At 63.6% G+C, this 57,671-nt stretch carries 49 protein-coding genes and 2 pseudogenes (1 of these 51 running past the window's edge); 30 read left to right on the forward strand and 21 right to left on the reverse strand.

What is annotated here, in order from left to right; translation table 11 throughout:
- Nucleotides 1-490, forward strand: a pseudogene (locus tag OB916_RS03010) (SPFH domain-containing protein); the annotation flags it as partial.
- A 128-nt stretch (nt 491-618) separates the two neighbouring features.
- Here OB916_RS03010 and OB916_RS03015 read toward each other — a convergent pair.
- Entirely contained in the window at nt 619-1,242 is a 624-nt protein-coding gene (locus OB916_RS03015) for a ribonuclease H (protein WP_315907804.1), read from the reverse strand.
- Nucleotides 1,243-1,369: 127 nt separating this feature from the next.
- Here OB916_RS03015 and OB916_RS03020 point away from each other — a divergent pair, with 127 nt between their 5' ends.
- The 4 genes from OB916_RS03020 (at nt 1,370) to OB916_RS03035 (ending at nt 4,428) form a co-directional block, all read left to right on the forward strand.
- Entirely contained in the window at nt 1,370-1,864 is a 495-nt protein-coding gene (locus tag OB916_RS03020) for a CBS domain-containing protein (protein WP_315907805.1), read from the forward strand.
- A gap of 2 nt (nt 1,865-1,866) precedes the next feature.
- Entirely contained in the window at nt 1,867-2,787 is a 921-nt protein-coding gene (locus OB916_RS03025) for a DMT family transporter (RefSeq protein ID WP_315907806.1), read from the forward strand.
- A gap of 58 nt (nt 2,788-2,845) precedes the next feature.
- On the forward strand, nt 2,846-3,799 hold the full coding sequence (locus tag OB916_RS03030) for a M48 family metallopeptidase (RefSeq protein ID WP_315907807.1): 954 nt from the start codon (nt 2,846-2,848) through the stop codon (nt 3,797-3,799).
- A 119-nt stretch (nt 3,800-3,918) separates the two neighbouring features.
- A complete protein-coding gene (locus tag OB916_RS03035; RefSeq protein ID WP_315907808.1) occupies nt 3,919-4,428 on the forward strand; it encodes a universal stress protein in 510 nt (169 codons plus the stop codon).
- Between the two features lie 373 nt (nt 4,429-4,801).
- On the opposite strand, the gene OB916_RS03040 is transcribed toward OB916_RS03035, so the two are convergent.
- Together OB916_RS03040 and proS are read right to left on the reverse strand one after the other, a co-directional pair.
- Nucleotides 4,802-5,350, reverse strand: coding sequence for a thermonuclease family protein (locus tag OB916_RS03040; protein ID WP_315907809.1), 549 nt, complete (start codon nt 5,348-5,350; stop codon nt 4,802-4,804).
- 457 nt (nt 5,351-5,807) lie between these two features.
- Nucleotides 5,808-7,259: a proline--tRNA ligase gene (gene proS / locus OB916_RS03045; RefSeq protein WP_315907810.1), complete on the reverse strand. Its 1,452-nt coding sequence runs from the start codon at nt 7,257-7,259 to the stop codon at nt 5,808-5,810.
- 184 nt (nt 7,260-7,443) lie between these two features.
- Here proS and OB916_RS03050 point away from each other — a divergent pair, with 184 nt between their 5' ends.
- The 3 genes from OB916_RS03050 to idsA3 all read left to right on the forward strand — a co-directional run bounded on the left by OB916_RS03050 (nt 7,444) and on the right by idsA3 (nt 10,758).
- On the forward strand, nt 7,444-8,103 hold the full coding sequence (locus OB916_RS03050) for a hypothetical protein (protein ID WP_315907811.1): 660 nt from the start codon (nt 7,444-7,446) through the stop codon (nt 8,101-8,103).
- A gap of 263 nt (nt 8,104-8,366) precedes the next feature.
- Complete coding sequence (locus OB916_RS03055) at nt 8,367-9,707, forward strand: ribonuclease J (protein ID WP_315907812.1); 1,341 nt, start codon at nt 8,367-8,369, stop codon at nt 9,705-9,707.
- Between the two features lie 7 nt (nt 9,708-9,714).
- Nucleotides 9,715-10,758: a geranylfarnesyl diphosphate synthase gene (idsA3, locus tag OB916_RS03060; RefSeq protein ID WP_315907813.1), complete on the forward strand. Its 1,044-nt coding sequence runs from the start codon at nt 9,715-9,717 to the stop codon at nt 10,756-10,758.
- A 56-nt stretch (nt 10,759-10,814) separates the two neighbouring features.
- Here the strand turns inward: idsA3 and OB916_RS03065 are convergent, their stop codons facing one another.
- The gene (locus tag OB916_RS03065; RefSeq protein ID WP_315907814.1) at nt 10,815-11,000 is read right to left on the reverse strand and encodes a hypothetical protein; all 186 of its coding nucleotides are present in this window, start codon (nt 10,998-11,000) and stop codon (nt 10,815-10,817) included.
- A gap of 174 nt (nt 11,001-11,174) precedes the next feature.
- On the reverse strand, nt 11,175-12,350 hold the full coding sequence (locus OB916_RS03070) for a Xaa-Pro peptidase family protein (protein WP_315907815.1): 1,176 nt from the start codon (nt 12,348-12,350) through the stop codon (nt 11,175-11,177).
- Between the two features lie 101 nt (nt 12,351-12,451).
- Between OB916_RS03070 and OB916_RS03075 the strand changes: the two genes are divergently transcribed.
- A complete protein-coding gene (locus OB916_RS03075; protein ID WP_315907816.1) occupies nt 12,452-12,688 on the forward strand; it encodes a hypothetical protein in 237 nt (78 codons plus the stop codon).
- A 21-nt stretch (nt 12,689-12,709) separates the two neighbouring features.
- Here OB916_RS03075 and OB916_RS03080 read toward each other — a convergent pair whose 3' ends face one another.
- Nucleotides 12,710-13,315 carry a TetR/AcrR family transcriptional regulator gene (locus tag OB916_RS03080; protein ID WP_315907817.1) on the reverse strand — a complete coding sequence of 202 codons (606 nt, stop codon included), beginning with the start codon at nt 13,313-13,315 and terminating at the stop codon, nt 12,710-12,712.
- Nucleotides 13,316-13,327: 12 nt separating this feature from the next.
- Nucleotides 13,328-14,218: an SDR family oxidoreductase gene (locus tag OB916_RS03085; RefSeq protein WP_315907818.1), complete on the reverse strand. Its 891-nt coding sequence runs from the start codon at nt 14,216-14,218 to the stop codon at nt 13,328-13,330.
- Nucleotides 14,219-14,307: 89 nt separating this feature from the next.
- On the opposite strand from OB916_RS03085, the gene OB916_RS03090 reads away from it, so the two are divergent.
- From OB916_RS03090 to OB916_RS03105, 4 genes and pseudogenes are all read left to right on the forward strand, one after another.
- The gene (locus OB916_RS03090) at nt 14,308-15,369 is read left to right on the forward strand and encodes an ATP-binding cassette domain-containing protein (protein WP_315907819.1); all 1,062 of its coding nucleotides are present in this window, start codon (nt 14,308-14,310) and stop codon (nt 15,367-15,369) included.
- Nucleotides 15,359-16,234: an ABC transporter permease gene (locus OB916_RS03095; RefSeq protein ID WP_315907820.1), complete on the forward strand. Its 876-nt coding sequence runs from the start codon at nt 15,359-15,361 to the stop codon at nt 16,232-16,234. The genes OB916_RS03090 and OB916_RS03095 overlap by 11 nt, the downstream gene beginning before the upstream one ends.
- Before the next feature lie 298 nt (nt 16,235-16,532).
- Nucleotides 16,533-17,909, forward strand: a pseudogene (locus OB916_RS03100) (hemolysin family protein).
- Nucleotides 17,910-18,060: 151 nt separating this feature from the next.
- On the forward strand, nt 18,061-18,930 hold the full coding sequence (locus OB916_RS03105; protein WP_315907822.1) for a universal stress protein: 870 nt from the start codon (nt 18,061-18,063) through the stop codon (nt 18,928-18,930).
- A gap of 75 nt (nt 18,931-19,005) precedes the next feature.
- Here OB916_RS03105 and OB916_RS03110 read toward each other — a convergent pair whose 3' ends face one another.
- Nucleotides 19,006-20,283 carry a tRNA pseudouridine(54/55) synthase Pus10 gene (locus tag OB916_RS03110; RefSeq protein ID WP_315907823.1) on the reverse strand — a complete coding sequence of 426 codons (1,278 nt, stop codon included), beginning with the start codon at nt 20,281-20,283 and terminating at the stop codon, nt 19,006-19,008.
- 241 nt (nt 20,284-20,524) lie between these two features.
- Between OB916_RS03110 and OB916_RS03115 the strand changes: the two genes are divergently transcribed.
- From OB916_RS03115 to OB916_RS03125, 3 genes are read left to right on the forward strand one after another with little or no spacing between them, the layout of a single operon-like run.
- A complete protein-coding gene (locus tag OB916_RS03115; protein ID WP_315907824.1) occupies nt 20,525-21,538 on the forward strand; it encodes an ABC transporter substrate-binding protein in 1,014 nt (337 codons plus the stop codon).
- Between the two features lie 2 nt (nt 21,539-21,540).
- Nucleotides 21,541-22,344 (forward strand): ABC transporter permease, encoded by an 804-nt coding sequence (locus OB916_RS03120; RefSeq protein ID WP_315907825.1) that lies wholly within the window; start codon nt 21,541-21,543, stop codon nt 22,342-22,344.
- Entirely contained in the window at nt 22,335-23,093 is a 759-nt protein-coding gene (locus OB916_RS03125) for an ABC transporter ATP-binding protein (protein ID WP_315907826.1), read from the forward strand. The genes OB916_RS03120 and OB916_RS03125 overlap by 10 nt, the downstream gene beginning before the upstream one ends.
- A 655-nt stretch (nt 23,094-23,748) precedes the next feature.
- Here OB916_RS03125 and OB916_RS03130 read toward each other — a convergent pair.
- Together OB916_RS03130 and OB916_RS03135 are read right to left on the reverse strand one after the other, a co-directional pair.
- Nucleotides 23,749-24,720, reverse strand: coding sequence for an aldo/keto reductase (locus tag OB916_RS03130; RefSeq protein WP_315907827.1), 972 nt, complete (start codon nt 24,718-24,720; stop codon nt 23,749-23,751).
- Between the two features lie 217 nt (nt 24,721-24,937).
- Nucleotides 24,938-26,890: a methyl-accepting chemotaxis protein gene (locus OB916_RS03135; RefSeq protein ID WP_315907828.1), complete on the reverse strand. Its 1,953-nt coding sequence runs from the start codon at nt 26,888-26,890 to the stop codon at nt 24,938-24,940.
- Nucleotides 26,891-27,188: 298 nt separating this feature from the next.
- Here OB916_RS03135 and OB916_RS03140 point away from each other — a divergent pair, with 298 nt between their 5' ends.
- Nucleotides 27,189-27,920 carry a DUF7260 family protein gene (locus OB916_RS03140; RefSeq protein ID WP_315907829.1) on the forward strand — a complete coding sequence of 244 codons (732 nt, stop codon included), beginning with the start codon at nt 27,189-27,191 and terminating at the stop codon, nt 27,918-27,920.
- 43 nt (nt 27,921-27,963) lie between these two features.
- Here the strand turns inward: OB916_RS03140 and OB916_RS03145 are convergent, their stop codons facing one another.
- Nucleotides 27,964-31,653 (reverse strand): glycosyl hydrolase, encoded by a 3,690-nt coding sequence (locus tag OB916_RS03145; protein ID WP_315907830.1) that lies wholly within the window; start codon nt 31,651-31,653, stop codon nt 27,964-27,966.
- Between the two features lie 276 nt (nt 31,654-31,929).
- Between OB916_RS03145 and OB916_RS03150 the strand changes: the two genes are divergently transcribed.
- On the forward strand, nt 31,930-32,808 hold the full coding sequence (locus OB916_RS03150) for a HEAT repeat domain-containing protein (RefSeq protein ID WP_315907831.1): 879 nt from the start codon (nt 31,930-31,932) through the stop codon (nt 32,806-32,808).
- Between the two features lie 7 nt (nt 32,809-32,815).
- On the opposite strand, the gene OB916_RS03155 is transcribed toward OB916_RS03150, so the two are convergent.
- The 6 genes from OB916_RS03155 to OB916_RS03180 all read right to left on the reverse strand — a co-directional run bounded on the left by OB916_RS03155 (nt 32,816) and on the right by OB916_RS03180 (nt 39,095).
- A complete protein-coding gene (locus OB916_RS03155) occupies nt 32,816-33,046 on the reverse strand; it encodes a hypothetical protein (RefSeq protein ID WP_315907832.1) in 231 nt (76 codons plus the stop codon).
- 58 nt (nt 33,047-33,104) lie between these two features.
- Entirely contained in the window at nt 33,105-34,205 is a 1,101-nt protein-coding gene (locus tag OB916_RS03160) for an oligopeptide/dipeptide ABC transporter ATP-binding protein (protein ID WP_315907833.1), read from the reverse strand.
- On the reverse strand, nt 34,202-35,281 hold the full coding sequence (locus OB916_RS03165; protein WP_315907834.1) for an ABC transporter ATP-binding protein: 1,080 nt from the start codon (nt 35,279-35,281) through the stop codon (nt 34,202-34,204). Before OB916_RS03165 ends, OB916_RS03160 begins: the two co-directional genes overlap by 4 nt.
- On the reverse strand, nt 35,282-36,298 hold the full coding sequence (locus OB916_RS03170) for an ABC transporter permease (RefSeq protein ID WP_315907835.1): 1,017 nt from the start codon (nt 36,296-36,298) through the stop codon (nt 35,282-35,284).
- The gene (locus OB916_RS03175; protein WP_315907836.1) at nt 36,288-37,289 is read right to left on the reverse strand and encodes an ABC transporter permease; all 1,002 of its coding nucleotides are present in this window, start codon (nt 37,287-37,289) and stop codon (nt 36,288-36,290) included. Before OB916_RS03175 ends, OB916_RS03170 begins: the two co-directional genes overlap by 11 nt.
- A gap of 66 nt (nt 37,290-37,355) precedes the next feature.
- Nucleotides 37,356-39,095 carry an ABC transporter substrate-binding protein gene (locus tag OB916_RS03180; protein WP_315907837.1) on the reverse strand — a complete coding sequence of 580 codons (1,740 nt, stop codon included), beginning with the start codon at nt 39,093-39,095 and terminating at the stop codon, nt 37,356-37,358.
- 267 nt (nt 39,096-39,362) lie between these two features.
- On the opposite strand from OB916_RS03180, the gene OB916_RS03185 reads away from it, so the two are divergent.
- Genes OB916_RS03185 through OB916_RS03195 form a run of 3 tightly spaced genes read left to right on the forward strand, consistent with a single transcriptional unit; the run spans nt 39,363 to nt 44,594 of the window.
- Nucleotides 39,363-40,664, forward strand: a complete 1,302-nt coding sequence (locus tag OB916_RS03185; protein WP_315907838.1) for a DUF7405 family protein — start codon at nt 39,363-39,365, stop codon at nt 40,662-40,664.
- 3 nt (nt 40,665-40,667) lie between these two features.
- Nucleotides 40,668-42,320: a CRTAC1 family protein gene (locus OB916_RS03190; RefSeq protein ID WP_315907839.1), complete on the forward strand. Its 1,653-nt coding sequence runs from the start codon at nt 40,668-40,670 to the stop codon at nt 42,318-42,320.
- Between the two features lie 48 nt (nt 42,321-42,368).
- Nucleotides 42,369-44,594, forward strand: a complete 2,226-nt coding sequence (locus OB916_RS03195; protein WP_315907840.1) for a glycoside hydrolase family 3 N-terminal domain-containing protein — start codon at nt 42,369-42,371, stop codon at nt 44,592-44,594.
- A 2-nt stretch (nt 44,595-44,596) separates the two neighbouring features.
- Here the strand turns inward: OB916_RS03195 and OB916_RS03200 are convergent, their stop codons facing one another.
- On the reverse strand, nt 44,597-45,706 hold the full coding sequence (locus OB916_RS03200) for a TrmB family transcriptional regulator (protein WP_315907841.1): 1,110 nt from the start codon (nt 45,704-45,706) through the stop codon (nt 44,597-44,599).
- Nucleotides 45,707-47,353: 1,647 nt separating this feature from the next.
- Nucleotides 47,354-48,058: a class I SAM-dependent methyltransferase gene (locus tag OB916_RS03205; RefSeq protein ID WP_315907842.1), complete on the reverse strand. Its 705-nt coding sequence runs from the start codon at nt 48,056-48,058 to the stop codon at nt 47,354-47,356.
- 195 nt (nt 48,059-48,253) lie between these two features.
- On the opposite strand from OB916_RS03205, the gene OB916_RS03210 reads away from it, so the two are divergent.
- The 4 genes from OB916_RS03210 to OB916_RS03225 all read left to right on the forward strand — a co-directional run bounded on the left by OB916_RS03210 (nt 48,254) and on the right by OB916_RS03225 (nt 51,148).
- Nucleotides 48,254-48,532 (forward strand): MarR family transcriptional regulator, encoded by a 279-nt coding sequence (locus tag OB916_RS03210; RefSeq protein ID WP_315907843.1) that lies wholly within the window; start codon nt 48,254-48,256, stop codon nt 48,530-48,532.
- A 63-nt stretch (nt 48,533-48,595) separates the two neighbouring features.
- Nucleotides 48,596-49,300: a YkgJ family cysteine cluster protein gene (locus OB916_RS03215; protein WP_315907844.1), complete on the forward strand. Its 705-nt coding sequence runs from the start codon at nt 48,596-48,598 to the stop codon at nt 49,298-49,300.
- A gap of 69 nt (nt 49,301-49,369) precedes the next feature.
- A complete protein-coding gene (locus tag OB916_RS03220) occupies nt 49,370-49,765 on the forward strand; it encodes a TRAM domain-containing protein (protein WP_315907845.1) in 396 nt (131 codons plus the stop codon).
- A 288-nt stretch (nt 49,766-50,053) separates the two neighbouring features.
- Nucleotides 50,054-51,148: an aminopeptidase gene (locus OB916_RS03225; protein ID WP_315907846.1), complete on the forward strand. Its 1,095-nt coding sequence runs from the start codon at nt 50,054-50,056 to the stop codon at nt 51,146-51,148.
- A 36-nt stretch (nt 51,149-51,184) separates the two neighbouring features.
- Here OB916_RS03225 and glmS read toward each other — a convergent pair whose 3' ends face one another.
- Both glmS and glmU read right to left on the reverse strand, forming a co-directional pair.
- On the reverse strand, nt 51,185-53,023 hold the full coding sequence (glmS, locus tag OB916_RS03230) for a glutamine--fructose-6-phosphate transaminase (isomerizing) (protein ID WP_315907847.1): 1,839 nt from the start codon (nt 53,021-53,023) through the stop codon (nt 51,185-51,187).
- Nucleotides 53,023-54,213, reverse strand: a complete 1,191-nt coding sequence (glmU, locus tag OB916_RS03235; protein ID WP_315907848.1) for a bifunctional sugar-1-phosphate nucleotidylyltransferase/acetyltransferase — start codon at nt 54,211-54,213, stop codon at nt 53,023-53,025. The genes glmS and glmU overlap by 1 nt, the downstream gene beginning before the upstream one ends.
- A 104-nt stretch (nt 54,214-54,317) precedes the next feature.
- Here glmU and OB916_RS03240 point away from each other — a divergent pair, with 104 nt between their 5' ends.
- From OB916_RS03240 to OB916_RS03260, 5 genes are all read left to right on the forward strand, one after another.
- Entirely contained in the window at nt 54,318-54,536 is a 219-nt protein-coding gene (locus OB916_RS03240) for a hypothetical protein (protein ID WP_315907849.1), read from the forward strand.
- A 114-nt stretch (nt 54,537-54,650) separates the two neighbouring features.
- Entirely contained in the window at nt 54,651-54,926 is a 276-nt protein-coding gene (locus tag OB916_RS03245; protein ID WP_315907850.1) for a hypothetical protein, read from the forward strand.
- 77 nt (nt 54,927-55,003) lie between these two features.
- Nucleotides 55,004-56,284 carry a DUF7405 family protein gene (locus tag OB916_RS03250; RefSeq protein ID WP_315907851.1) on the forward strand — a complete coding sequence of 427 codons (1,281 nt, stop codon included), beginning with the start codon at nt 55,004-55,006 and terminating at the stop codon, nt 56,282-56,284.
- 145 nt (nt 56,285-56,429) lie between these two features.
- Nucleotides 56,430-57,452 (forward strand): DUF7350 domain-containing protein, encoded by a 1,023-nt coding sequence (locus OB916_RS03255; RefSeq protein WP_315907852.1) that lies wholly within the window; start codon nt 56,430-56,432, stop codon nt 57,450-57,452.
- Between the two features lie 82 nt (nt 57,453-57,534).
- Nucleotides 57,535-57,671, forward strand: partial view of an alpha/beta fold hydrolase gene (locus tag OB916_RS03260; RefSeq protein WP_315907853.1) — the 5' portion only. 673 nt of this gene lie beyond the right edge of the window; 137 of the gene's 810 nt are visible here — the first part of the coding sequence; its start codon is at nt 57,535-57,537; its stop codon lies off the right edge, out of view.

Genomic DNA, 57,671 nt, shown 5'->3' on the forward strand with positions numbered 1-57,671 from the left:
GCAGAGTCAGATCCTCGAAGCACAGGGGGACGCCATCTCGACGGTTCTCCGCGCCAAATCCGCCGAAGCGATGGGCGAACGCGCCGTCATCGAGCGCGGTATGGAAACCCTGGAAGAGATCGGCAAGGGCGAATCGACGAAGTTCGTCCTGCCCCAGGAACTGACCTCGCTGGTCGGTCGCTACGGTAAACATCTCACCGGCAGCGACACCAAGACCAACGGCCACGAACTCGAAGGACTCGACTTCGACGAGGAGACCCGGGAGATGCTCGGACTGGACGACATCGAGAAGATCCTCGGACAGATCGACGAGGAGGCAGAGGTCGACGTCGAGGAAATGGAAGAACAGGCTCAGGCAGTCAAACACGGTGCCGACGACGCCGAGATCAAAGACCCCGACGAGGTCATCGACGAGATGGACGCCGAGATGCCGGGCTCGGAAGAGTTCAACGAGACGACTGACGGCTCGGACGATTCGAGCGCGAACTGATCGGTTGCGGTTTCGTCGTCACGATTTTTCACGCCGATCGTATCGACACGTAGTCCGAACGAGTCCGTTTGACGGTTCGGTCTGTCGTCCGCGTCGATCCGCCGGGCGATTCGGCCGGTCCGTATCGGTCAGTCGCTCGCACCGCGATCCGACCGGGATGGCGGCGGAATCGGTCGGTCGCCCGAAGAGAGCGGTTCGGGCCGGACGCACCGATCGGGCCCATCGTTGACGTGGCCGTATTCTTCGGGTGCGTTCGCGAGCGGGTGTGCGGGATTGTCGCCACTCGCGATCCGTGCCGCCCGGATCTCGTCGAACCCGTTGATCCGGGCCAGGATGCCCCGCCAGTGGTGGTCCGTCGCTGGCGGCACGACGAGCCGGTGCGGAGACCCGACCGCCGATCGGCAGGCGTCCAGCACAGCGGCGTTGACGTTGCTGGCCAGCTGGTCGTGATCGACCAGGACGCCCACGCGAGCGTCGGGCGGCGTCCGCTCGGCGAGTACGTCCAGCCCGAGATGTAACGCCCGGTATTCGGCGACGTTGTTGTCGGGAACGGGATGGTCGAGCGAGAGCCGATCGACGCACTCACCGTCGCGAGTTTCGATGACGACACCGAGTCCGCCACCGTCCTCGCGGAAAGACCCGTCGGTAGCGACGTAGAAGTCACGGTGATGGGTGCGGGGCGGATGGGCGATGTGAGGTGTCGGCGACTCGTCGAACAGGTCTCGAAGTGACGGCCGGCCGTATGCGGCCATACCAGTGGTTCGTGGTCCAGTTACGTAAAACTGTGGCTCGAACCGGGGGGCGATCCAGTGACAGAAGTCGGGGAAGGCCACGTCGGCGACCGGAACGCATACGGGTCGGCCTGTCGTTGTCCCACGTATGGTTACCGCTCGCGAGATCATGACCAGCCCGGTCGAAACCGTTGCCCCCGACGACGACGTCAGTGACGTACTGACTCGACTCGCGAAAGCCGACTTCAGCGGTTTCCCGGTCGTCGAGGAGGGGCAAGTCGTGGGAATCGTCACGGAGACGGACCTGGTCGATCTCTTCCAGCCGTCGGACCGGCGGCTGTGGATCCCGGTCGGGTTCCCGCCGTTCATCGAGACGATGACCTACAGCGTCGATCTCTCTTGGAGCGATCTCGACGTCGGGGTCGATATGGTGAAAAACGCCGGCAAGCCGATCCGTGACGTGATGGTCACCGACGTCGTGACGGTCTCACCCGAGGACACCGTCGAGACAGTGATCGACCACCTGGCCGACCCCGACCGGGACATCAACCGACTGCCGGTGGTCGAGGACGGCGAACTCGTCGGGATCATCTCACGCGAGGACGTGCTCCGGACGCTCAGCGAACACGACGTGTCCGTCTAGCCGTGCGATATCGAAACCTCCTGTTGTTCGTCACGCTATCGATTGTCTGGGGTAGCGCCTTCGTCGCGATAAAGGCCGGACTGGCCGACATTCCGCCAGTGCTGTTTGCGGCGATCCGCTACGACATCGCGGGCGTCCTGGTGCTCGGATACGCGGCTGCCGTCGTCAAGCGGTGGCGACCGCGGACGCGTCGCGAGTGGGCCGCCGTCGCGGTCGGGTCGGTCTTTCTCATCGCGGGCTATCACGCGCTGCTGTTCGTCGGCGAACAGGGGACGACCAGCGCCGCCGCCGCAGTCGTTGTGAGCCTCTCGCCCGTGCTCACGACTGGTTTCGCCCGCCTGTTGCTCCCCGAGGAGCGACTGACGACGGTCGGCATCGCTGGCCTCCTGCTCGGTCTGGTCGGCGTGGTCGTGCTCGTGCGACCCGATCCGACGAACCTCTTCAGCCGAGATGTCGTCTCCGTCGCGCTCATCTTCGGTGCTGCGCTCTCGTTCGCGTTCGGAAGCGTCCTCGTTCGGTGGCTCGAAGCCGGCCTGCCGATCGAGACGCTGGAAGCGTGGTCGATGATCGGGGGTGCGATTCTCATGCACCTGCTGGCACTCTTGGTGCCCGGCGAGTCGCTGGCCGCGATATCCTGGACCCCGCGAGCGATCGTCGCGCTCGGATACCTCTCGCTGGTCGCCAGCGCAGTCGGGTTCCTGCTGTATTTCGACCTGCTGGAGAGACTCGGCCCCGTCGAGATCAACCTCGTCTCCTATCTCGCCCCGGTCGTCGCAGCGGTGGTCGGGTTCGCCTTCCTCGGGGAGATCATCGACGCCGCGACTGGCGTCGGCTTCCTGTTCATCTTCGTCGGATTCGTGCTACTGAAGCGGCGGGCGCTGGCCCGAGAACTCGACCGCTGGCGGAAAGCGGTCCCGACGTAGCGACGCCTCCGAGACACGCGGCGCGGAATATAAGCGCTTGCCCGACCGAGCAACGAGCATGAGCCAGTCGGTCCCGCGGGCGGTCATGATAGCGATCGGCGTGTCGCTGCTGATCGTCTACGTCGCGGCGGCGGCCCTCGTCTACGAGCTGTTGACCCTCCTGATCCGTTCTCCGCCGAACCTCGCGACGGCACTGGTCATGGTCGGCACGATAACGGTGCTGGCAGCATATCTGAGCTACCGGTTCGGAACGCAGCAGCTGCTCGCTGGACTCGACGCGGTCGAGATCGATCGCCGCCACGCGCCGGAGTTTTTCGGCCGGCTCGAACGCCTTCGGTCGTCGATGGAGATCGAGCGTCCGCGCGTCGCCGTCGCCCGGCTGGGCGTGCCGAACGCGTTCGCGCTCGGCGGGGTCAGCTCCGGCGTGATCGTGTTCGACCTGTCGCTGTTTCGCATGCTCACGCCCGACGAGCGAGAGGCGATCCTCGCACACGAACTCTCCCACCTCGAAAACTACGACGCCTTCGTGCAGACAGTCGCCTACAGTGCACTCCGAACGCTGGTCGGACTGATGATGATCCCGCTGTTACCGCTGTTGCTTGCGATTACCGGCATCGCGCACGGCTGGGCGTGGATCCGCGGCCGTCCGGACTCCTGGAGCCGGAACCCGCTCATGCTCGTCTACCACTGGGCGAGCCTCGGCGTAACGCTGCTGGCGGTCGGACTGACGATTCTGATTCGCGCCCACTCCCGGCGGCGGGAACTCGCTGCCGACGACCGTGCCGTCGAGGTGACCGGTAAACCGCTGGCACTCGCACGCGCTCTTCGGAAGATCCAACGTGCCGGCGAGCGCGAACGAGGGCTGCTGGCGACGCTGTACGTCCAGGGCGACGAAGACGGCCTCCTGACGCGACTGCTCTCGACTCACCCTCCGATGGACGACCGGATCGACCGGCTGCTCGATCGTGCCGGGGCCGATACGCTCGGGGGGCGGCGGATTCCGATCGAGTAATCGTTGTGAGACGCCGTCTGGATGTCTTATCTGTCGGGGATATTACCTGATGGAAATAATCAGTTAATGATATGTTCATAGAGGTTGTATTTTCAACCCCGGTAACTCGGGGTGGTACAATGTACAGCGACATCCTCTATCCAACAGATGGAAGCCGCGGATCGATAGCCGCGCTGGAGCACGTTCGTGACCTGGCCGAGCGGTACGACGCGACAGTACACGTACTGTCCGTGCTCGATACGACCCATCCTGCGCTGGGGCTCGGTGACGACCCCGACAAGGAAGCGGTTCCAGGTATGGTCGGTCATCCGGAAGGCGGTGACGAGGGAATGATCGGCCGGCGGGAGACGGCTGGAGAACTTCACGAACGCGAGCAGGGGCGCGCGGAAACCATCGTCGAGGAAGTCGCCAGTCGGCTCGAATCAGTCGACACTCGGACTGCCGTGCAAGAAGGCACCCCCCACGAGGTCATCCTCGAATACGCCGACGATGTCGACATGATCGTGATGGGGACTCACGGCTACACCGGATTCGAACGATATATGCTGGGGAGCGTCGCGGAGAAGGTCGTTCGGATGGCGGACGTGCCCGTCGTGACCGTCCGGGCCCCAGCGGAAAGCTCGTCGTGAGGGACACGCGCAACTGTGTCTGTGAAACCGTGTCCCTCCCGGTTTTTTTGGCTCGTCGAGATTGTTCGTGCTGGCGTCCTACTCGCGTGAGGCCGTCACGACCTCGAAGTAGTGACTCACTGCACAGGGTCGCACGAACGCCCTTCACTGTCCACGATCGGCGATTCTACTACCCCGAATGAGAATTTGATATATCGAAATATGATTTACGGGACGAACGAGGCGGATGGACTTGGCCCATACATGAAGCCAATACGCAGCGAAACCAGCTATTGAGCAGCTACGTTCGTGGAGGCTGCAACCGCTGTGGAAACTGACGAGAGGACCCATCAGTTTCTGCAGGTTGCATTATCGGAAGCCTCGGGGCTTCGGCTTATGACGCCCGGCACGCCCAGAGTCCGCGATTGGCGTCCTTCGCCGCTGTTTCCCCGGCAGCGTAGCGGTCGCGTGCGGAGAAGTCGGTGTCGTACAGCCGTGCGTGTCCGTCGCGCACGAGCTGGTAATTGATCGACTGATTGTCGTGGACGACAATCGCCAGCACCCGTCCGTAGCCACCCCGGGTGTCCGCCTCGGAATCGAGCCGGAGCGTCACGCGCTCGCCTGCGAGTCGGTCTTCGACCACGCGACTCGCGTTTTCGCCGGCAGCCCGCAGACACGCGCGTCCGGCCTCGGTATCCGGCACCCCCTCGTATTCGTCGGGCTGCGTCTCGACGTGTACCTCCGGCGTGTTGATCCCGAGCAATCGGATCCGCTCGACGGTGCCGTTTGTCAGCCTGACGTCGATCGTATCGCCGTCGACGACCTCGACGACAGTTCCGTTGAGGGCTCCCCCCGTGGATGACTGCCTCTCGACCGTGATCGAACAGCCCGCGAGCGCCACGAGAGCGACCAGGCCGACCAGCAGCCACGTCCGCGTCTCCATATTTTCTCTTTTGACTCCTGATCCGTCACGCTGTCGGCCACCGGATGGCCGGGTCCGGTTTGGCGCCGGATACGACCGGAAATAAACTAATATACGCTATATAGATTCGTGACAGTCCGACCGCAGAGGCCGCGTGTCGATCGCGCCAGCTCGGCCGGCAGGTCACGTCGCGCCTCTCCACGGTCGTGGATCACGATACCGTCGACTGGACGTGGATCATCACACTGTTAGCTGCTCGTGGACGCTCGACCTCTCGGTCTGCGAAAAGTAGCCGCTGATCAGTACGTCTTCGCGAAGTAGGCGGTCTCCTCGGCGTCCTCGCCGCAGATCGCACACTCCGACCTTTTCCTCCTCGGGTTTCCTGGCGGAACCACTCGTCGGAAAACGTCGATGAAACGTTCCGCGACTCGCGAGACTCGTCGCGGTGAAACTGCGCTCCCGTCGGTCGCGCAGTACGCTAGTACGTCTTCGCGAAGTAGGCGGTCTCCTCGGCGTCCTCGCCGCAGATCGCACACTCGTCGTGGATCGGTTCTTCGTCTTCCTCACGCGGGACCATCACGATCTCGGCGGCGATGGCTTCTTTGATCGGCTCCTCGCAGGCTTCGTCGCCACACCAGCCACACTTGACGTAGCCGCCGTGCTGACCGATGGTGCCGAGGATCTCCTCGCGACTCTCCGCTTCGCGGATCTCGCCCTCGAGGGTCTGTTCGGCCTCGGCGTACAGTTTCGCGTAGATCGTATCGAGGTGGTCCTCGACGGTCTCGACAGCTTCTTCGCGGTCGACGGTCGCCTCCTCGCCGTCGGGACGGTGGACCAGCGTCAACTCCTCGTCGTCGACCTCATAGGAACCGATCTCGATCCGCAGCGGGACCCCGTTGAGTTCGTGTTCGTTGTACTTGAAGCCGGGATTGCGGTTGTCGCGGTCGTCGAGTTCGACGCGCACGCCGGCGTCTTCCAGGTTGACCGCCACGTCCGCGGCGTACTCGAGAACCTCCTCCTTGCTGTCCTCGTCCCAGATCGGGACGATCACGACCTGCGTGGGCGCGAGCGTGGGCGGGAGGACGAGCCCCTGATCGTCGCTGTGGGTCATGAACAGGGCACCGAGCGCACGCCAGGACAGTCCCCAGGAGGTCGTATGCGCCAGCTGTTCCTCCTCGTCCTCGTCGACGTAGGTCACGTCGTAGGCTTCCGCGAAGGAAGTCCCGAGATAGTGAGACGTGGCGGCCTGGACGGACTTGCCGTCGGGCATCAGCGTCTCGACGGTCGTGGTCGTATCGGCCCCGGGGAACTTGTCGTGTTCGGGCTTGCGACCAGTGAGGGCAGGCATCGCCAGCACGTCCTCGTAGAGGCGCTCGTACTGCTGTAGGCGGGTCCGCATCTCCTCGCGGGCGTCCTCTGCGTCGTGGTGGGCAGTGTGACCCTCCTGCCAGAGGAACTCCTTGGTCCGGAAGAACGGTTTGGTCTCGGTGGCTTCCCACCGGACGACCGAACACCACTGGTTGACCCGCATCGGCAGGTCCCGGTGGCTGCGCACCCACTGGGCGATGAAGGGCGTGATGATGCTCTCGCTGGTCGGGCGGACGGCCAGCCGTTCTTCGAGTTCCTCGTAGCCGCCGTGGGTCACCCAGGCGACTTCCGGATCGAACCCCTCGACGATGTCTTTCTCCTTTTCGAGATAGCTTTCGGGGATGAACATCGGGAAGTAGGCGTTCTGGACGCCCGTGTCCTTGAACCACGAGTCGAGGTGGTTCTGCAGGCGCTCCCAGATGGCGTATCCGCGGGGGCGAGTGACGATGAACCCGCCCATCGGCGCGTAATCGGCCAGCCCCGCCTTCTGGACCAGTTCCGCGTACCACTCGCCCGTTTCGTGCTCTTTGCTCGTCGTGATGCCGAGTTCTTGCTCTGTCATAGTTTCGAGTGTGCGGTCTTCCAGTGGCCGCGTCGTCGCGACTGGATCGCGCAAGAGGCTCGCGATCGCTCGTCGTTGTTCGAGACGTCGCCGAGCGGACTCCTAAACGTATCGGAAGGCTGGGAACGCGTGCCAACGTGTGGCGACCACAAGGCATTTTTCGGTCACTTACGAGAACGAACGTATGGTCGCCCGCTCCGCGAGAGACGTGTTCGGCTACGGCGTTCGATTGTTCGGCTACCTCCTCGTATCGGTCGTGCTTGGCGGGGCACTGATCGCTGGGGGTATCGGGACGATAGTGACCCTGGAACCCGGTGTTCTGTTCGGGAGCGCGTCTCCGGGCAGCTACGCGCCGATTGCCGCAGGCGGGGTGCTCGCGGTGTTCGGTGTACTCGTGCTCACCGCAGGCATGTTCGCGACGGTGTTCGCGCTGCTCGCAGATGCGGTCGCGGTTGGACTCGAAGCCTCGTCCGCGCCAGCGGAGGCTCGATCCACAGCGGAACGCGAGTCGGCGGACGACGAGCGCGCTGAGCCGGCGGACACCACGGCAGAGCCACCGATCGAGAACGGTGAGCCGGCCGCCGAGCCCGGAGATGGCGTCAGATCGGATAACGATCCACTCACTGGCGGCACGGAACCGGACGACGATCCACTGACCGAACGCGGCGACGACCCGCTGAGCGGGGACAGCGGGACCGGGGACCCACTGACAGGTGGATCAGACGGGGGCGATCCGTTTGCGAGTTCGACAGATGGGTCGACGAGCACGCAGACGAGCGACGAGGAGACCTGGCGACGCGAGATCGAGTCGAAACTGGACGACGACGAAACGACGGGCGAGTAGCCCAGCTCTCGCCGGCGACCCGTACCGTTTTTAACGGCAGGCGCACAAGGAAGAGACAACCGAGCAGACGGCCGCGCGAGTGCGGCCGAGGGACGCGTCGAAACGCCGTGCGGAGACGACCCGGTTCGGCGGCGACGGCCCATGCGGGCCCGCCCATCCGGACCACGCCGGTCATCAGTGCGAGCGAACGTTCGAAAACACCGCTCCGGTGGCCGTGTCGGTCCCCTGGCCCCGCTCTGGCGGCCGTTCTCGGAGGGTAAACTATGGAAATCGAAATCGCAACCATCGGCGGCTACGAGGAAGTCGGCCGTCAGATGACCGCCGTTCGCGCCGGAGACGACGTCGTCGTGTTCGACATGGGGCTGAACCTCTCGAAGGTCCTCATCCACGACAACGTCGAAACCGAGCGGATGCACAGTCTCGACCTGATCGACATGGGCGCGATCCCGGACGACCGGGTGATGTCCGAACTCGAGGGCGACGTGAAAGCCATCGTGCCGACGCACGGTCACCTCGACCACATCGGCGCGATCTCGAAACTCGCCCACCGCTACGACGCGCCGATCGTCGCCACCCCGTTCACGATCGAGCTGGTCAAACAGCAGATCAAAAGCGAGGAGAAGTTCGGCGTCCAGAACGACTTGGTGAAGATGGAAGCCGGCGGCCGGATGGCCATCGGCGATGAGAACGAACTCGAGTTTGTCAACGTCACGCACTCGATCATCGACGCGATCAATCCGGTCCTGCACACGCCCGAGGGCGCGATCGTCTACGGGCTGGACAAGCGCATGGACCACGATCCGGTCCTGGGCGATCCGATCGACATGGAGCGGTTCCGTGAGATCGGTCGCGAGGGCGTGCTCTGTTACATCGAGGACTGTACTAACACCGGCAAGAAAGGGCGCACGCCCTCCGAGTCGGTCGCACGCCGTCACCTCAAAGACGCCATGTACAGCATGGAAGACTACGACGGCGGGATCGTCGCAACGACGTTCTCCAGTCACATCGCCCGCGTCAAGTCGCTCGTCGAGTTTGCCGACGACATCGGCCGCCAGCCGGTCCTTCTGGGACGCTCGATGGAGAAGTACTCCGGCACTGCAGAGCGGCTCGACTTCGTCGATTTCCCCGACGACCTGGGAATGTACGGTCACCGCAAGTCCGTCGATCGGACGTTCAAGCGGATCATGAACGAGGGCAAGGAGAACTTCCTGCCGATCGTCACTGGCCACCAGGGCGAGCCGCGCGCGATGCTCACCCGCATGGGACGCGGCGAGACGCCATACGAACTGGACGAAGGTGACAAGGTCATCTTCTCGGCCCGGGTGATCCCGGAGCCGACCAACGAAGGCCAGCGTTACCAGTCCGAGAAGCTGCTCCGGATGCAGGGTGCGAGAATCTACGACGAGATCCACGTCTCGGGCCACCTCCGCGAGGAGGGTCACTACGAGATGCTCGACGCACTCCAGCCCGAGAACGTCATCCCTGCCCACCAGGACATGCAGGGGTTCGCGCCGTACGTCGACCTCGCGGAGAAGTTCGGTCTCAGTGTCGGCGAGAATCTGCACGTCACGCGCAACGGGAAACTGATCCAGCTGGTCGAGTGAGCTGAGCATGAGCGAGAGAACCGACACCGCGGAGGCGGTTTCACAGGCTATCGCGGCCCGACGGGAACTCGTCAACGAGGCGATACCGCGCCAGCTCCCGGTCCAGAAGCCCGAACGGCTCTACGAGGCGTCGCGATACCTGCTGGACGCCGGCGGGAAGCGGCTCCGGCCGACAGTGCTGTTGCTCGCGGCGGAAGCGATCGCCGACGTGCCGCCGCTGAGCGAGGACTACCGAGAATTCCCCGCGTCGGACGGGTCGGTAGACATGATGGCCGCCGCGGTCAGCATCGAGACGATCCAGTCGTTCACGCTGATCCACGACGACATCATGGACGACGACGACATGCGTCGCGGCGTCCCCGCGGTCCACAGGGAGTTCGACCTCTCGACGGCGATACTCGCGGGAGACACCCTCTACGCGAAGGCCTTCGAACACATGCTCGAGACGGGCGCCGACGCCGAACGGTCGGTGCGAGCGCTCTCGGAGCTGGCGACGACGTGCACGAAGATCTGTGAGGGCCAGTCTTGCGACATCGCCTTCGAGAGCAAAACCGACGTGACGACCGACGAGTACCTCCAGATGGTCGAGCTGAAGACGGCCGTGCTGTACGCCGCCGCGGCGTCTATCCCGGCGATCCTCCTGGGCGCGGACGACGCCGTGGACGCTCTCTATCAGTACGGGCTCAACATCGGACGGGCGTTCCAGATCCAGGACGATCTGCTGGATCTGACCACTCCGTCCGAGAAGCTGGGCAAACAGCGCGGCTCGGATCTCGTCGAGAACAAGCAAACGATCATTACCTTGCACGCCCGCCGGCAGGGCGTCGACGTGGACAGTCTCGTCCCCGAAGACGACGTCGAGGCGGTCGACGAGGAGACGGTCGAACAGGCCGTCGAACGACTCGAAGAGGCCGGTAGTATCGACTTCGCCCGCGATCTGGCACACGACCTCATCGAGGAGGGGAAAGACCACCTCCGGGTGCTGCCGGACAGCGAGGCGCGCGACCGGCTGGACGACATCGCGGACTTCCTCGTCGAACGCGAATACTGACCGTCGGCCGACGTCCGCCGTTCTCTCGCGATTCTAGAGAGCCGGCAGCGCGAGAACTATCGCTTCTCGTGATCGGCTTCGGCCTCGAACATCGGCGGGAGCTTCCCGGTGTTCGTCGGTTCGAACGTCCTGGGTGCTCCTTTCCAGGCGGGACGCTGTCGGGTCGGCGGCTCCGATCCGGGCGTCGGGGCGGTCGGTGTGGTTTCGGTGCGAGACTGGATCGATTGTGGGTTCGTACTCATTGTGACGTGGTGGAACGCGAGGGGTCGAAGGCGATGCTAGCCGGTCAGACGGAGCGTACACCACGTACGAGGAGAGGTCGCATCGTAGAACCGACAACGAGGGACGGGGCCATAAATATAACGATCTTTCATTAATTATTGGTCGAGAGTTGGCGAGACCGGGCAGTCGGCGAGCTACTCGACGACGAGGGACACCGGGTAATCAGTGAGATTTTCGTAGCCGTCGTCGGTGACGACGACCAGGTCCTCGATCCGAACGCCGCCGACCTCGGGGTCGTAGAGGCCGGGCTCGATCGTGATGACGTGGCCGGGTTCGAGCTCGCCGCCGTCGGGGCCCACGGAGGGAAGTTCGTGAACGTCCAGGCCGACGCCGTGGCCGGTACTGTGGATGAACCCCGTCTCCGCGCCGGGGTCGTCCCGCAGCGTCGGCAGATCGGCGTCCTCGTAGACGTCACAGACCACATCGTGGACGTCCGCACCCGTTGCACCCGGCTCGACCGCGTCCAGCGCCGCCCGGTAGGCCCGTTCAGTCAGATCGTACCACTCCCGGACCTGCTCGTCGGGCTCGCCCACGCAGAACGTCCGGGTCATGTCGCCGTGGTATTTCGTGGCCTTGTCCTGCGGGAAGATGTCAACGATGATCGGCTCGTCCGGGGCGAGCGGGCCGCTTCCCCTGTCGTGTGGATCGGCCGCGTCGCTCCCGCAGGCGACGATCGTCTCGTCGAGCGCACAGCCGCGGCGTAGCAGCGTGACTTCGATCTCCTCTTTGAGTCGCTCGCTGGTCAGGACTTCGCCGTCGAGTCGCAGCCGGTTGCCGTCGATCTCGGCCCGTCCGAGGAGTTCCTCAGCGGCCGCCATCGCGGCCTCGTTCGCCTCCTGGGCCGCCCTGACGTGACTGATCTCCTCGTCGGTCTTGCTGGCACGGACGGCGGCGAGCGTGTCCTGGCCGTCGGCGAGAACGTCGATCCCCTGCTCGCGGAGGCCGTCGGCCGTCTGGAGGGGAAAGCGCGGCGGGACGGCGACGGTATCGACGTCGTACGCGTCGAGGAACGCGGCACGCGTCCGGTGAGCGGCCTCCTGACGGCCGTACTCGTCGAGGCGGTCGTCGTAGCCGTAGTCGGTGAACCGCTCGACGGTCTCGGCACGGCTCTCGCGTTTCGCACGGCCGAACTCCAGACTCCGGACGAAAAGCAGATGCGTCGAGCCGTCGTACAGCGTCAGGAACGGGTCGGGCGCGTCGAACCCCGAGAGGTAGTACTGGTCGGCGTCGGTCGAGTCGGCGTCGACGAGATAGCCGTCGGCGTCGAGATCGTCGAGTCTCGCGTCCAGTTTCGAGAGATCGAGTTCCATATAATCGGGTGCGGCCGGCGCGACCAAAGGAGTACCGACAACCGCTGGTCCCAACTGGTAACCGTCTCCCGTCCGTCTACACTATTGAGGTCACAATTCTCATGGCAATCCTCGACTCGTTCGGTGCGTTAGTCAGTAGTATCATCGCGGCGCTGGTCATGCTGGTGTTCGCCATCCTCAGTTTCTTCGTGACGGTGTTCATCGTCGAGGCCGGCGCGAGTCTCGCTGGCTACTCACCCAGTGGGGACTTCGTCGTCCTCTCGGCGGCGCTTCTGGCGACGGGCGCTATCGTCGCCGGCGCGACACCGATGTCGAGTCTCGGCGACGCCCAGACGTAGCTTCGGTCTGTTCGCTCGCGATCAATCCGCGAGCAATCGCGCCTCGACGTAGGCGTCCAGTTCGGCCCGGACGTCGGCCACCTGTGGGTCGTCACTGGTGACCCGGTCGGTCATGACACCGCCTGCGATCGTGTGGATCGTCGCGGCGACCTGCTCGGGATCGACCTCGCGGAAGACGCCCTCCTCGATGCCGTCGGCGATGATGTCGGCGAGCCAGCCGCGGAAGAACCGGTCGCTTCTCGTGAAGTGCTCGCGGTAGCGCTCGTCGTGGGCGGCCTGCGCGCGGAGTTCGACCAGCGCGCGGATGAATCCCCGATCCTCCTCGGCGAGTTCGGGCCGCGCGATGGCGTCGAGCCATCGATCGAGCCGCTCTCGGGCGTCACCGGGCGTTTCACAGTCGATCTCGGCCTCGTAGTCGTCGATCATTCGGGAGAGAAAGTCCACGAGCAGGTCGTCTTTCCCGTCGTAGTGGTGATACAGAAGCGACTTGCTCTTGGGGAAAAACTCGTCGATCCGGTCGATCGTCAGCCCGGCGTAACCGTACTCGACGAGCGCGTCGAACGTGGCCCGCATGATGGCGGTCTGGGTGTCTTCGGCGTCTTCGGGGAACGGGTTTCCGGCCGACATGGCTGTAGGTTCTCACCCGTCCCCGTTAAGGCTATCATCCGCTGATTCGCTCATGCCAAGATCGAAGGCGGCGGCGTTCCGCTCGGCCCACTCCTGGAAGGTGGTCGGCGGCCGTCTCAGCACCCGTTCGACGTCGTCGCTCATCCGTCCTGCGAGGCCGAGACGAGCGGTCGTGTACAGCCCCGCCATCACGAGCAGGAACGGCCAGTCGCGGCCGAGTCGGCGCGAGTGCCGGGCGAACCGCACCAGCGAGGGCGCCTCGTAGGTGACGGGCCGGCCGAGGGCGTCAGAGAGTACGCGAGCCGCGTCGTGGTAGGTCAGCGCTTCGGGACCCGTCACGTCGTAGGCGTGACGTGCGTGACCTGGCTCGGTCAGGGCCGCGGTGGCGACGGTGGCGACGTCCTCGGCGGCGACGAAACTGGTCTCGCCGTCGCCCGCCGGGACGACGATCTCGCCCGCGCCGGCGATCTCGCGCTGGTGGACCTTCAGGAGGTTCTCCATGAAAAACGACGCCCGCAGGAACGTCCAGGCGACGTCGGTCGCCCGGAGGTGTTTCTCGATCTTCCGGTGGGGTAACAGCGGGTTCTTCTCCGCACCCAGCACCGACAGCAGGACGATCCGCTCGACGCCGACCCGCACGGCGGCGTCGATCGCCGGGAGTATCGAGTCGCCGACCCGGGTGATCGCGGGCGGCCTGACGAGGAACATCGCGTCGACGCCCTCGAAGGCCGCTCCCCATGTTTCGGGCTTCTCGAAATCGAACGCGACCCCGACGCCGTCCCGGAACTGCCCGTCGTCGGGGGCGCGCGTGGCCGCTCTGACGGCCACGTCGCAGTCGGCGAGTCCATTCACGACCCGCGAGCCGACCGTCCCCGTTGCTCCGGTCACCAGTACCGTCTCCATGGCTGAACGCAGGCACTCACCGCATATAACTGCATTGAATGAATATTCAATCAACGCGTTTATGTTCGATCGTGACCTGTCGTTCAGACATGACAGAATCGGACGCGACCGGGCGAGCCATCGAGACCGACGACCTGCGGGTGACCTACAGCGACGGGACGGAGGCGGTGCGCGGCGTCTCGCTGTCGGTGCCCCGGGGGGAGTTTTTCGGGTTTCTTGGCCCAAACGGAGCGGGCAAGACCACGACGATCAAGACGCTGGCGACGCTGTTGCGCCCGACGTCGGGATCAGTGCGAGTCAACGGGTTCGACGTCGAGAGCGAGCCCGGGAAGGTTCGGGAATCGATCGGATACATGGCCCAGGAGACGAGCGTCATCACGGAGATGACGGCTCGCGAGAACCTGCGGTTCGCCTGTGACGCCTACGGTGTGCCCAGAGGGGAGCGCAGCGACCGGATCGCGGAGTTGCTCGATCTGGTTGATCTGGCCGACGTTGCCGACAAACGGGCCGAGGGGTTCTCGGGCGGGATGCAGAAGCGACTCGACGCCGCGATGGCGCTGGTTCACCGGCCGCCGCTGGTCTTCCTCGACGAACCGACGACCGGGCTAGATCCCAAGGCAAGGAACCGCCTGTGGGAGTACTTCGAGGCGATCAACGACGACGGGACGACGATCTTCCTGACGACGCAGTACCTTGAAGAGGCGGATTATCTCTGCGACCGGCTTTCGGTCATCCTTGGCGGCGAGATCGTCGCGGAGGGGTCGCCCGCGGATCTCAAACGCGAGGTTGGCGGCGAGGTTCTTGACGTCGCACTCGAAGACGGGTCCAGTGCGCGTGAACGTGCCGCTGATATCGTCCGTGAGGACGGCCTGTTCCCCGGCGATCCGACGGTCGAGATCACCGACGGCGGGATTTCAGTCACGTCCAGGGACGCGCGTCAACACGGGCCCGACCTACTGGTCGCGCTGCGGGACGCCGGGATCACCGTCACCGGGTTTAACGTCCGCTCGCCGACGCTCGACGACGTGTTCCTCGCGATCACCGGCGAGCACATCGACGAGGAGTTGCCGGACGAGGCGGTCGCCGACGGGACCACGACGGAAGGCGACCGGGGGACTCCCGCAACCGATGGGGGAAACGATGAGCAGTGAGACGGCCGACAGCGGGGTCGCCAGGGCCTCGAACACGTTCCTGAACGACGTCTGGACGAACTTTATGCGCTGGAACATCAACGCGATCCGCAACCCTTTCGTGGTGGTCTCCTCGCTCTTGCAGCCGATCATCTTCCTGTTCCTGTTCACCCAGGTGTTCGGGAACGTCGCTACCGGTGCGTTGAGCGCGAACCAGACGCTCGCCGGTTCACTCAGCTACGAGACCTATCTCGTCCCGGCGATCGCCGTCCAGATCGCGCTGATCGTCGCCTCCTCGTCGGGGATCGGGCTGGTCGACGACATCGAGAGCGGCGTCTTTCAGAAGACGCTCGTTACGCCGATGAGCCGGACGGCCGTCTTCCTCGGCAAGACGCTCTCGGAGCTGATCAGGATCGTGATCCAGGTCGTCATCGTGCTGGGGCTCGGCGTCCTTCTAGGTGCGGAGATCAAATCCGGGGTGGGCGGTGCACTGGCGATCGTCGGCGTGGCGGTCCTGTTCTCGCTGTGGTTCCTGGCGTTTTCGAACATCGTCGCGCTCCTCACCCGGGATCAGGAGTCGACGATCATCGCCGCGAACATGATCCAGCTCCCCCTCCTGTTCGTCTCTAGCGCCTTTCTGCCGGTCAATTCGATGCCGGAGTGGATCCAGGTCGTCGCGACGTACAATCCGATCACCTACGGCGTCGACGCCGCCCGTGCGATCATGGTCGACGCGGACGTCATGGAGGTCTGGAACGTCACCGCCTTCGGCGGGATCTGGAACACGCTCGTGCCCGCTCTCGGCGTACTGGTCGTGCTTGACCTAGTCTTTGGCGTGCTCGCTGTCTACACGATCACGCGTGCCACGAGCGCCGACGTACAATGACATCCTCCGCGCCGTGAACAGAGCGGGACTACGTCCCTCAAGCAGTCGGGCGAAGCCCGACGACGGCGCGGTTTCCTCTGTGGGAGTCTCAAACTGCCTGAGAGTCCCCGGAGGCAACATTCCCGTCACGGTAGTCGTCTGGTACTGTCTTATAGAACGGCACCCTTCCGTGACTACTCGATGACCGGTCAATACCGGACGCGTGTCGATCAGTATGCTGAACGACAACGCATACGCAAACAGATCTTCGTCTTCTTACACAAGGGTTAATTTTCTGTCCTGGCAAAAAACGATATTGATGGAGTTATCAGTACTCACAGCGGCATCTGAGGCCAGTATCACACTGTCCGCTGTACCGACCATCGGCATCGAGCTGGATCAAACGGCGCTCACCGTGATCGGTATCCTCCTGATCTTGATTCTCCTCATGGGGTCGGGATTCTTTTCATCGTCGGAGATTGCGATGTTCTCCCTGTCGACTCACCAGATCGACGCGATGGTTGAGCATGGCAAGCGTGGCGCACGGGCAGTCAAATCCCTCAAAGAGGATCCCCACCGCTTGCTCGTGACGATTCTGGTGGGGAACAACCTCGTCAACATCACGATGTCCTCTATTTCGACCACCGTCGTCGGCTTCTATTTCGACGCGAGCACGGCAGTACTCGTCTCCTCACTCGGTATCACGTCGATGGTTCTGCTGTTCGGTGAGAGTGCACCCAAGTCCTACGCTGTCGATAACACCGAGACATGGGCACGAACCGTCGCTCCCCTGTTGCGAATCGTCGGCAAAGTGCTGTGGCCGCTCATCACTTTGTTCTACTATCTGACGAGGCTCGTCAACAAAGTCACCCCCGGCAGCTCGTCACTCGAATCGTCGTACATCAGCCGCGACGAGATCCGGAATATGATCAAGACAGGCGAGCGGGAGGGCATCCTCGACGAGGAAGAATATCAGATGATCCAGCGCACCCTTCGGTTCCAGAACACCACCGCAAAGGAAGTGATGACCCCCCGCCTCGACGTCGAGGCCATCTCCACAGACGCGACTGTCGAGGAAGCCATCGAGGAATGTATGCAGTCGGGGCACGCCCGTCTGCCGGTCTACAAAGAGTCGCTGGACAACGTGATCGGCGTCTTTGACCTCCGTGACGTAGACCGAGACTCCGACTCTGACGCCACTGATCTTGAGGTAGGGGACGTGGCCAGTCCGACGCTTCATATCCCCGAGTCCAAAAACGTCGACGAACTTCTGCTGGAGATGCGTGAGAACCGGATGCAGATGGTCATCGTCGTCGACGAGTTCGGTGCCACCGAGGGCCTCATCACCATCGAGGACATCGTCGAAGAAATTATCGGCGAGATACTGGAGGGTGACGAGGACCACCCGATCGAGTTCGTTGACGACACAGAGGTACTGGTCCAGGGCGAGGTTAACATCCACGAGGTCAACGAGGCCCTCGACATCGACCTCCCCGAAGGCGAAGAGTTCGAGACTATCGCTGGTTTCATCTTCAACCGTGCTGGCCGTCTCGTCGAGCAGGGCGAGGAGTTCGACTATGAGAACGTCACGCTGCGAGTCGAACAGGTGTAAGACACCCGCATTCGGAAAGCCCGCGTGACCGTTAACACCGTCGACGCAGCCGACGGTTCAGCTGGTGGGGACGAAACCAATTGATCGGTGGCATCTCGGCGGCTGAGGCTGTCACCTCGCAGGGGACGAACCGTGCAATTGTCGGTACGCTCCCCCCACAGATGGAAGCCGACACTTCGAGAGGGATTGGCAAAGTCATTAGGGGATCGGTGCACGTATTCTCACACACCGAGTAATGTACGACGATATCCTCCTTCCGTTCGACGGTAGCGAGGGCGCCGCCGGGGTACTCCATCACGCCGCCGAACTCGCCCACTGGTATGACGCGACGATCCAGGTACTCTACGTCGCCGACACGGCCCGCGACAGCGTCACCGTCGTCGACGGCGAAACCGTCGATGTCCTCGCCCGGCAGGGTGAGGACATCGTCGACGAGGCTGCGAAAACGCTGGATACGCTCGGGGCGTCGTATACCACCGACGTCGTCCAGGGCAATCCGGCTCCGACGATCATCGAGTACGCGGAGCAGTACGGCCTCGATCTGGTCGTGATGCCGACTCACGGCCGCGAGGGGCTCTCCCGATACCTCATCGGAAGCGTCTCCGAGAAGGTCGTCCGACTCTCTCCGGTTCCTGTTCTCACAGTTCGTATGCAGCCCGATGAGACGCTCGAGTTCCCCTACGAGAACATCCTCATCCCGACGGACGGGAGTCCCGCGGCGACGTACGCTGCCGAACAGACCCTCTCACTCGCGGCATCGCTCGATGCGACCGTGCACGTTCTTTCTGTTGTGGACGACACCGCACTCGGACTGGGCGTCCGGTCGACGATGTCTGGCAAAGAAAGCGAGGAGGCTGCGACTGATGCCGTCGACACCGTCGTTTCGGAGGCCGAGACGCGGGGCGTGACGAACACTGTCGGTCATATCGAACACGGAAAGCCTGTCGAGGAGATCCTCGACTGCATCGAATCGAATGACATACACGCCGTCGGGATGGGAACGACAGGTCGACGTGGCACCGATCGAATCCTGCTCGGAAGTGTTGCGGAAAAGACCGTGCGCTCGGCACCGGTCCCCGTCATGACTATCGCGAAATCCGAATGAATTTATCAGTACGAATAGGCTCGGGCACTATCTTGATTCAGCGAGAGAATCGCGCCGTTCACGGCGCGGAGGATGTCACTCAGCGAGATACTCGTCTACGAGGAACGGCTCGTCCTCGCCCTCGACCGCGAGCACGTCCAGCGCGGTCACGACGGCGCCGACGCCGAGCAGCCCCGACAGGCTGGGTTCGGTCCGGCCCTCGTCGCCCGAGACGAGTTCCTTCACGTACAGCCCCCCTTCGCCGTCGAGTTCGATCGTCGCGTGGGTCTCGTCGTCGCGTTCGCCCTCGATCTCGTAGACCTCGCGCGTGCGGTCGATATCGGCTCGGCGGTGGTCGACGCGCTGGGGCGTCCGCTGGGTGATCGTCGCGCCCCGGAGCGTGTCCAGCGCCGCCTGCAGATCCGCCTCGGTCACGGGCTCGTCGAACTCCACGGCCATGCGGTAGGTCTTGGCGGCGTCGTGTTCCTTGACGCGCTTGACCATCTCGTAGGTCGGGATCGCGAGATCGGTCACCTCGACCTTGCCCTCGGCGTAGTCGTTGATCGCCTCCTGTAGCCGGTCGGGATCGACCTCGCGAGTGTGGGGATCCTCGACCTCGATGACGAACGGCCGGCCCGTTCCGAGCATGAGGGCGTCGACGTCCTCCCGTCCCGCACCGTGAAAGGTCGCCGACTCGCCATCGTAGGCCTCGACGACCGGCGGCGCGGTCAGCTGCTCGACGCTCTCGTCGTACCGGAAGCCCGTCCCGTCACAGCCCGGACACTCCGCGCCGCGTTTCAGGCCGGTCCCGCCACACTCGTTGCAGGGCCACTTCGTCTGGGGGATGTCGCGTTCGAGCTTCTTGTAGCGGCCGTAGACGAACGCGGAGTTGACCTGCAACTCGACCTCGTCGGTGCCGAGATCGAGCAGCAACTGGACGTCCGGACGCTCGAAGTCGACCTCGGCGTCGACTTGCCGCCCGAAGCGCTTGCCGACCTCGCGGTTGAGCTCGGCCTTTAGCGGCTCGCCGGCGTCTTCGGGGAGTCCGACGTCTTCCCGAAGGAGCACGTCGTTCTCCTCGAGCATCGGCGGGACGCGCGTCCCGGCCTGATAGGTATCGAAGTCGTACCCGGCGACGGCCCGTACCGCGCGGTCGGCCCACGTATCGATCCGGTTCGATTCGCCCTCACAGACCCAGCAGTCCTCGGGCTCCTCGTAGGGTTCGTCGTCTTCGAGTGCGACGGTGGTCCGCAGCGCGCGCCCGCGCTCGGCGTTGGCGAGCCCGAAACTCCGGTCGGCGACCAGCCGACCGAGACAGGCGTCACAGACGGGACCGGTCGCCAGCGCGTCGCGTGCGATTTCCAGGACGGTCATTGTCCCGTATTCGCCCGTCTGGACCTAATTCCCTTTCGAGTCGCCACTGGCGGGTGGTCTCTTGTCGTCGCTACCAGCAACATCGACCGACGCTGGAGACGACGCGGTGAACGCTGTTCGACGGATAGCGCCCCCTCCCCTCCAGAATCGGGGACGTATCGCCCGAAATCGGCGTACAGAGACGGCGCAGCGGTTGCCAGCAACTGTCCCCATAAACAGGCCCAGCCCGTCGGTTCCAGTAATGACACAACGAGAGACTCGGATGTCGAGACGAGCGTATCTCGCAGGCACGGCGGCAGCGACGACCGGACTCGCGGGCTGTTCTGTCCTCGGCGGGAGCGGCGGCGAACTGACGGTGGCGTACATGCCGATCTTCCCCGATCTGCAGTACTTCGTGATGGACGAGCAGGGCTACTTCGATGACGTCGACCGGACAGTCGTCGGCGAGGAGTTCACCGACGGGCCGTCGATCGTCAAAGCCTACGCCGGCGGGGACATCGACGTCGCGATGTTCGGCGTGGTCCCGGCGATGATCGTCATCGACCGTGGGCTGCCGGCGAAGGTGACGGCGACGAACATCAAAGAGCCGATGGCGATCCTGGCTCGCGAGGAACTCGGATCGCTGTGGGACGAACACGGCAGCGACGCCTTCGCCGTCTGGGAGGAGCAGCGTGGCGAACCGTTCCGGTTCGGAACCTTCCCGCAGGGCTCGGTGCCCGACATCCTGCTGCGCTACTGGCTCGATCAGGAAGGGGTCGATCCCGAGAGTGACGTCGAGATCATCGAGATAAACGGCGCGAACGCCGTCTGGCAGGCCATCGCGAACGACGAGATCGACGGTACGTCGATCATGGAACCGGTGCCGACCCGCGTCGCCGAGGAGTCGATCCCCTACGAAACCTTCAGGACGGCCGATCAGATCATGCCCGGCCAGCCGGCGGCCGTGACGCTGATGAGCGACGAGGTACGGGACAGCGACGTTGCGACGCAGTTCCTCGACGCTCACGTTCGGGCGACCGAATACATCCAGGAAAACCCAGAACCGACGGCCGGGATCGTCGAGGACGGGATCGGACTGGACGCCGATCAGGCGCTGTCGGCACTTCAGGGACCGCTGTCGAACTTCGTCACCGATCCCCGTGAGATCGAGAACGGGACTGAGATCTTCTCGGAGTTCGCCGCCCGAACGGGCAAACTCGACCAGCAGCTGTCGCTCGAAGAGATATTCGATTACAGCGTCTACGACGCGCTCTAACCATGGCGACTGACGTCAGCAACGAACTCGATCGGGCCGACAACGTCGGGCGGATCGTGGACTCGCTGGACTCCAGGCGAGTGCTGCTGGGAGCGCTCGGACTGGTGGGGTTCGTCGGCCTGTGGTGGGCCGGCTCGACCGCACAGCCGGAGTACATCCTCCCCTCACCGCTTGCGGTCGGCCTGGCCGCCCAGTCGGAACTCGCGTCCGGAACGATGCAGGCGGCGCTTTTCAACAGCGTCCTCCACTGGCTGCCGGGGACGGTCGTCGGGACGACGCTGGGGATCGCGACCGGCGTCGCCCTGGGGTGGAGTCGGTTCCTCGACGAGGCACTGACCCCGATCGTTCGCGTGCTTCGACCCGTGCCCCCGCTGGCGCTGATCGGCTTCGCGATCGCGTGGTTCGGGATCGGCCACGCCGGCGCGGCCTTCATCATCGCGATCGGCGCGTTCTGGATCAACTTCTACGCCGCCTACGGTGGCGTCGAAGGCGTCTCTGAGGATCTCCTCGACGTCGCACGTAGCCTCGGCGTCCAGCGTCAGCTCGGTCTGATCCGGACGGTCGTCCTCCCGGCCTCGCTGCCCGAGATCACGACCGGTATCCGGACGGGGATCGGCCGGTGCTGGATGCTCGTCGTCGCGGCGGAGATCTTCGGCGCGCCGGGGATCGGACGACAGATCTTCCGCGCGTCGAACTCGCTGCAGGTCGACCGCGTGATCGCATATATCCTCGTGTTGAGCGTCATGTTTCTGCTCGTCGATACCGCGTTCCGCGTGGTCCAGCGGAGGGTCCTGGCATGGCGATAGAGTCGACCGCGGACCGCGTCACGGTCGAGGACGTGTCGATGGTCTACGATGGGTCGAACGGTCCCGTCGAGGCGCTACGAGAGATATCCTTCGACGTCGACCCCGGCGAGTTCGTGACGATCGTCGGCCCTTCGGGCTGTGGGAAGACGACGCTGTTCCGGATCATCGCCGGATTGCAGACGCCCACCGATGGAGAGGTTCGGCTGGACGGCGAGCCGATCGACGGCCCCGGACCGGAGCTGGGGATCGTCTTCCAGGAGTATCACCTCTTCCCGTGGCGGACGGTCGCGGGCAACGTCGGGTTCGGACTCGAACAGAACGGGACGCCGGCTCCCGAGCGCCGCGAGCGCGTGCAGGACCTGTTGGAACTGGTCGGGCTCGAAGGGTTCGCCGACAGCTACCCGAAGGACCTCTCCGGCGGGATGAAACAGCGCGTCGCGCTCGCCCGCGCGCTGGCGCCCGATCCCGACCTGCTACTCATGGACGAACCGTTCGGGGCCGTCGACGCCCAGACCAAGACGATGCTCCAGGAAGAGCTACTCGACATCTGGGACGCGACCGGAAAGACCGTGCTGTTCGTCACCCACGACATCGAGGAGGCGGTCAAACTCGGCGACAGAGTCGTCGTGATGGACAGGGAACCGGGACGCGTCCAGGAGATTCTCGACGTCGATCTCGGCCGCCCGCGCTCGCGCTCGGATCGCGCGTTCGGTAGCTACTACGAGGAGATCCTCGATCGGATCGGATAGGGTCTCGGGAGAATCGAGAGGGTGGCTCGGTGAAAACGCCTCGTCACACGGGGCTCAGTGGGGGTAACTGCTCGTCATCGCCACCATGGTATAGTATACGTCCCCCCTGGAAAAACTCGTCTATCGAACGCCGACGAAGGCGACTCGGCGATACTCCCTGGATATCGCCGAAAAGCGTCCAGGCACTGGTTTCGGCGACTCCTCAGCCCACCCACTTCCACAGAAGTAACAGTTACAAATATATATTTGTAAATATATATTATTTACCCGAACATCGATCGATGTCGTCCCGATATTCGGCGATTAGAATACTCTTTTGGATATATACGGGATTTACGCCGATGATATTCGATCGAATTGCCGCCGAGAATCGGTGTCGGTCATTTTCAGTAATATAGTCTATTTTGACCACGTATATGGGCCTTTGATGGCATATTCTTGCTTCACAGGCCGACCTATCGACATCGCCCAGATATTAGTCATACTATCGTTGTATCCCTATATTTTAAATTTTTCTGTTATTTATTCTGGCCCGTACAGGGACAGCCGACGGGCGTACGTCGCGGCTCGCGGAAGCTGCCAGCGTATACGCCCACCGTGTCCTGGAGCAGAGTAGTCAGTTCTCACAGTGCTCAGACCGCCTTCGAGAGTGGAATCACTCGTGGCCGAACACCGGGACCGGCTGATACGGTGCTTCCAGATACTCCACTTCGGAGTCGCTCAGGTCGATCTCGAGCGCTTCGACGGCAGCTTCGAGGTGTTCGATGCTCGACGTCCCGACGATGGGAGCGTCGACGTTCTCGTTCTGGAAGTGCCAGGCCAGCGCGATCTGTGCCATCGAGACACCCTTCTCGTCGGCGAGTTCCTGGACGCGGCCGTTGATCTCTTCGCTCGCGGGCCCCTCGTGATACGGAGTCCCGTAGTCGATTTCGTGTTCCCCACGCGCCGTCTCGGTAAACTCCTCGTGTGGGCGGGTGAGATAGCCGGCAGCCAGCGGCGACCACGGCAGTACGCCGATGTCTTCCCGGTTACAGACGGGGTACATCTCGCGCTCTTCCTCGCGATACGTGAGGTGATAGAGGTTCTGCATCGTCTCGAACCGGGTCAGCCCCTCGCGATCGGCGAGGTGGAGCGCCCGCTGGAACTGATGAGCCCACATCGAGGAGGCCCCGATGTGGCGGACCTGGCCACGCCGGACGGCGTCGTCGAGCGCGCGCAGCGTCGTCTCGATTGGCGTATCGTAGTCCCAGCGGTGGATCTGGTAGAGGTCGACCGTTTCCATGCCCAGGCGGTCGAGAGAGTGCTCGAGCTCCTGCTCGATCGTCTTCCGCGAGAGTCCCGTCGCGTTGCGGTGGTCGTTGGCTGCGGCGAAGCGGACCTTCGTAGCGACGACCTGCTCGTCGCGGTCGTATTCCGCGAGCACGTCGCCGAGAATCTCCTCGCTCTCGCCCGACGAATACGTATTCGCGGTGTCGAAGAAGTTGATTCCGAGGTCGATGGCCCGTTCGACGAGTTCGCGACCTTCGTCCGCGTCCAGCATCCAGTCGTCCTGACTGCCGAAACTCATGCAACCGAGGCAGATCTTTGAGACCTCCATCCCGGTCGATCCGAGTGTGGTGTACTCCATTACGGGACGGGGAAACGATGGGGCAATTTATATAAGTAACGACTATTTTCGAAAGCAGAATAATAATATATCCACTCACAGGGGGGAGCCTGCGTTGTGTCCGGCCAACCGCCTCGTACCGTCTGTGAAATCGGCATACTCGGAACGATCCGGCTTCACAGAATTATCGAGGCGGATGCCACGGGGCTTGACCCCAGGCGGTTGACAGCGACCCGTATCACTCCGGACCGGTCGGGAAGTAGAACTCGTGTTCGGACTCGGTCTCGAAGCGGTCGAGGACTTCACGCAACGGTCGTGCGTACCGCGAGAGGTCCTCGGCACGCTGGGTGACCTCGTTGAGTTCGGCCGCCTGTTCCTCGGCCGCTCCCGCGACGTTCTCCGCTTCGGCCATCGTTTCCTCACTCAGATCAACGACCTGATTGAGCATCGTTGCGATCTCTTCGATCCGATCGAGTGATTCTCCGAAGTCGACGTCGTTCTCGGCCGCGAACGTCTCGAGATCGGTGGCGATCTGGTCCATCGTACCCGAGATCTCCTGTAAGCGTTCCTTCTGGTCGTAAGCGTCGTCAGAGATCTTCTGGATGGAATCGGCCACCTGCTCGGAGGCATCCCGGACGCTCTCTGAGGAGGTCTGGACGACCTCACCAGCCGTTTCGACTTCGTCGGCGAAGCTCTTGAGCTGCCCCGTCGTCTTCTCCAGTTCGTCGATCATCTCGTTGAACTCCTCTGCGATGCGATCCATCGCCTCGTTTTCCCCATCGGCCTCCATCCGCCGGGTCAGATCTCCGGCAGCACACTGCTGCATGATCTCGGCGTACTCGTCGGCCGTCTCCTGGAGGTGATTGGACATCTCCATCGCTTCGGCCCGGGAGACCTCCGCCTCCTTGCGCGCCTGCTCGGCTTCTTGGATCTGCTGTTGCAAGGCGTCACGCATGTTCGCGAAGCCGTCGTAGAGACGGCCGATGTTGTCGATCCGGCTGGAGGAGAAATCGACCTCGAGGTCGCCCTCTTCCATCTTTTCGGCTTTGCCAGTGAGCCGATCGATCGAGCGTGCAGTGTTCCGTCCGAGAGCGGCTCCGAACAGGCCGATCAGAAGTATTCCCACGCCCGTCGCGATCAGCGCCTGGTCGGCGACTGACTGAACCTCACCGTAAGCCGCTTTCGTGTTCGAGTGGATCATGACGACCCACCCAGTTCCGGGCACCTGGGCGTACCCGACCGCGTACTCTCTGTTCGCGAGCTCGTATGTCGATTCGTGCCGAGAGAGGATTCCGCTGGCGGGCCCGGCAACACTGCTCCCTGGATTCGCGGGTCCCTGTGACCGTGCAGTTGCGGGGATCCCGTTCCCTTCGTCGTACTGGCGATACAGCATGTCGTCGTTTCCGTACTGCTCGAAGAGGACCCGTTCGTCCCCGTCCAGCTTGCTCGTGACCATCGTGACACCGGTCGTAGCCGAGCCGTTGGATGCACCGTCTACGGCGGTCTGTCCCCGAAGATTCCCGGTGAACGTTTTGACAGGGACAGTGTAGACCAGTACGTGATCCGGGTCCCCGGGGACCGTAGACACGTAGCCCACCCTGACAGTCCCCTCCTCCCTGAGGAACGTACTGTTGAACGCTTCCGTCCGCACCGTCTGGATGCTGAAATCTCCCAGTGAGGGGCGAACTCGCTCGACTCCCGCGCTGAGTCCGGAATCGATCGCTTCGAGCGACGTGTCGTTGACGAACCGACTGTCGCTACTCGCAGTAATCTCGCCGGTCGTCGTATTCACGTAGTGGAGGAACGGTGGGCTATCTCCGCCCTGTGGAAGTCGCTTCTGTTGTTCCTGTTGCAGGTAGTTACTGATCGTCGGCACGGAGCCGTCCCTGACCGCTGGTGAGCGCGCGTAGATGCGAACGGTCCCGAAGTTCGTCCGATTCCAGTCTGCGAGTTCAGTGGCATGCTGGGTCGCCAGCGTCGCAAGTTTCTCGTCGACTTCGTCCTGGAACTCCGATTTGAGTTGTTCGGAACCGACGACGCCGACAGCTCCGACTGTCAATCCCAGAACGACCAGTACGATGGCGAACTTCAGTGTGAAACTCCGCCGGACGAACCGGGGGACGACCGACTGTACTGGACCAGTATCTCGATCGCGCGGTTCAGTCTCGTCCTCGGGCGAATCACTGGGCATGCCTGAATCCCCCCCGAGTACTCGGTTCGGTAGGCCCAACGACGCTCCTGGGGCGGACTCCATACTGCCGGCTATGACAGAACATTGCCGGATTGATCGTGTGCTACTATATAAAAGTATTTCTATTTATTAGAAGATTATATTCAGGTACTTCTATTTTCTGGACCGCCACCGTGCCACCAGATCCAGTGTGTGACCGATCCACCAGGGGTTCGCCCGGGTCTCGTGGACTGTCAGTATCACTCCTGGAACCTACTAGTACATAGCTTTTTGGCAATCAAATACGTAATAGTGGTTAATGAGCAAAAGCGACAGCTGTAGTGGTGATCAGGTCGCCGAGCATCTTCGCCGGCACGTTCTTGCACCGATGGTCCGGGCAGCGGACGTCGTGGCGTCCGAGCGCGAGGAGGTCCAGGCCGAGATCGACGCGTTTCAGTCGTTTGTCGATCGCGTTTCGGAACTGGAGCCGACACGGCCCGCGAGCGGAGCCCCCGCTTCGCGGTCGCTGTCCCACGCCGACAGAGTCGACACGAGTTCTCAACTGCGAACCGCGTTCGAGGAGACGGTGCTGTCTATCGAGCATTTCGACCGCGTCTACGACGAATCGCTGACCGAACATGTCGCTGCCGAACTCTCTCCACAGCTAACGCCCGTGTTCGAGTCGAGCCAAGTAGCGTTCACTGAAGTCTACAGACAAGCCCTCCACGAGGCCGTCCGGGAGGCCGTTGACAGTCGAGAACAGCTGGTGTCGGTGCTCGAATCCGAAGCGAGGTCGCTCGAGACAGCACAGGATCGGCTGCAGGACGTTCTCGATAGCGCGGGCACGTCCGGACGCCCGACCGTCCCCGCTGGCGACGAGCGGGAACGGCTCGACGAGATTTCCCGGGAGCGACAGGACGAGCTCCGGGCCCGGCCGCGGCTCGTCCGGCTCGACGGCCACGAATTCTGTGAGTACGTCTACGAGTCCGAGCGGTGGACCTACCCCGTGTTGACGGCTGTGGCCCGGCTCCGCGAGACCGTCGTGGAGTGACGTATCGAGACGGTCTGTTTCTAGTGATCGGCGCGCTGTCCGTTCACGGCTTCTCCGTATCGTCTTTGCTGTGCAAGTACGCGCCCAGGCCGAGCAGACCGGCCAGCGTCGCCAGCATCCCGAATCCCGGGCCGTCGCCCGATCCGGTCGTCGTTTCGGGTGCGGTCGTCTTCGATTGCTGTTGGGGTGACGCGGTCGTCTCGACTGTGGTGGTTTCCGGGGCCTGTGTCGTCGACGAACCACTGCCAGTCGCTCTGAACGCCATCCAGTCGAAGTTCCAGCCCCCGCCCTCGGAGACGACACGTATCACGTGCTCGCCCGCGGACAGCGTGACGTCCTCGGCACCAGTGACGGTCTGGTAGGCGGTCCAGCTGCCCGTGTTCGGGACGTCGATGCTGCCGGTGACGTTCTCGCCGTCGACTTCCACGCGGAGCGGGCCGCCGCCCTCCGCGGAGGCGACGGCCACCTCGACGTCGTAGGTACCGCTGGACTCGACGGTCACGGAGTACTCGAGCCACTCGCCCTCCTCGATCCAGCCGAGCGTGTAGTTGCCGCCACTGCCACCGATGTCGACGGGTGCGTCCCGGTAGTCGGCGCCTCCCTGATTGGTGTCGGTCGTTTCGTGGAAGGAGACCCCTTCGCCGCCGGTATCGAAGTGTTCGGCTTCGATCTTCCCGGGAACCGTCGCACGCTCCTCGAAGGGGGACTGCGTCGCCGCTTCGGCGATGGTCGCTACCGTGATCGTGGCCGGCTCGGAGTGGTTTCCGGCGCCGTCGACCGTACGAACGCCGAGCGTGTAGGTCGTTCCCGGATCCAGGTCCGTCACGGAGACGGCGGTCTCGTCCACTTCAGTGTAGTGCTCACCGTCGACAGAGACGAGATACGAGTCGACGCCGCTCCCCTCGCCGACGTCACTGGCGGCGTTCCAGGAGAGGTCGATCGAGGTTTTCGTCTTCGTCGGTGACTGGAGTCCGTCCGGGGCCGTCGGTGGAGCCGTATCCTCGCTTTCAGTCGTCACGTCGACGCGTGCGCGCTCCGATTCGTTCTCGAACGGGTCGACAGCCGCGACCTCAATCTCGTACGCCGTGTCCCGGTCCAGTCCCTCGATGCGCACGCCGGGCGTACCGACCGTCGTGTGTTCGTCCCCGTCGACGTAGACCGCGTAGTACTGAACCAGAGAGTCGTCCGTGGATTCGTCCCAGTCGAGCTCGACTGCCCAGCTGTTGGTGAGCGTGGTCGAAAGGTTCCCGGGCGTCGTCGGCGGCGACGTGTCGGGTTCGTAGTGTTCGGCCGACTGGGCGACCACGACTTCCCCGGCGGGGACGGTCAGTTCCATCCCGTCGGAGAACGTGACCGTCTGCTCGGCCGAATCGGCGTTGAACGCGGCGTAGGTCCGTCGGTCGCCGTCCTCGAAGACCTGATAGAACGGCGTGTCCGCGACTACGCTGGTGTCGACGAGACCGGCGTCGTTCAGGAAGTGCACGTAGTTGTAGATGAACGGCGTCGAGTTTCCGCCGGGCTCGATCGGCAGGGAGTCCGCCATGATCGCGGCCGCGTCCGACGGGTTCGACAGGGCGCGATACCCCCAGGCGGCCGGCTCCCAGCCGCCGAGGAACTCGCTGGTGGGGTCGTCGACGTCCATGTGGCGGTCCCTGGCGGCGAGCATCGACGACCAGTTCGACTGTGCGTACCGCAGGTCGTGGCCGAGATAGAACGAATGCCCGCCGATCGGCAGCCAGTTGATCCCGAAGGTCTCGATCGGATCCGCGGGCGACCACCAGAGGTGTCGCCAGTAGCCGCCGCCCCAGACCGCCGAGGCGTACTCGAAGTCCGGCCCGGCACTCTCGAACGTGGACACTTCCTGACCCCAGTCGTCGGGGAGAGAATCACCCTCGGGGTCGAACCAGTAGTCCCACACTGCGGTCGTCTCCTGCGTGTAGAGGAAGATGCCGGCGTCACGCAACTCCCGGTTGCCGGTCATCTCGCCCCAGCGGATCATCGCCGCGTACGCCATCACCGCCTCCGAGGAGGACTCCTGGTTGTTCCCCTTCGGGTTCCCGACGGTCCCGCCGGCCCAGGAGTGGCCGCCGTAGACGTCGAAGTTGCGCAGGAACGGGAAGGCGTTCTCCGGGTCGCCCGCCGGGTCGAGGTCGGCGTCGCGGTCCGGGCGCTCCCAGTTCGCGTAGTCCCTGACGACGCGTTCGACCATGCCGCCCCAGTTGTCGGAACTGGCCCAGTCGGGCTGCTGCCGGGCGGCCTCGGCCGCGGCGTACACCAGGTAGCCGTAGTGGAAGTGGTGGTCGGTGATATACTCGACCGACCCGAAGTCCGTGGGGTACTCGAACAGCGATCCGAGTTCGTCGTCGTAGTAGAACAGCTCCTGGCCGGATTCGGTTCCAAGAGCGGTGTCGCCGGCCGTCAGCCAGCCTTCGAGCCGATCGGTGATCGCGCTCAGGAAGTAGTCGCGTTCGGCCGTCTGGCCGGTCCGGTCGGCGAGCGCGGCCGCGGTGCTGTTGCGGTAGAAGTCCTTGCCCACCCAGTACGCACTGGTGGGGACGTCGAAGACGTACCGGTCGTAGTCTTCTCTGAGCCGAGTCACGTACGACCGGAGGCTGTCCATGTCCTGTGTGCCCTCTGTCGGCGTGAACGGCAGGATGCCTCTGTAGGTGTGTGTCGTCGTGAACGACTCGCCGGCCGCGACCCGCATCTCGCCCCGGACCGACCAGTAGGTGCGGTCCGTCAACTCGGACTCGGCGTACTTCCACTGGTGGGGGAATAGTGCCGTCAGGGTCCCGTCGGCCCCGCTCTCGGGTTTCGCCTCGGTGGTGAACGAGTAGGTGGTGCGAACCTCGGAGACCGGCGTCCCGTCCCCGTCAGACTCGACGTACTCCCAGTCGATTTCCGTTCCGCGGACGACGTTGTATGCGTACGCCTCGAACTGATCGAGCAGTTCGGTCGTCGCCTCCGGAAGGATCGCGACCGTGAGGTAGTCGCTCTCACCGAGATCCGACGTCACCGTCGACGTGCCGGACCACGACGCCCCGTCGGGGCCAAAGACGCCGAAGTGTTTCGTGTAGCCGTTGGCCGTGACGGAGACGCCGAGGACGTTCCCGCGGTCGGCCCACACCGAGACCTGCGAATCGTCGACCGGCCCGTCGTCAGTCGAGAACGTCAGCTCCGCGCCCCCGCCGTTGTACTCGGCGAAGAACAGCGGGAGCCCGCGCGCGACGGTCACGTCCATGCGTTCGTACATCCCCGCGCCCCAGCTGGCCTGGACGTGCCAGTCGCCCCAGTCGTTCACGCGCGCCTCGTCGAACTCCTCGACGGCAGTGTGTCCGATCGTGACGCCCGGCGTGTCAGCAGCGTCGGCGAGAACCGTGTCCTGCTCGGCCGGATCCCCGTCCCAGTCGGTCGGGTACCTGACGGTGAACCCGCGTGGGCCGGCCTCGCCGTGGTAGGGGTCTCCGATGACCGGGCCCGCGCTGTAGGTCCCGAACAACAGCCCGCTCCACCAGTCGTTGGTCGGAATCGGCGGGGAGACGTTCTCGGTCACGTAGGTCGGGTCCGGTGGAGAGGGGTAATCGTATCCCCCGGGGATGGCCGTCGTAAAGCTTCCCGCACCCACGTGTTCGACGTCGTCTTCGTCGATTTCGGCTGTCGTGACGCCTGTCCCGACACCGGCGATACCCGTCACCCCGACGCCCTGAACGAAGGTCCGTCGCGGAAGACTCACTGATGGCTGCTTTTGGTCTGACATAGTTGTGTTCTGAATACGGCCCGACGAACCGGACGCGAGCGGAATCACTACACCCAACGTCTTGGCGGAGTACGCACCACTAACGCCGCTGTGTCCGGCGACGGACCGATTGGTCGTCGATATATGCCCCTGGAACTTGATAACTTTGTAAGGAAAAATGTGTTTTACCCACTACTGGAAACATATCCGACATACGTCCTCGAAACACCGTCGACCACCACGTATTTGAGAGTCGGTAGAGAGGTATAGTATATGCCAGAGGAGAACGATCAGCGACCGGGTAGCCGAGAGCGACTCGATCCAGAACAGCTCACGGCGGCACTGTCTTCGGACGACCCTACGACGAGACGTGAAGCGATCGATGACTTCGGAGCGCTCGCTCGGACAGACCCCGACGCGGCCACGGATCACGTCGGTGCAGTGGCCGGTCGACTGGCCGACGAGAGCCTCGTCGTGGCACGCGGTGCGGCCGAGGCACTGGTAGCGATCGCGAAAGAACGTCCCGACGCTCTCGTCGACCATCTCGACGCGATCGTCGAGTCGTTGTCGGCAGACGCCATCGATCTGTCGCTGGCCGGGGCCAAATTACTCGCACCCCTTGCGGTCGAGCACCCGGATGCCCTCGGGGAGTCCGCCGACAGACTCCTCGAAATCCTCGCTGCGGACGACGTGCCGACCCCCGAGACAGCGGTTCCGGAAAGCATCGACCGAAGCGAGGCTCGCCAGCTCGTCCAGAACGTCCAGCAGGAAACGCTCGAACGACGGCAGTACGTCAGACGGACGGCAGCGAACGCACTCGTCGCCGTCGTGGAATCCGATCCGGCTTCCGTGACGGACGTCTCCGCCCTCGAGACGCTCCTCGACGACACTGATCCCGGAGTCGTCGGCCCCGCTCTCGATACGCTAGGCGTCATCGCAGAATCCGACTCCACGATCGTCCGTCCGGCGCTGGATTCGATCCTCGACTGCCTCGATCACGAGAACAGAACTGTGCGCGCACGCGCAGTGCGGACGCTCGGATACCTGGGCGAGGAGGCGGCAGTTCCTGCGCTCAGAGATGTCGCCGCCGAAGACGACGAGAAAGTCAGCGAACTGGCCGCCGAGACGGCTGCCTTTCTCTCCGACCAGTAACTGGATTTCAGTCCATCGCTCGTTTCGTGCAGTACCAGTAGGCCGATCCGAAGACGACCAGACAGAGAGCGACGATGATCGCGTCGATGACGGCGATGGCGTATCCCGCAGTGTCGTTCTCCAGGAGCAGTAGCGGGAAGGCGAGCAACAGCCCCATGACGATGACCACCGTCAGCACTAGCGGCATCTTGTCTCTCTGGCTACAGATGGCGTCGAGGACGGCTTCACCTACAGTCATGGATTCGTGTTCTCACAGACCGCTAAATAACTTGGCGATGGGAGTGTCCTGAGGACAGTCAGTCTTCGATCTCCGGGCTGTCCCAGTATTCGTGATCCTCGTCGGACCGGAAGCAGGCGACGAGGTGACGGTCACCGTGGGTCTCCAGTTCCGGCTGTTCCTTCGGGCAGGCCGTTCTGGCCTTCGGACACCGTGTATGGAACCGACAGCCGCTCGGTGGGTTGATCGGATCGGGGATGTCGATCTTGCGCATGGGTGGCTCGCCTGCCTCTGTGGCGTCCAGTGCGAGGTTCGGTGTCGCCCATCGCAGTACCTCGGTGTAGGGATGTTGCGGCTCGCTGATCAGACGCTCTGCCGGGCCAACTTCGACCAGGTTACCGAGATACATGACTCCCACACGGCCGTCGCCATGCTCGGCGAAGTAGCGCGCGTTCGAGAGGTCGTGCGAGACGAACACGAACGAGGTGTTGAAGTCGTCCTGCAGGTCGAGCATCAGGTCCATCATCTCGACGCGAAGCGAGACGTCGAGTGCGCTGATCGCCTCGTCGGCCAGGATGACGTCGGGGTTCATCAGGAGCGCCCGCGAGAGTGCGACACGCTGTTTCTCGCCTCCGCTGAGCTGGTGTGGGTAGCGGTCCGCGAAGTCGTGTGCGGGCGTCATCCCGACGCGCTCCAGCAGCGAGTAGATCCGCTCACGCCGTTCGCCGGCGCTCACGCCGGGATGTGTCAGTCTGATCGGTTCGGACAGAATCTCGACGATCCGTCGGTTCGGATTGAGCGAGCTTCCGGGGTCCTGGTGGATGATCTGCAGCGACGAGCGGATCTCGTCGAACGACAGGTCGGTGTTCCCGGCTTTCGTCTCCCAGATGTCCCGGCCGCGGTACTTTACGGATCCGCCGGTCGGACGCTGGAGCCCGATCATCGTCTTCCCGAGCGTGGTCTTTCCACACCCGCTCTCTCCGACGAGCACGAGAACGTCGTTCTCTTGGATATCGAGGGAAACGCCGTCGACTGCTCTGACGACGTCCGGCTCTTCGAAGAGATCCAGCAGACCCTGTTCTTTCTCGAAGTGTACCTCGACGTTCTCCAGGGAGATCAGGGGCTCGTCGGCGCTGTCGGTGCTGTCGTCGGTCCCTGCCGTCGCGTCTGGTCGGCTCATCGACTATCACCTCCCTTGGAGACACCGATCTCGTCGGCACCGGCGAAGTTGAGTGCGATCTCCGCTCTGGCCTGTTCCCAGTGGTGGCAGGCGACGGAGTGTTCGTCCTCGATCAGCTGGAACTCCGGATCGAAGGCGGTACACTCCTCGGACGCGAGCGGACATCGATCGGCGTAGGAACAGCCGTCCGGGACGTTGACGGGTGCTGGACTCTTTCCCGGGATGGGTTTCATGTCTTCGAGCGGGGCGTCGATGTTCGGTGTCGAGTTGAGCAGCGCCCGCGTGTAGGGATGCCCGGACTGACCGATGATCTGGTCTCGCGGCCCGGCTTCGACGAGCTCGAAGGCGTACAGCACCGCCATCCTGTCGGCCAGCGACGCGACCAGCGGCAGGTCGTGCGTGATGAACACCATCGTCACCTCGTACTTTTCTTTGAGGTCCTCGAGCAACATCAGGATCGACCGCTGCATCAACAGGTCCAGTGCGGCCGTCGGCTCGTCCATGACGAGCACTTCCGGCTCCAGGAGCATACTCAGGGCGATGAGCGCACGCTGTTGCATCCCGCCGCTGAGTTCGTGGGGATACGAGTCGAGGACGCGCTCGGGATCGAGGTAGAGGTCAGAGAGAAGTTGCCGCGCGAAGTCCATCCCCTCGGAGACGTCCTCGTCGTGTGCTCGGAGGGTGTCCTTGAAGTGACTCCCGACTTTCATTGTCGGGTTGAACGAGCTCATCGCACCCTGGAACACCATCGACACGTCTGCCCAGCGGTAGGATCTGAGCTCTTCGTCACTCAGGTTTAACACGTCGATTGTCGTGTCTTCGTCCGGGTGGTAGAGGATCTCCCCGGAGAGTCGCCCCGGGGCCGGAATGGCGTCGAGCATCGCCGAGGCGAGCATCGACTTGCCGCTCCCGCTCTCGCCGACCACACCGACGATCTCGTCGCGTTCGATCGAGAAGGTGACGTCGTTCAGGACGTGGGTGTCTCCGCCGTCGTAGGTGACACTCGCGTTCTTTATCTCCAGTATCGGGTCTTCGACTTCGTCTGCTCCAGTCAGCTGTTGGCTTTCGATAGTCATCTAGAGCACCTCCGTGGTCCTCGAGTCGCCTTCTTCCGCAGTCGATTCGGACTCCCCTGCCAGCCGAGTCCGGACACGGGGGTTGAACACCCGGTCCATGCCCTGTCCCAGCAGGATCAACGAGAGGGAGATCCCCATGATGGCGATCATCGGGAAGATGAGCCAGTGTGCGGCCTGCCACGTGAACAGCGCACCGCCGCTGTAGGCGTAGTTCAGCGTGACGCCCCAGTTCTGGGTCGAGAAGGGCAACACGCCCAGGAAGAACAGCCCGATGGACGCGAACACGACGTACCGGGCTGCGAAGACGAAGTTCACCGTCACGTACGGCATCAGGTTCGGGATGACGTCTTTCAGCAGGATACGCGGCGTGCTCATACCCATCGTCCGGGAGGCCTCCACGTAGTTGTCCTCGCGGATCGTCAGGACCTGCGAGCGCAACGATCGTCCGAGACCGGCCCAGTAGTTGACGTTGATGAGGATCCCGAGGACGATCGGGTTCTTGGGGTTGAACGTCACGGCGAGGATGATCACCAGCGGGAGACCGGGGATGGCCATCATCACGTCCGAGAACGACATGAGGACTCGATCGACCATTCCGCCCTTGTATCCGGCCAGCGTCCCGATGATCACGGCGATCACCGTCGCCCAGAGACCACCGGCGATGATCATCAGCAGGACGTCAGGCGTGGAGTGAATGATCAGCGACAGCAAGTCCACGCCCGACATCGTCGTCCCGAGCGGGTAATCCAGGCTCTGGAACGCCGTTTCGAGGCGTGGCGCCTGGTTCGTCGAGGGTGCACGGTAGAGGTCGAAGACCGCGACGAACGCCATCGCGATGTAGACACTCATGATAAGCAGCCCGATACGCGTGCGCCCGTCCGACCAGGCGACCAGCGCTGGCTTCCGGATCCGCTCCTCGAAATACTCGCTGAGTCTGTCCCGAAGCGTCACCTCCGGTGATTCGCTGCTCGCGCTTCGCCAGTTGACGTTCTCCTGTTTCTCGGCTTCAGTAGGCATCGGACTCACCCTGGCTGATTCGTGGGTCGATCTTGCTGTAGGTCAGGTCCGCGATGTAGACGCCGATCACCAGTGCGACTGTGATGACCAGGAACGTCCCCATCATCAGGGGGTAATCGTTGGACTCGAGCGCGGACCACAGGTAGTACCCGAGCCCGGGATAGGAGAATATCTGTTCGAGAATCACGGTACCGCCGAGGCGGAAGCCAAGCAGCAGGAGGAACCCGGTGTACAAGGGGAGAATCGCGTTCCGGGCGACGTACCACGTCGCGATTCGTCGATCAGCCAGCCCGCGGAGTCGGGCCACCTCCACGTAGTCGTTGCCCAGCACCTGGATGCTGTTGCCGCGCATCGCGAGTGCCTGTCCGCCGATACCGCCGATGGTGTAGGAGAAGATCGGGAGCGCGGCGTGTTCGAGGGCGCTCACCAAAAACTCCAGCGTCAGCCCGGGCTCGACGTCAGTCCCGTGCGTCCCGGCGGTCGGGAACCACTGGAACTGGTAGGCCAGGATGAACAGAGCGAGTACGGCGATCACGTAGAACGGGATGGACATCAGGCTGATCGAGAGAGCCGAGATGGCTTTGTCGAACCGGGAGCCTTCCCAGTACGCCTGGATCGCGCCGAGCAAGATTCCGAACAGGAAGATGAGGACCGTCGAGACGAGGACGATGAAGACGGTCCAGGGAACTGCCTCCGCGACGACCTGCGCGACGGGTTTCCCGAGCGAGATTGACTCGCCGAAGTCGCCTTGCATGGCCGAGAGCATGTAATCGATGTACTGCCTCCAGAGCGGTGCGTCCGGCTGGATGTTCTGGAGGTTGGCGATGCGCGCATCCACTTCCGAGGCGGGCACGCCCTGCCTGAGCAGTCTGACGCGAAGCTGTGTGAACGGTCCACCTGGAAGGAGTCGAATCAACCCGAACGTAAGGCTAGTAACTATGAATACGGTTGCGAACACCCTGGCCGTTCGGCGAATATAATAATTTCCCATAATCGTGATTTCGAATAGTGCTATATATTTTTGTTGGTATGAGCGGCTGTTCTCCGATCGTCAATCCTAGTTCCCTTCAGCGGTTAGCTTGCCGACGCGCGGCAGCCACTGGGTGGCCCACTTGACGCCGAGCGCGGGATCGTCTTCCGACGGGGCACTGAAGTCCTGACTGCTGATCCACGTCTGCTCTTGCTTCTCGGTAACGCCCAGGAAGGGCAGCGTCTGGTTGTGGTGCCACGCCACCCGACGGATGACCTCGGTCACCTCGTCTTCGTCGGTCATAGTCGCGACTTGCTTGATCTCTTCGAGCGGGCTGATCGTCATCTCGCCGGAGCCGTCCATCGCGGGGATAGTCTTCTCTCCGGTCGGGAATTCGTGTCCGCCGTCGATGTCGGGGCACTGCATCTCCCAGCGGAGCGGATAGAAGGGGAACGACGACCGTGCGCCGCCGGGCAGCCAGTAGAACGCACCAAGCGCGAAGTTGTTCTCGACATACCCACCGAAGTAGTCACCCATCGGCTTCGAGTCGATCTCCAGGTCGAACCCGAAGGAGTTCAGCTGGTCGACGACGGTGTTGGTCGCCGTCGTCCAGTCGGTCCACCCTGCCGGTGTAACGTACGTCGCACTGATCGCGTTTCCGTCGCTGTCCTGCCACGTGCCGCCGCTCTTGCTGTAGCCGGCGTCGCGAAGCAGGTCGGCGGCCTTCTGGTCCTGCGTCGAGGACTTCCCGTACGACTCGAAGTTGTCCATGTCGTCACCGAGCCACCCCTCCTGGTCGCCGGCCGCGATACCGGTAACCACGTCGGGAGCCACCTTCGTCCGCGGACCGGCGTTCCCGGCGACTGCCTCCCGGTTGACGACGTGTGCGACCGCTTTGCGGACGTTCAGCTTGCCGAAGTGTTCGTGATCGTGGTTGAACACGATACCGTACCCCCACTTCGCGGGCGTGTTGATCTCCTGCGTGTGACCTGGCATGCTGTTGGCGATGTTCGGTGGAGCGAACAGGCTGTACATGCCATCGAGTTCCCCACCCATCAGCCCCTGCTGGAGCGAGGTGTTGTCAGAGCGGTTCAGCAACTGGATGCGGGTGAAGTTCACGTTGTCCGCGTTGTAGTACTCCTCGTTGCGCGTGAGCTCCCAGGACTGCTTGTCCTTGGAATCGAAACTGAACGAGCCGTTGGCGACGACGTCTTCCTCCCACGCGAACTCCTGGTACGCAGAGGCTTCCTTGTCGAGGAATTCCTTGTAGACTGGGTGGTAGGCGAAGATGCGGTCTCCCTGGGACCCGATCGCGTGTTTGAGCAGGAGGGGGTTCGTCTCCTCTTTGAGCTGGAAGACGACGGTCTTCTCGTCTTCGCCCTCTTCGACGCTGTCGGCGAAGTCCCAGATTGCCGCCCCTGTCTTCTTCTGCAACCGGAACTGTGTCAGGAGGTCACGTGCGGTAACCGGCTCCCCGGTGTCCCAGTTGAGGTCCTCTCGGATCTTGAGTGTGAACGTCGTGCCGTCGACGGACCAGTCCTCGAGTCCCGCCATCCCGAACTCCTTCGTCTCGAAGTTGTAGGACACGAACCGCTCGAAGACGTGTGACCCGGGGATGACGTCGTAGTTCTGTGTCGCGTCCGGATTGAGGTGCATGTTCGCGGGAACACCGTTGTTCGTCGCGCCGACGAACGCGGTGTCGTACACCGTCGAACCACCGTTGCCGTTGCCGTTGCCGTTACCGTTGCCGTTGCCGTTGCCGTTACCGTTACCGTTGCCGTCGTCGCTTCCGCCGCCACAGCCCGCAAGCGCGGCTGCTCCAGACACTCCTGTAAGACGAATGAATTGTCTACGATTCACTAGGTCACCGTATCCGCTGCTGTCGTTCGACATAGTTCGTGCACAAAGGGCACCCGATACATAATAAATCCTTTGGTAAATTAGCAATGAGTATACATCACATGGTACCTCGATCCCGGAACAGCGAGGACACGAGTATCGCGACATCCTCGCGAGAAACATCGGACGGTGTCGACCGACTACTCCGTTGATTCTGGGGAAAAGGTTAACAATGAGAATACAGAATTCGAAGCAATGTCCGCAGATGATCCTCGGCGACCAGACAGGCGAGAGTTCGTCAAGGCGGCCGTCGCGATCGGTGGGACGAGTGCGCTGACGGCGTGTCTCGAGCGCGAACGCCGGAAACTACAGACGGAGACGGCGTCCGACGAAATCGAGTTCCCTCGCGGGAGTCCGAAGACTGTCCCGACAGGACAACACCGCTGGGGCGAGTTCCTCGTCCGCGATGCGCACGGTAACACTGTCCCGCCCCAGCAACTGGTCGTGCTCGGACTCCGCTACGAGGGGTCGGGACGGCCGACGACGGACCAGCGAGAACAGGTCGACGATGCACTGGGAACGCTCGAACGGGCGTTCCAGTGGGGGACCGGCGGCGACGCCGGCGCGGCGTTCAACCGGGGACTGCTGTTCACGCTGGCGTACAGCCCGAGCTACTTCCAGACCGTGGGCGACGTTCCCGACTCGCTGGTCCCGCAGTCCGAACTGGTGGCGGCCGTCGATGAAGACCCGGCCAGCGCCGACACCTACGACGCGATCATGCTACTCGCAAGCGACGTCGGCGCAGTCGTCCTCGCCGCCGAAGCGGCACTGTTCGGCCGGACCGAGACGGTCAATGGACTGGCAGTGGAGGCGACCTTCGAAGGTGTCTTCTCCCGGGCTGGCCGCCACACCGGATTCATCGGCAAAGGGATGCCGGCCGACAGGCTCGACGAGGACCGGATCCCGGAGGACGCACCGCTCTCGATGGGATTCAAGTCCGGCTTCCGTGACAACCTTCCCAGCGAGGACAGGGTCACGATCCCGGACGGACCGTTCGCCGGCGGGACCACCGTCGCTTCCTCGACGCTCACCATCGACCTCGATCGCTGGTACGACCAGTCCCACCGCGAACGGGTCGCGGAGATGTTCTGTCCCGCACACGATCCCGAGGCAGTCGGTGAGACGGGAGCGAAACTCGGCGCCGATAGCGGCGTCACCGAGGATCACGCCGAATCAGTCTCCGAACACGCAGCCGAATACGGGCGCGTCGGTCACGCCCAGAAAACTGCCCGGGCACGCGACGAGGACTTCGAGCCGACGATCCTCCGGCGGACAGAGGGAATCGCGACGGACGTCGCCGACGGCGTGGGCTTCCAGTTTAACTCCATCCAGGCGCACGTCGAGGATTTCATCGAGACGCGCCGGACGATGAATCCGGACGAGTACGACGACGACGTCGCCCCCGAAAACCACGGCATCGCCGATTACCTCGACACGGAGCGCCGCGGCATCTACCTGGCCCCGCCCCGGAGCGACTGGGCCCTCCCGGAGGTGTAACCGATGGGGCGCTACGCACTCCTCGTCGGCCTGGTAGCGCTCGTCGCGCTCGCCGGTTGCGTCGGCGGGTCGGGCCTCCTCGGAACGGACGCCGACTCCGAACCGGCCAGGCTCGCTTTCGAGGACGTTACCGAAGACGTCGGTCTCACCTACGAGGCCGACGGGACCGGCGTCGGGAACGGCAACTCGGGCGTCTACACCGCTGACACCGACGACGACGGGTGGACCGACGTGCTCGCGCTCGGCGGCGATCGGCCCGTTCTGTTCTCCAATGAGCGGGGAACGTTCGAGCGCTCGGGTGCCCTCCCGACCCTCGACAGACGGTTCAAAAGCGCCGCGTTCGTCGACGTCGAGGGCGACGGCTGGATCGATCTGCTGCTGTTCGCGCACGACGGCACGGTCGTCTCGCTGCGCAACGACGCGGGACAGTTCGAGCGGGCCGACTACGAACTGGATGACCTCACCTACCCGCTCGGTGCGGCCGCCGCCGACTACGACGACGACGGTGACACCGACCTGTTCGTCTACCAGTCCGGCGCCTGGAGCGAGCACAAACCCGTGGGATACCTCCGGCCAGACAGTTCGATCACGACGGACAACGGCAACCCGAACGTCCTCTACGAGAACGTCGGCGGCACGTACGAACGCGTCACCGCTACCTCCATCGAGGGCGCTCACTGGAGTCTGGCAGCGAGCTTCACCGACCTGACCGGTGACGGCCGGCCGGACATCCACGTCGCCAACGACTACAACAACGACACGCTCTACCTGAACCGCGGTGGCTCCTTCGAACGGCGTGAACTCGCCGGCTCGACCGCACGGAACGGGATGGCCTCCGAGACGGCCGACCTGACCGGTGATGGGCGCCAGGACGTCTTCGTCACGAACATCTGGTTCCCGGATCTCCAGGCGAACATATCAGAGGAGCGCTACGAGCGAATCAAGCGCCTCCTCGAACACGTCATCCACTCCGGCCGCACGAAGGGAAACACCCTCCTCGTCGGCCAGTCGAACGGAACGCTGCGTGACCGGGCGGACGAACTCGGCGTCCGTCACGGCGGGTGGGGCTGGGCCGCGGCTGCGACGGACTTCGACAACGACGGCGACCGCGACCTGGTTCACACGACCCAGAACGTCATTCGGGTCGACAGGGACGATCCAGTCTACACGCGTCCGATGGTCTTCCAGCGGGACGGCGAGCGGTTCTCACGGGTCAGCAAGGACGTCAACGGCATGAGAGAGACGAACGGACGCGGAATGGCGAGCCTCGACTTCGACAACGACGGCGCCCGGGAACTCGTTGTCGCGACGTACGACAGCGAGTTCGCCGTCTACGATAACGCCGCCACAGACGGACGGCGGAGTATCCAGTTCCGTGCCACCACGGAGAGTGGAGCAACCGCACTCGGAGCCGTCGTGACTGTCACGGCTGGGGACGCCGAGTGGACCGTCCACCAGTCGAGCAACACCGATTTCCTCTCGCAGGACTCCCGGATCGAACACCTCGGTGTCGGTGACGCGAAGGCGGTTACAGTCCACGTCGAGTGGCCCGACGGGACCGAACAGCGGTTCGAAGACGTGGCTACGAACCGGCGAGTTCGGCTGACGAAATCCGGTCTCGTCGGTCTTCGGGATCTCGACGGCCCGCGAGAGTGAAGCGTGAAACACGCAAAGTTTTAAATATAGAGTATCCCAGCTTTGGGTATGGCGAACGTAGACGAGCAACCGCCGTACAGAAACCCGTCCGTTTCGACCGACCAGCGTGTAGACGATCTTCTCGACCGAATGACGCTCTCGGAGAAGGTCGGTCAACTCGTCGGCACGTGGGCCGGTGAACTCAACTCGACCAAAGACCTCGACGACGTCGAACGCGAGATCGTCGAACACGGTGTCGGCGCGGTCGCCTCGTTCGGCTGGGCAGGGGCCCGAGATCGGCGCGTCGACGACGTCGTCGAGACAGTGAACCGCCTCCAGGAGGTCGCTCTATCCGAAACACGGCTCGGGATCCCGCTCCTGTTCAACGTCGACGCGGTCCACGGTCACGCGTACGTGACTGAGGGAACCGCCTTCCCCAACGGACTCGGGATGGCGGCAACCTGGGACGAGGACATGGCCGAAGCCGGGGCGGCCGTCACCGCGAGAGAGGTTCGCGCGAGCGGTGCTCACCAGAACTATTCGCCGACCTGTGACGTCGCCCGCGATCCCAGATGGGGACGGGCCTTCGAAACCTTCGGCGAGAGCCCCTATCTCTGTGGCAAATTCGCCGCTGCGAAAGTTCGCGGGTATCAGGGCGACGGTATCGAAGAAGACACGTCAGTGATCGCGACTGCCAAGCACTTCCCGGCCTACAGCGAACCCGTCCGTGGCGAAGATGCCTCGCCGGTCGAGATCTCGGAGTATCTCCAGCGGAACGTCTTCGCCCCGTCGTTCGTCGACGCGCTCGAAGCGGACGTCGAGTCGGTGATGCCGTGTTACAACGCGATCGGCGGCGAACCGGCACATGGGTCCCGGCGGCTCCTCACCGAGTACCTCCGGTCGGATCTCGGCTTCGAGGGCACTGTCGTCTCGGACTGGCACGGTGTGGAGATGCTCCACGAGGACCACCAGGTCACGGCCGATCACCGGGGTTCGGTACAGCTGACCCGCGAAGCCGGGCTGGACATCGCGTCCGTCGACGCGATCAACCACGCCCAGCATCTCCAGTCGCTGGTCGAAGACGGGGAACTCGCCGAATCCGTCGTCGACGAGAGCGTCCGGCGAGTGCTGGAGCAGAAGTTCCGACTCGGGCTGTTCGAAGATCCGTTCGTCGACTCCGAGACCGCCCCGGAGGTCGTCGGGAACGACGAACACAGAGACCAGGCGCTCGAAGCCGCCCGCGAGTCGATGACGCTCCTCTCGAACGACGGGGCGCTGCCGCTCGACGCCGACACGGACGTCCTCGTTGCGGGGCCCAACGCTGACGATCCCCTCCACCAGCTCGGCGGGTGGAGTATCCCGGACACGGAGGGTGCCGACATCGTGACGATCCGCGAGGGCATCGAGTCACTGGCCGCCGGCGACGTGACCTACGAGCGTGGATCGGGAATCGCCGAGCCCGACGACATCGAGGCGGCCGCCGAAGCGGCGGCGGACGCCGACGTCGCGGTCGTCGCTGTCGGCGAGAACTGGTATATCCACGAGTTCGGCCAGAACGCGACCAGTGGCATTGATAACGAGCAGTTCCCCAACCGGACGCAGCTCGAACTGCCCCGGGCACAGCGTGATCTCCTCGAGGCGATCCACGAGACTGGCACCCCCATCGTCGGCGTACTCGTGACGGGGCGGCCACTCGCAGTGAACTGGCTGGCCGAGCACGCTGCGGGACTGCTCATGGCGTACTACCCCGGGACGATGGGCGGGCAAGCCGTGGCGGAGACGCTCTACGGCGAGAACGACCCGAGCGGGCGACTGCCGATTTCGATTCCCCGTTCGACGGGCAACCTCCCGACGCGGTTCAATTACCTCCGACATCCGATGCCGATCGGCGGCGAAGAACACCTCGACTCGTACGATCCGCTGTTCGCCTTCGGGCACGGCGAGAGTTACGCCGAGTTCGAGTACGGCGAGGTAGCGGTGAGCGAGACGACCCTCGGCCCCGAGGAGTCGACGACGATCACGGTTCCGGTCGAGAATACGAGCGACCGACCGGGCACCGCCGTCGTGCAGGCTTACGTGAGCCCGGACGTCAGCTCCCGGGTACGTCCGGTCCGGGAGCTCCGAGGATTCGACCGGCTCACGCTGGCGGGCGGCGAGTCGGGGACCCTGACGATCGAGCTCCCGGCCGCATCGCTCGGGCTCGCACAGCAGGACGGCAGTCGGGTCGTCGAAGCCGGAACCTACACCATCGAGATCGCCGATCAGCAGGCGACCGTCACCGTCGAGACGAACTGAGACTACTCCAGTGACGTCGATTCGTTCGCGCTGATCTCAAACGGGAAGTCGATCGATTCGATACTGATTCTGTGGGCCTCGATGTCCTCGTAGATCGCGCCCCACGAACCGACAGACAGGGTCTCGTCGCCGGTATCCAGGTAGATCGTCGCGTAGTTCGAGAGGTCCTCCAGAGAGAGGTTCGAGCCACGGTCGGTGTACCGGGTGGGGTAGAACGCCTCGGACAGCTCTCCACGGACGAGGCACGGTTCTCGGGTTTCGATGTAGTTGCCCCGGACGGCGACCCGAATGTCGGCCCCGTCGTCCAGCAGCGGGATCACGTCACGCATGAACTCTTCCAGGGAGTCGTATTCCGTCCAGTGGGAACCCGAATCGAACAGCGGTTCCCACATGTGCCACTGGCAGCTCACGAAGTACCAGTGGACCATAAACGAGAGAATGTAATCGTCGATCAAGACGCCGTAATCCTCGTCAGCACGCGTATTCGGCGTGAAGAAGACGTGATGTCGGTCGACGATCGCGAGAAACGGTCCCGGAATCGTTCCGACTCGAATATTCAGCTTCGAGTTTGCCAGGCCCAGCGCTGCGGCCTTCTCTCGGATGTCCGGTTCTGCATAGAGGTGGATGCGGATGAACACGCCCCGCTCGGCGGCACTTTCGAGCTCCGGGAGGAGCAACTCGAGCTGGTCGTACGTCAACGTCAGTTCGGCCGTGACACTCGCCTCGTCGAGGCTGTCCCGGACGCGCTCGTACACCGTCTCCGGCCGCTTCACGACGCCCACCCTGTGTTCGTCCACGTCGGGCTCCTCCCACTGGTCTTCGAGTTCGTCCGCCGCCTCGGTCAACAGTGACCCGCGCGAACGCAGTAGATCGAGGATCTCGTCGGGTTCGTTCGGTTTTGCGTGCAGCCGGTCCCCCTCGATCGTCTCTACGAACCCCTGCTCTTCGAGCGAGCGGAGCGTCTCGTACACCTGCGACGTGGGGATCGAAGACTTACTCGAGACGTCGACAGCCGGTAACTGACCGTATTTGACCAGCGTCAGGTACGCTTCGGACTCGTACTTCGTGAGCCCCGTATTTTCGAGTGCACGGTGAAGTTCGTCCGCGTCCATGGTTTCCAATACGCCCGACGGGGTGAAAGGCTATCGGAACACACCTGAGAACGTACAGGTAATATAATTTATAAAAAGGCGCTACATCTATCTTAGTAGATTGTACGTGAAAGTCGCTCACAAGCCCGAAATCGGCTCTCTGATCGCCGAATACCTTACCGGGAATGAAATTTCATAAGCAAACCGTCCTTTTCGAAAACGCGCAGATCGGTCAAGCAGTATCGATGGTTAGGGTTCGTCGCGGTGATGGGGCCACTCGCGTCCTCAGTGACGTACTACAACTCCGTTCGGGCCCGCAGTGCGGCGGCTCGCTGAGGCGAGTGGGCAGATTCGGCGGTCATCCACGGCGAGATCTCGGTCGGCGGTCACAGAGTCCAGTACGAACACGCAATGTACTTTACAAACATACATATGTAATCCTACGTTCGGAAAGAACGCTCGACAGGACTGATGCCGGGAGGGGGCGCGACCCGGAAGCGCTTTGTCGTCTGGAACGGAACCGGACCGAGAGCGACACACTCGAACCGAGTCGACGTAGCGTGGTCGACCGACAGTGTGTGGGAGACTCTAGAATTACAAGTGTACGGTTGTAATTGTTTTCAGGTGTCGGTCGCCCTGTGGTTTGACGTTCGACTCTCCGTCTTCGATGTCCCGGTTGTACTCCACCGCCACTCTAGCAATGCGTCCGCGGCGTCACGGGAGCCAGATCGTCCGACGGGATTAACCGCTTCGCCCGGATCACACCCCGGGTCGTCGCGGTGCGTTCTGGGTAGACATCGCCCGATGAGCTGTCGAAGTCCTCCACGACCCGTCGAAGACTCGGCCTGCTCTCGCCGATAGCCGGCCACCCCACCTCGACGAGCTGCTGCCCGAGATAATATAAGAACACAGTCATAAATTTGTATTTGATATTTATTCTCCAGACGAATCGATACTCCGATAGACAGGTCGATTCACGGGATCGGTCCTTGATCGGGATCAGTGACTGCTATCCCTGAGAATGCGCGTTTTCACGTCCGAAGAGAATCTCTGACGACGTGGTGCGGTACACCGACGATCGGTGACGTGCTTGTGGCTCGGGAATATCAGCACATTTCACGTTGTCTGGAAATAGTGAATATACGCCCAATAATCATCCCTTAGACCCACATAAATCTAGATATCGGCCAGTCTTTGTCGAAGATCGAGATCTATCTCGAATCGAGGTTCGTGAGGGGTCTGAAAGCTCCCTTCTTTATAGTAAGGAAAATTTGATGAACTACGATATAACAAATATAAAATAATTATTCCGTCACCGAGTTCGGCGCGTATCCCGGCTGCACGTTCCGCTGTTGGAACGTTCGATCGAAGATGCACAGCAGAGCCACGAGCAACGTCCGACGCGACCCCGTCGTTGAGACTCGCCGCGCGTCCCGAGTTCTGAGAGGTCGCGAAGAGACTGTGCCAGCAGACTCCTATTGTCGGCGTATTCGAAGTCGGCAGCTCGACGTTTGCGGCGACCCGGAAGCTCCGTTCCGAGGAAGATGGGTCTCCGTCGTCATCGCCACCATTGAGGCATAAGCGGCCCACCTGGAAAAGCTCGTCTCGGCTGGCATGATTCACTGTGTGCGTGGCCAGCGAATCATCGATCCGGGCGGACAGTCGTTTTCAGACTTCGCAGCTCCAGTAGGAGACCGACGCGAGCCGATCGCCGAACGGCAGGGACCCGAGCGTGGTGTCGATCTTGCGGAACGTCGACGCCGTGCTGTTGGGGATCTGCCGGTAGAAGCCGTACGGCAGGACGAAGTCGTGTTCGTCGCCGACCAGCTCCAGCCCGACCTCATCGAGGAGTCGGGTGACCTCCCACCGCGAGTACAGCCGCGACCCCATCGGGAGCGCCCAGTTGTAGATCGAGCGCGTCGAGAATCGATTGAACGTGTCGAAGAAGACGATCTCGCGCGACACGCGGCGCATTTCGCTCAGGAACGACGCGGGCGTGTCGGCGAGATGGAAGAACCGCATCGCGATGACGGCGTCGAAGTGATCGTCAGGGAACGGCAGTCGACCCGCGTCGCCACGCAGGAACTCGAGGTGATCGGCGACACCGGCTGCTCGGGCCTTCTCCCGACCCTGCTTCAGCATCGGACCCGAAATGTCTAGCCCGACGACATCCGCCCCGCGTTCGGCTAGCATCACCGTAAACCGGCCAGTCCCACAAGCGATTTCGAGTATCTCGCTGTCTTCGACCGGTCCGATCGCGTTCAACACGGCCTGTTTCTCCCGCCGGTCGATCAGGCGGCCACCGCGCGAGAAGCGCTTCTCCTCGTACTCCTCGGCGATGTCGTCGGCCTGGTACCACTCCTGTCCTTTCACGGTGTCCGAACTGTCCTCAGCGTAGGAATAAAACGATACTGAATCGGCTTCGTCGTGAATCCCCGCACGGATCGATCCTCGACACGCACCGTAATCTAAATCTACGTCCGTTACATTAATACACCTTATACAGACAGTATTCCTTCCACATACCTATAGACAAGTTTTACCACCAGTGATGATCGAGTGGGTGGTATGAGTACGACTACCGAAGGGGTCCAGCCCGAACTGAGCTTCACCGACAGCGCCATTCGCGACCGACTGAGCGATCTTCCACCGAGTGCCAAGCTCGTCGCGAAAGTACTGGAGGGGAGCGCCCCGCTCTCGCAGGGCGAACTCGCCGAGGAATCGCTACTACCCGACCGGACGGTACGATACGCACTGAACCGGCTGGACGAGGCCGATCTCGTCGATTCGCGATACAGCTTCCGGGACGCGCGCAAGCAGGTGTACTTCCTGGCCGATCGGCGGTAGTGCCCGCGAGGCCAGCGACGATCCAGCGCGGTGTTTTTGTACGTCGATCCGCTCGGTGACAGCATGGAGGGTCTCGAAGCCGAGCTGGCTCGCGCGCGGGAACTCGACGTGAACGCGATCGCCGACGCGATCGAGTCGATCGGCTTTGAGTGTACGCGCTGTGGAGGGTGTTGTACAGCTGACGAGGCCGAAGGTGGGACGACGGAGGACGGCCCCCTCGAACCGCACACGGCGACAGTGTTCCCCGACGAGATCCGTCGACTCCAGTCGGACGGGGATTACGACTTTCGCGACGTCGCCAGACCGATGCCGTACGGCCTGACCGAGGGTGCGGACGGCCTCGAAGGCGAGACCTTCGAGTGGGCCCTGCAGACCGACGACTGTGGCAACTGCACCTTCTATACGGAAGACGTCGATGGGGTCGGGACGTGTACCGTCCACGAGGAGCGGCCGCTGATCTGTCAGACCTACCCGTTCAGCGTCGCGCTCGGCGGCACGAGCCAGCCGATGGGCGGCGTCGTCGAACAGAAGGGAACGGTCCGCGCCCACGAGTGCGAAGGGCTCGGACGCGAAATTGCTCGCGACGACGCCGAGGAACTCGCCGAAACCCTCAAAGAGCGGGCGATACGCGAACTCGAGGAGGCGATCGCGGTTCGAGAGCGGTACGTGCCACTCGACAGCGACGACGTGGTCGTCTACGACTCGGAAGGCCCCAAGCGGATCGACGGGACGGCCTACGAGACCGGGGATCGAGCGTCCGGCTCGTGACGCTGATCGTTCGTATCTGTCGGCAGTTTCTTAATAGAGGGGGCCGATCAGCCGAACGGTGGTTTACCCTTGGAGATCTCAGATAAACTCCTGTGTCTGTTCAGTGCGGACGTATCAGCCGAGGACGATCGATACGTGATCGAGGTACCGCGTCGTGAGATCGAGACCGGTTCGGTCGAACCTGACGGAACCTATCGGGTCGCGCTGATTGCCGCTGAGGACGACGAGGAAGCCGAATCCACGAGCAGCGGTGCCCCCTCCGAGCCCCAGCCGCCGGTCGAGAACGGCGAAATCCGGTACGTCGAGATCGAGGACATCGGCAAGCAAGGCGACGGGATCGCCCGTGTCGAGCGCGGCTACGTCATCATCGTACCCGGTGCCGAGGTCGGCAACCGCGTCAAGGTCGAAATCTCGGAGGTAAAATCCAATTTTGCTGTGGGAGAAATAATAGAAGAGGACATCTGACTGCGCCGGTGGGGGTTGTTTCTCGACGCAATCCTGTGCGATGGCGACAGAAGCACGCCCGCGAGCGCCTAGTCGACGAACTCGACGTTCGTATCGCAGACCGGGCACTGCCTGACGTCTTCCGACTGTTCGAGATCCGCTCTGGTGCCTGTCCACCCACACTCGGGACACATCACTGGTTCGGTCATCATCCGACGTTCATCGCCTTCACACAAGAAACGCGGCGTTTTCAGGCCACGCTACTGGGGTAGCCCTTTTATTGCACTTGGTGTCGACGTGTCGGTGTCCATGGATCCGCGAGTCGAAGACCACGCACGTATCCTCGTCGAGCAGGCGGTCGAGATCGAGGCTGGCGACGAAGTGCTGATCAGCGCACCGCCGGAAGCCGAGTCACTCAGCGTCGCGCTGCACGAACAGATCGCCGAGCGCGGCGCGCGACCGATCTCGTTCGGGCGGAGTGCGCGCGAACAGCGCGCGTTCATGCACGCGATCGACCCGGACGACTACGATGGCCCCTCCGATGCGCTGATGGCGCTCGCAGACGAGATCGACGCGGTGATCAGCGTCCGTGCGGACACGAACACCAACGAGACGGGCGACGTGCCGCCCGAGAAGAACACCGCGTACGCGCAGCTGTACCAGCCGTTCCAGGAGAAAGTCATGGACCGTCGGTGGGTCCTCACCCAACACCCGGCGCCGGGCAACGCCCAGCAGGCCGAGATGAGCACACCCGCCTACGAGGATTTCGTGTACGACGCCGTCAACAAAGACTGGGAGGCCCAGCGCGAGTTCCAGGAGCACCTCGTCGAAATCCTCGACGACGGACGCGAGGTCCGAGTCGTCTCCGGCGAGACGACTGACCTCTCGATGTCCATCGAGGGAATGGACGCGGTCAACGACTACGTGGGCGAAAACCTTCCCGGCGGAGAGGTGTTTACTGCGCCCGTGCCCGACTCCGTCGAGGGCGAGGTGCTGTTCGACAAACCGCTGCTCACCCAGGGGCGCGAGGTCGAGGGCGTCCGACTGGTCTTCGAGGGCGGCGAGGTCGTCGAGCACAGCGCCGAGAAAAACGAGGACGTGCTGACAGCCGTTCTGGAAACCGACGAGGGCGCACGCCGCCTGGGTGAGCTCGGCATCGGGATGAACCGCGACATCGACCGATTCACGTACAACATGCTGTTCGACGAGAAAATGGGCGATACCGTACACCTCGCACTCGGCCGTGCCTACGAGGAGACCGTCGGCGAGGACGGCGAGCGAAACGACTCGGCCATCCATCTCGACATGATCGTCGACATGAGCGAAGACTCACGGATCGAGGTCGACGGCGAAACGGTCCAGCGAGACGGGACGTTCGTGTTCGAGGACGATTTCGAGAAGTGACGCCGTGGACGAAATTCCGAAGACAGAGCGCCTGGACTACTCCACCGTCACGCTCTTCGCCAGGTTGCGCGGCTTGTCGATCGACCGGTCGAGCAGTGCCGCGGTGTGATAGGAGACGAGCTGGAGCTGGACGTTCGCGAGTACCGCCGCGGTCCGCGGGTGGGTCTCGGGGACTCGAAGCACGTGATCGGCGTAGCGTTCGACGTCGCTTTGCCCGTCGGTGACGGCGATCACCGGTGCGTCGCGGGCTTCGACCTCTTTGACGTTGCCGATCGTCTTCTGGGCCAGTTCGTCGTCGCCGGTGACGATCGCGAACACGGGTGTCTGGTTAGTAACGAGTGCCAGCGGGCCGTGTTTCAGCTCGCCAGCGGCGAACCCTTCCGCGTGCTTGTACGTGATCTCCTTCATTTTCAGCGCGCCTTCCAGCGCGACCGGGTAGTTCAGCTCTCGCCCGATGAAGAAGTAGGCGTCCGACTCCAGATAGGTCTCGGCAACAGCTTGCGCACCGGATCCGTCGAGCACTTCCTGGACCTGCCCGGGGAGATCTCGGAGCGAGCTGATGATCTCACGTGTGCTGTCGGTGCTGGTCAGCCCGAGCGCCAGCAGGTTCAGCGAGGCCAGCTGCGAGGCGAAAGTCTTGGTCGCCGCGACGCCGATCTCCGGGCCGGCGCGGATGTAGAAGACGTGATCGGACTCCCGGGCGACCGTCGAGCCGACGACGTTCGTCACGCCCAGCGTGCGTGCGCCGCGCCGCTGTGCCTCCCGAAGCGCCGAGAGCGTGTCGGCCGTCTCCCCGCTCTGGGTGACGCCGACGACGAGCGCGTCGCCGATCGGCGGCGGCGAGGTGGCGTACTCGCTGGCCCGGAACGCCTGTGCCGGGATCCCGGCCTGCCGGAACAGCTCCGCACCGTACAGTGCCGCGTGGTATGAGGTCCCGCAGGCGACCAGCTGGACGCCGCGCGGGTTGAGATCCGCCAGGTCGCCGATGTCGACTCTCCCACCGAGTTCGTCGACTCGCTCCGAGAGGCTCTGCCGGAGCGATCGAGGCTGCTCGTGGATCTCCTTGAGCATGTAGTGATCGTAGCCGCTCTTGCCGGTCTCCTCGGGGTCCCAGTCGACGGTGTCGACCGTCTTCTCGACGGGCTCGCCCGCCAGCGTCGTGACGCGCCAGCCGTCGGACCCGAGCACTGTGAACTCGCCGTCGTCCAGGTAGACAACGCGGTCCGTGTGATCGCGGAACGCGGGGACGTCGCTGGCCAGGTAGTAGGCGCCGCCTCGCGGCTTGTCACCGTTCGGCCTATCTGGGCCGCGTGGCGCCCCATCGTCGATTCCGAGTACGAGCGGCGAATCGTTGCGCGCAGCGAATATTTCCTCGATGCCGGCGATCACCACCGCGACGGCGTAGCTGCCCTCGAGCCGGCTGACGGCCGCACGGACGGCTGCCTCGGGGTCGGCCCCGCCGCGGAGCTGTTCCTCGACGAGGTGTGGAACCACTTCCGTGTCCGTATCGGAACGGAACGTGTGGCCCGCCGAAACCAGTTCGTCGCGAAGCTCCTGGTAGTTCTCGATGATCCCGTTGTGGACGACGGCGACGTCACCGGAGCAGTCCTGATGCGGGTGGGCGTTCTCGTCGGTCGGCGGCCCGTGCGTACTCCAGCGCGTGTGGCCGACGCCGACGCTGCCGTCGATCGATCGGTCTTCCAGGGCGGCCCGCAGCTCGTCGATCTCCCCGGCCTTCTTGCAGACGTCGATCGACTCGTCGGCCAGCGCGACCCCCGCCGAATCGTAGCCGCGGTATTCGAGCTTCGAGAGGCCGTGAACGAGCACGTCCAGCGTGTCCGCGCCGCGGCCGACGGCACCGATGATCCCGCACATCAGCGACGCACCTCCGCGCTCTCGCGAACCTGCCCGTCGACCGTCACACCGGTATCGAGGTGGGCGTTCGGACCGACGAGCGACCCGGGTGCGAACCCGACGTTCCCCTCGGCGCGAACGCGATCCGCGATCACGGCCCCGAGTTCCTCGTCCTCGAAGACCTCGTTTCCGACCCGGACGTCGGCCGGGCCGCCGGAGACGACGCTGCACGGACCGAGTCGAACGTTCTGGCCGGTGACCGTCTCCAGCAGCGTCGAGCCGACCTCGACGCGCGTGTCCACGTCGAGCACGCTGTTTACGACGGTCGCGTTGGCGCCGACCGTGACGTTGCGTCCGAGCGCGCTGTGGGGGCCGACGACGGCACCGGGACCGACTTCACAGTCCGGGCCGACCACGACCGGCGGCTGTAGCGTCGCGTCGTCGTGGATGATCGCCGTCTCGTCGACCCAGACGCGCTCGTCGCGCTCGGGCTCGTCGGCCAGTCCGTGATCGAGAATCTTCGCCGCGACGACGAGCAGGTCCCATGGGTAGGAGGCGTCGACCCACAGGCCGTCGGTCTCGACCCCGCGGATCCGCCCGCGTTCGAGTTCGCGCGCCAGCGTGTCGGTCAGCGCGAGTTCGCCGTCCTCGCGTGGCGTGGCGTCGATCGCTTCGAAGATGTCGTCGTCGAACGCGTAGATCCCGGCGTTGATCAGCCGGTACTCGTCGACCTGGGGCTTCTCGATGATCTCCTGGACGAAGCCATCCCGGAGAGTGACCGCACCGTACTGGCGGGCGTCCGGTCCTTCGAGTACTGCCAGCGTCGGCTCTCCGCCACCCCGATCGAAGGCGGCACAGACGTCCTGTACGAGCGCGCTGTCGATGAGACAGTCCCCGTTGACCACAAGCATCGGCCCTTCGACGTGCTCGCGGGCCTGCAACAGTGCGTGTCCCGTCCCCAGTTGCTTGTTCTGGCGAGCGTAGGTGATCGGCACGTCCCGGTACGTCGGCCCGAAGTGGTTCTGCACGCGGTCGTGTTTGTAGCCGACGACGATCACAACGTGGTCCGTGCCGGCTTCGACGAGCGCGTCGAGGACGTGTTCGAGGATCGGACGGTTCGCCGCGGGAAGCATCGGCTTGGGGCGATTGCGCGTGAGCGGCCGCAATCGCGTCCCCTCGCCGGCGGCCAGGACGACGGCGGTATCGACCATACTGGTGCCACGGAGACGAGCACCCTTAAGATACCGGACTGCCTGTCATGTGGGATCGCGTACCGACGAGGGGTACAAGTTCGTCCGGGCCCGACCAGTGGCTGATGGATCGATCACAGCTCGTGACGGGAGGACTGCTCCTGGTCGCGATCGTCCTCGTGCCCGGCCTCGCCAAGTACGCCCTGACGCAGATCGGCTACGCGAGCGTCGGGACGGTGATCTGGTACGGCGGGTACGGCGTGGGCGTCCTGCTCGTCTGGGCGCTGTGGCTCCGCCCGCTCGAGATCACCGGCCCGAACGACCCCGGCCATCCCGAGGAGTGATAATACACCGTGACGCCGTCCGTGCCGGCAGTCGCGTCCGATCGAACGACCCCGGCCATCCCGGAGAGTGACCCTTTCGGCAGCGTAATAGGCGAAGTCCCCCTATTTCGAGCTATGGGATCCGAGACAGTTCGGGTCTGGCTGGTCGAGCGCACCTACTCCGACGACGAGCAGAACCTGATCATCCTCATTTACGCGACCGTGGACGGCAAGCGGTACTTCCGCAAGGAACGAGCGCTGACCAGCTTCACCGGCGACAGCCGCGAGACGACCGCCGCCCTCGAGGTCGAATCCGACAAGCTCGGGACCACCGATCCCGACGACCGGCCGCGCTACGCCGCCGAAGCCAGTCGGATGGCCGCGGAACACGATCCGGACGATCCAGTCTGATCACGGGCGACGGCGGCACCGTGAACCAGGTTGCAGGGACCGGAACGGACTTTTCCGAGAAGTCCCGAGAGACGACAATGGCAGAGCGCGGCATCTCGCGGCGATCGTTCGCGAAGGCAGCCGTGGCGATCGGCGGCGCAAGCGCACTGGTGGCGTGTCTGGACCGCGGCGAGTCGGATCCGATACCCTCGGGCCCGGCAGATCTCTCGACGCTTCCGAGCCGACAGCACGCCTGGAACGAGTCGTTGCCGACCGACGAGCACGGCAACGTCCGGACGCCCTATCACCACCTGCTCCTGTACTACGACTACGACGACGGGGAAACCACGGCCGGGGCGACGACACCCACGAACGGCGAACGCGAAACCGTCGAGGACGCACTTCGAAGTCTGGAACGGGCCTACGAGCACTCCAGCGACGGGTTGCTGTTCACGGTCGGTTACTCCCGGCGGTACTTCGATCGCTACGACGACTCTCTGCCCGAGAGCGTCGACTTGCCGCGGCCCGAGGCGCTCGCCCCCTTCGAAGATCCCGAGCGCGACGAGGCAGACGCGGTCGTCCACCTGGCCAGCGATCGCCCGGCGGTGCTGCTGGAGGCCGAGGAGGCGCTTCGGGGGAACCGCGAGACAGTCAACAACCGCGAGATGCGGGCCGTGCTCGACGACGTGCTGACATTCAGAGAGCGCCGGACGGGATTCAACGGCGACGGACTGCCGGCCGAGCGCGACGACGTCGAGGGCGTCCCGGAGGACGCGGTGCCCGAGGACGCGCCGCTGTACATGGGTTTCACGTCCGGATTCCGCGGCAATCAGGCCACCGAAGATCGGGTAACCATCCAGACCGGCCCCTTCGAGGGCGGGACAACCCAGCACGTCTCGAAGATCCGGCTCCACCTCGAGCAGTGGTACGAGCAGGACAGTCGCTCCCAGCGGGTGAGCAAGATGTTCTGCCCGGCCCACGCCGAGGAGGACCGCGTCGAAGGTGCGGGTCACAACCTCGGGGCGGCAAGCGGTGCCAACGCCTGCCCGGCCCACGTCAAAGACGCCCGCGAGAGCGGCGTCGTCGGCCACGCCCAGAAGAACGCTACGGCCCGCGAGAAGGGTGCCCCGATCATGCTCCGTCGGGACTTCGATTCGACCGACGACGATCGGGCCGGATTGCACTTCCTGGCGCTGCAGCGTGAGATCGGCGACTTCGTCAAGACCCGCGAGGCGATGAACGGTACCGACGCCGCCGAGGCCAGCAGCGCGGTCGGAACGCGCCACAACAACGGCATCCTCCAGTACATGACTGTCCTCCGTCGTGGGAACTATCTGCTGCCGCCCAGGGAAAAGCGCGCGCTGCCCCGGCCGAGTTGACCGTCCCGCGCGAGACAGCGAGATTCTTCCACGAGACAGCAGGGTCTTCCCGTGAGACAGTAAGGTTCCGCGTGGCACGACCGGACTGTCCACACAGATGACCGCGACCGTGTCCCTATTGTCGGTCCGGCCCGGATCGCGAACAATGAACCGACGCACGTTCCTTCGCGCGGGAGCAGTCGGCGCCGCGGGTGGGCTCGCAGGCTGTAGCGAGTTGTTCGCCCAGCGCTCGACGGCTCGCATCCCGCCCGTTCTCGACGATCGGCCCGAGGCAGTTTACCGGCCGACGCACATCGAAGGGATGGAGATGATCGGAACTCAGACGGTGGGCGATCGCACGGTCGGGTTGTTCTACTCGTTCCCCCATCGCTTCTGGACGGTCGCCGGGGACACCAACCGGGTCGAGATCCAGGACGACCACAGCGTCCATCTGATGGCCTCGGTGTGGGACCGGGAGACTGAGACAGTCATTCCAGTGCTGGACCAGCCCCGATTCACGATCATCCAGGATGACAGCGTTGTCGACGAGCGGCGCGCCTGGCCGATGCTGAGCCAGAACATGGGGTTTCACTTCGGCGAGAACGTCGAACTCGACGGCGACGGCACCTACACTGTCGAGGTCGAAGCCCTGCCGGTCGGGATCGAGACGGTCGGCGCGTTCGACGGACGATTTGCGGCCGAGCACACGGCGGAGTTCACGCTCAAGTACGCGGAGAGCGAGCGCAACGACGTCCCCTTCGAGGAGTTCCCCGACACGGCCGGCGAGCGCGCCGCCGCCGATCCCATGGGGATGTCGATGCCGCTGTCGTATGCACCCCCCGTCGGGGAACTGCCCGGATCGCCCGTGACTGTCGGCAGCGTCGGCGACGCCGAGTTCGTCGCAACCGTCGAGGACGGGGCACTGATCGTCTCCCCGCGGACGCCGTACAATGGCTTTTCGATCCCCGGCTTCTCGCTGTCGGCGGCCGTCGAGAGCGTCGGGTTCGACGACGCGCTCACCGACGCGATCGGGCCGACGCTCGGCGCACACTACCGCGCCGAACTCGACGGCGAGCCCGAGAGCGGGGACACCGTGACGATCACCGTCGAGAGTCCCAGCTCGCTGTCCCGACACGAGGGCTACGAGACGGCGTTTCTCGAACGTGGGTCGGTCTCGGCGACGCTGTGACGGAGGACGTCCCCACCACGAGGCGGGCTCTTTCACTCCCGAGAACGAGACTCTGAAAAAGCGCCGTGCCATCTTCCGACGTATGGAAGCGACGAAGCGCGGCGATGTCGCGATCGGCTATGATCGCGTCGGGCCCGAAGACGCCGAGACCATCGTCTTCCTGGAACGGCTCGGCTACAGCCGATGGATGTGGAACTGGCAGCGTCAGGACTTCGAAGA

Origin of the sequence: Halapricum hydrolyticum, from assembly GCF_025517535.1 — an archaeon.
Lineage (GTDB): Archaea > Halobacteriota > Halobacteria > Halobacteriales > Haloarculaceae > Halapricum > Halapricum hydrolyticum.

Coding starts and splice junctions, on each gene's coding strand:
- OB916_RS03015 (WP_315907804.1), bottom strand. CDS start 1,242: ATGGCCGCATACGGCCGGCCGTCACTTCGAGACCTGTTCGACGAGTCG.
- OB916_RS03020 (WP_315907805.1), top strand. CDS start 1,370: ATGGTTACCGCTCGCGAGATCATGACCAGCCCGGTCGAAACCGTTGCC.
- OB916_RS03030 (WP_315907807.1), top strand. CDS start 2,846: ATGAGCCAGTCGGTCCCGCGGGCGGTCATGATAGCGATCGGCGTGTCG.
- OB916_RS03035 (WP_315907808.1), top strand. CDS start 3,919: ATGTACAGCGACATCCTCTATCCAACAGATGGAAGCCGCGGATCGATA.
- OB916_RS03040 (WP_315907809.1), bottom strand. CDS start 5,350: ATGGAGACGCGGACGTGGCTGCTGGTCGGCCTGGTCGCTCTCGTGGCG.
- proS (WP_315907810.1), bottom strand. CDS start 7,259: ATGACAGAGCAAGAACTCGGCATCACGACGAGCAAAGAGCACGAAACG.
- OB916_RS03050 (WP_315907811.1), top strand. CDS start 7,444: ATGGTCGCCCGCTCCGCGAGAGACGTGTTCGGCTACGGCGTTCGATTG.
- OB916_RS03055 (WP_315907812.1), top strand. CDS start 8,367: ATGGAAATCGAAATCGCAACCATCGGCGGCTACGAGGAAGTCGGCCGT.
- idsA3 (WP_315907813.1), top strand. CDS start 9,715: ATGAGCGAGAGAACCGACACCGCGGAGGCGGTTTCACAGGCTATCGCG.
- OB916_RS03065 (WP_315907814.1), bottom strand. CDS start 11,000: ATGAGTACGAACCCACAATCGATCCAGTCTCGCACCGAAACCACACCG.
- OB916_RS03070 (WP_315907815.1), bottom strand. CDS start 12,350: ATGGAACTCGATCTCTCGAAACTGGACGCGAGACTCGACGATCTCGAC.
- OB916_RS03075 (WP_315907816.1), top strand. CDS start 12,452: ATGGCAATCCTCGACTCGTTCGGTGCGTTAGTCAGTAGTATCATCGCG.
- OB916_RS03080 (WP_315907817.1), bottom strand. CDS start 13,315: ATGTCGGCCGGAAACCCGTTCCCCGAAGACGCCGAAGACACCCAGACC.
- OB916_RS03085 (WP_315907818.1), bottom strand. CDS start 14,218: ATGGAGACGGTACTGGTGACCGGAGCAACGGGGACGGTCGGCTCGCGG.
- OB916_RS03090 (WP_315907819.1), top strand. CDS start 14,308: ATGACAGAATCGGACGCGACCGGGCGAGCCATCGAGACCGACGACCTG.
- OB916_RS03095 (WP_315907820.1), top strand. CDS start 15,359: ATGAGCAGTGAGACGGCCGACAGCGGGGTCGCCAGGGCCTCGAACACG.
- OB916_RS03105 (WP_315907822.1), top strand. CDS start 18,061: ATGTACGACGATATCCTCCTTCCGTTCGACGGTAGCGAGGGCGCCGCC.
- OB916_RS03110 (WP_315907823.1), bottom strand. CDS start 20,283: ATGACCGTCCTGGAAATCGCACGCGACGCGCTGGCGACCGGTCCCGTC.
- OB916_RS03115 (WP_315907824.1), top strand. CDS start 20,525: ATGACACAACGAGAGACTCGGATGTCGAGACGAGCGTATCTCGCAGGC.
- OB916_RS03120 (WP_315907825.1), top strand. CDS start 21,541: ATGGCGACTGACGTCAGCAACGAACTCGATCGGGCCGACAACGTCGGG.
- OB916_RS03125 (WP_315907826.1), top strand. CDS start 22,335: ATGGCGATAGAGTCGACCGCGGACCGCGTCACGGTCGAGGACGTGTCG.
- OB916_RS03130 (WP_315907827.1), bottom strand. CDS start 24,720: ATGGAGTACACCACACTCGGATCGACCGGGATGGAGGTCTCAAAGATC.
- OB916_RS03135 (WP_315907828.1), bottom strand. CDS start 26,890: ATGCCCAGTGATTCGCCCGAGGACGAGACTGAACCGCGCGATCGAGAT.
- OB916_RS03140 (WP_315907829.1), top strand. CDS start 27,189: ATGAGCAAAAGCGACAGCTGTAGTGGTGATCAGGTCGCCGAGCATCTT.
- OB916_RS03150 (WP_315907831.1), top strand. CDS start 31,930: ATGCCAGAGGAGAACGATCAGCGACCGGGTAGCCGAGAGCGACTCGAT.
- OB916_RS03155 (WP_315907832.1), bottom strand. CDS start 33,046: ATGACTGTAGGTGAAGCCGTCCTCGACGCCATCTGTAGCCAGAGAGAC.
- OB916_RS03160 (WP_315907833.1), bottom strand. CDS start 34,205: ATGAGCCGACCAGACGCGACGGCAGGGACCGACGACAGCACCGACAGC.
- OB916_RS03165 (WP_315907834.1), bottom strand. CDS start 35,281: ATGACTATCGAAAGCCAACAGCTGACTGGAGCAGACGAAGTCGAAGAC.
- OB916_RS03170 (WP_315907835.1), bottom strand. CDS start 36,298: ATGCCTACTGAAGCCGAGAAACAGGAGAACGTCAACTGGCGAAGCGCG.
- OB916_RS03175 (WP_315907836.1), bottom strand. CDS start 37,289: ATGGGAAATTATTATATTCGCCGAACGGCCAGGGTGTTCGCAACCGTA.
- OB916_RS03185 (WP_315907838.1), top strand. CDS start 39,363: ATGTCCGCAGATGATCCTCGGCGACCAGACAGGCGAGAGTTCGTCAAG.
- OB916_RS03190 (WP_315907839.1), top strand. CDS start 40,668: ATGGGGCGCTACGCACTCCTCGTCGGCCTGGTAGCGCTCGTCGCGCTC.
- OB916_RS03195 (WP_315907840.1), top strand. CDS start 42,369: ATGGCGAACGTAGACGAGCAACCGCCGTACAGAAACCCGTCCGTTTCG.
- OB916_RS03200 (WP_315907841.1), bottom strand. CDS start 45,706: ATGGACGCGGACGAACTTCACCGTGCACTCGAAAATACGGGGCTCACG.
- OB916_RS03210 (WP_315907843.1), top strand. CDS start 48,254: ATGAGTACGACTACCGAAGGGGTCCAGCCCGAACTGAGCTTCACCGAC.
- OB916_RS03215 (WP_315907844.1), top strand. CDS start 48,596: ATGGAGGGTCTCGAAGCCGAGCTGGCTCGCGCGCGGGAACTCGACGTG.
- OB916_RS03225 (WP_315907846.1), top strand. CDS start 50,054: ATGGATCCGCGAGTCGAAGACCACGCACGTATCCTCGTCGAGCAGGCG.
- glmS (WP_315907847.1), bottom strand. CDS start 53,023: ATGTGCGGGATCATCGGTGCCGTCGGCCGCGGCGCGGACACGCTGGAC.
- glmU (WP_315907848.1), bottom strand. CDS start 54,213: ATGGTCGATACCGCCGTCGTCCTGGCCGCCGGCGAGGGGACGCGATTG.
- OB916_RS03240 (WP_315907849.1), top strand. CDS start 54,318: ATGGATCGATCACAGCTCGTGACGGGAGGACTGCTCCTGGTCGCGATC.
- OB916_RS03245 (WP_315907850.1), top strand. CDS start 54,651: ATGGGATCCGAGACAGTTCGGGTCTGGCTGGTCGAGCGCACCTACTCC.
- OB916_RS03250 (WP_315907851.1), top strand. CDS start 55,004: ATGGCAGAGCGCGGCATCTCGCGGCGATCGTTCGCGAAGGCAGCCGTG.
- OB916_RS03255 (WP_315907852.1), top strand. CDS start 56,430: ATGAACCGACGCACGTTCCTTCGCGCGGGAGCAGTCGGCGCCGCGGGT.